This window comes from Actinomadura sp. NPDC000600 (genome assembly GCF_040492135.1).
Lineage (GTDB): Bacteria > Actinomycetota > Actinomycetes > Streptosporangiales > Streptosporangiaceae > Spirillospora.
The window spans coordinates 1-43,882 of sequence record NZ_JBEUPD010000053.1; the positions used below are offsets into that span (position 1 = coordinate 1).

General features: G+C 73.6%; 41 protein-coding genes and 1 pseudogene. 20 read left to right on the forward strand and 22 right to left on the reverse strand.

Annotated elements, in window-relative coordinates:
• From ABWI07_RS40625 to ABWI07_RS40645, 5 genes and pseudogenes are all read left to right on the forward strand, one after another.
• Positions 1 to 481: pseudogene (locus ABWI07_RS40625) on the forward strand (TRAFAC clade GTPase domain-containing protein); the annotation flags it as partial.
• 2 nt (positions 482 to 483) lie between these two features.
• Positions 484 to 2,706, forward strand: coding sequence for a GAP1-N2 domain-containing protein (locus tag ABWI07_RS40630; RefSeq protein ID WP_353821786.1), 2,223 nt, complete (start codon positions 484 to 486; stop codon positions 2,704 to 2,706).
• Complete coding sequence (locus tag ABWI07_RS40635; RefSeq protein WP_353821787.1) at positions 2,703 to 4,424, forward strand: TRAFAC clade GTPase domain-containing protein; 1,722 nt, start codon at positions 2,703 to 2,705, stop codon at positions 4,422 to 4,424. Before ABWI07_RS40630 ends, ABWI07_RS40635 begins: the two co-directional genes overlap by 4 nt.
• Positions 4,425 to 4,538: 114 nt before the next feature.
• Positions 4,539 to 5,150, forward strand: coding sequence for a malonic semialdehyde reductase (locus ABWI07_RS40640; RefSeq protein ID WP_353821788.1), 612 nt, complete (start codon positions 4,539 to 4,541; stop codon positions 5,148 to 5,150).
• A 22-nt stretch (positions 5,151 to 5,172) separates the two neighbouring features.
• On the forward strand, positions 5,173 to 6,417 hold the full coding sequence (locus tag ABWI07_RS40645) for a multidrug effflux MFS transporter (RefSeq protein WP_353821789.1): 1,245 nt from the start codon (positions 5,173 to 5,175) through the stop codon (positions 6,415 to 6,417).
• Between the two features lie 28 nt (positions 6,418 to 6,445).
• On the opposite strand, the gene ABWI07_RS40650 is transcribed toward ABWI07_RS40645, so the two are convergent.
• Positions 6,446 to 7,081: a TetR/AcrR family transcriptional regulator gene (locus tag ABWI07_RS40650; RefSeq protein WP_235037304.1), complete on the reverse strand. Its 636-nt coding sequence runs from the start codon at positions 7,079 to 7,081 to the stop codon at positions 6,446 to 6,448.
• A gap of 183 nt (positions 7,082 to 7,264) precedes the next feature.
• Here ABWI07_RS40650 and ABWI07_RS40655 point away from each other — a divergent pair, with 183 nt between their 5' ends.
• The 4 genes from ABWI07_RS40655 to ABWI07_RS40670 all read left to right on the forward strand — a co-directional run bounded on the left by ABWI07_RS40655 (position 7,265) and on the right by ABWI07_RS40670 (position 12,452).
• Entirely contained in the window at positions 7,265 to 8,245 is a 981-nt protein-coding gene (locus ABWI07_RS40655; RefSeq protein ID WP_353821790.1) for a phosphotriesterase family protein, read from the forward strand.
• Positions 8,246 to 8,333: 88 nt separating this feature from the next.
• On the forward strand, positions 8,334 to 9,419 hold the full coding sequence (locus tag ABWI07_RS40660) for a S1C family serine protease (protein ID WP_149263639.1): 1,086 nt from the start codon (positions 8,334 to 8,336) through the stop codon (positions 9,417 to 9,419).
• Positions 9,420 to 9,477: 58 nt separating this feature from the next.
• A complete protein-coding gene (locus tag ABWI07_RS40665; RefSeq protein WP_353821791.1) occupies positions 9,478 to 11,760 on the forward strand; it encodes an FdhF/YdeP family oxidoreductase in 2,283 nt (760 codons plus the stop codon).
• Between the two features lie 56 nt (positions 11,761 to 11,816).
• On the forward strand, positions 11,817 to 12,452 hold the full coding sequence (locus tag ABWI07_RS40670; RefSeq protein ID WP_353821792.1) for a DUF1707 SHOCT-like domain-containing protein: 636 nt from the start codon (positions 11,817 to 11,819) through the stop codon (positions 12,450 to 12,452).
• Here the strand turns inward: ABWI07_RS40670 and ABWI07_RS40675 are convergent.
• The gene (locus ABWI07_RS40675) at positions 12,449 to 13,156 is read right to left on the reverse strand and encodes a TetR/AcrR family transcriptional regulator (protein ID WP_149263641.1); all 708 of its coding nucleotides are present in this window, start codon (positions 13,154 to 13,156) and stop codon (positions 12,449 to 12,451) included. The two genes, ABWI07_RS40670 and ABWI07_RS40675, sit on opposite strands and share 4 nt — an antisense overlap.
• 124 nt (positions 13,157 to 13,280) lie before the next feature.
• Between ABWI07_RS40675 and ABWI07_RS40680 the strand changes: the two genes are divergently transcribed.
• The gene (locus ABWI07_RS40680; protein WP_353821793.1) at positions 13,281 to 14,294 is read left to right on the forward strand and encodes an alcohol dehydrogenase catalytic domain-containing protein; all 1,014 of its coding nucleotides are present in this window, start codon (positions 13,281 to 13,283) and stop codon (positions 14,292 to 14,294) included.
• A gap of 156 nt (positions 14,295 to 14,450) precedes the next feature.
• Here the strand turns inward: ABWI07_RS40680 and ABWI07_RS40685 are convergent, their stop codons facing one another.
• The 9 genes from ABWI07_RS40685 to ABWI07_RS40725 form a co-directional block, all read right to left on the reverse strand.
• Complete coding sequence (locus ABWI07_RS40685; RefSeq protein WP_353821794.1) at positions 14,451 to 14,642, reverse strand: DUF397 domain-containing protein; 192 nt, start codon at positions 14,640 to 14,642, stop codon at positions 14,451 to 14,453.
• 80 nt (positions 14,643 to 14,722) lie between these two features.
• Positions 14,723 to 14,974, reverse strand: coding sequence for a DUF397 domain-containing protein (locus tag ABWI07_RS40690; protein WP_353821795.1), 252 nt, complete (start codon positions 14,972 to 14,974; stop codon positions 14,723 to 14,725).
• A gap of 286 nt (positions 14,975 to 15,260) precedes the next feature.
• On the reverse strand, positions 15,261 to 15,452 hold the full coding sequence (locus ABWI07_RS40695) for a DUF397 domain-containing protein (protein WP_353821796.1): 192 nt from the start codon (positions 15,450 to 15,452) through the stop codon (positions 15,261 to 15,263).
• The gene (locus tag ABWI07_RS40700) at positions 15,449 to 16,330 is read right to left on the reverse strand and encodes a helix-turn-helix domain-containing protein (protein ID WP_353821797.1); all 882 of its coding nucleotides are present in this window, start codon (positions 16,328 to 16,330) and stop codon (positions 15,449 to 15,451) included. Before ABWI07_RS40700 ends, ABWI07_RS40695 begins: the two co-directional genes overlap by 4 nt.
• Before the next feature lie 304 nt (positions 16,331 to 16,634).
• Positions 16,635 to 17,132 (reverse strand): hypothetical protein, encoded by a 498-nt coding sequence (locus tag ABWI07_RS40705; protein WP_353821798.1) that lies wholly within the window; start codon positions 17,130 to 17,132, stop codon positions 16,635 to 16,637.
• A complete protein-coding gene (locus tag ABWI07_RS40710) occupies positions 17,132 to 17,578 on the reverse strand; it encodes a hypothetical protein (protein ID WP_353821799.1) in 447 nt (148 codons plus the stop codon). The genes ABWI07_RS40705 and ABWI07_RS40710 overlap by 1 nt, the downstream gene beginning before the upstream one ends.
• Positions 17,562 to 19,520, reverse strand: a complete 1,959-nt coding sequence (locus ABWI07_RS40715; protein ID WP_353821800.1) for a hypothetical protein — start codon at positions 19,518 to 19,520, stop codon at positions 17,562 to 17,564. Before ABWI07_RS40715 ends, ABWI07_RS40710 begins: the two co-directional genes overlap by 17 nt.
• A 409-nt stretch (positions 19,521 to 19,929) precedes the next feature.
• Positions 19,930 to 21,339 carry an amidase gene (locus ABWI07_RS40720; RefSeq protein WP_353821801.1) on the reverse strand — a complete coding sequence of 470 codons (1,410 nt, stop codon included), beginning with the start codon at positions 21,337 to 21,339 and terminating at the stop codon, positions 19,930 to 19,932.
• Between the two features lie 29 nt (positions 21,340 to 21,368).
• Positions 21,369 to 22,373, reverse strand: coding sequence for a D-2-hydroxyacid dehydrogenase (locus tag ABWI07_RS40725; protein ID WP_353821802.1), 1,005 nt, complete (start codon positions 22,371 to 22,373; stop codon positions 21,369 to 21,371).
• A 306-nt stretch (positions 22,374 to 22,679) separates the two neighbouring features.
• On the opposite strand from ABWI07_RS40725, the gene ABWI07_RS40730 reads away from it, so the two are divergent.
• The 5 genes from ABWI07_RS40730 to ABWI07_RS40750 all read left to right on the forward strand — a co-directional run bounded on the left by ABWI07_RS40730 (position 22,680) and on the right by ABWI07_RS40750 (position 26,779).
• The gene (locus tag ABWI07_RS40730) at positions 22,680 to 23,162 is read left to right on the forward strand and encodes a DUF3830 family protein (RefSeq protein ID WP_141587347.1); all 483 of its coding nucleotides are present in this window, start codon (positions 22,680 to 22,682) and stop codon (positions 23,160 to 23,162) included.
• Between the two features lie 16 nt (positions 23,163 to 23,178).
• Positions 23,179 to 23,940: a maleate cis-trans isomerase family protein gene (locus tag ABWI07_RS40735; protein WP_353821803.1), complete on the forward strand. Its 762-nt coding sequence runs from the start codon at positions 23,179 to 23,181 to the stop codon at positions 23,938 to 23,940.
• 35 nt (positions 23,941 to 23,975) lie between these two features.
• Positions 23,976 to 24,749: a maleate cis-trans isomerase family protein gene (locus ABWI07_RS40740; RefSeq protein WP_353821804.1), complete on the forward strand. Its 774-nt coding sequence runs from the start codon at positions 23,976 to 23,978 to the stop codon at positions 24,747 to 24,749.
• Positions 24,750 to 24,772: 23 nt separating this feature from the next.
• Positions 24,773 to 25,432, forward strand: a complete 660-nt coding sequence (locus ABWI07_RS40745) for a GntR family transcriptional regulator (RefSeq protein ID WP_149263654.1) — start codon at positions 24,773 to 24,775, stop codon at positions 25,430 to 25,432.
• Between the two features lie 93 nt (positions 25,433 to 25,525).
• Positions 25,526 to 26,779 carry an aspartate aminotransferase family protein gene (locus ABWI07_RS40750; RefSeq protein ID WP_353821805.1) on the forward strand — a complete coding sequence of 418 codons (1,254 nt, stop codon included), beginning with the start codon at positions 25,526 to 25,528 and terminating at the stop codon, positions 26,777 to 26,779.
• Between the two features lie 25 nt (positions 26,780 to 26,804).
• Here ABWI07_RS40750 and ABWI07_RS40755 read toward each other — a convergent pair whose 3' ends face one another.
• Together ABWI07_RS40755 and ABWI07_RS40760 are read right to left on the reverse strand one after the other, a co-directional pair.
• A complete protein-coding gene (locus ABWI07_RS40755; protein ID WP_160161155.1) occupies positions 26,805 to 26,954 on the reverse strand; it encodes a hypothetical protein in 150 nt (49 codons plus the stop codon).
• Positions 26,951 to 27,274, reverse strand: a complete 324-nt coding sequence (locus ABWI07_RS40760) for a hypothetical protein (protein ID WP_353821806.1) — start codon at positions 27,272 to 27,274, stop codon at positions 26,951 to 26,953. The genes ABWI07_RS40755 and ABWI07_RS40760 overlap by 4 nt, the downstream gene beginning before the upstream one ends.
• 80 nt (positions 27,275 to 27,354) lie before the next feature.
• On the opposite strand from ABWI07_RS40760, the gene ABWI07_RS40765 reads away from it, so the two are divergent.
• Both ABWI07_RS40765 and ABWI07_RS40770 read left to right on the forward strand, forming a co-directional pair.
• A complete protein-coding gene (locus ABWI07_RS40765) occupies positions 27,355 to 28,032 on the forward strand; it encodes a TetR/AcrR family transcriptional regulator (RefSeq protein WP_353821807.1) in 678 nt (225 codons plus the stop codon).
• A gap of 47 nt (positions 28,033 to 28,079) precedes the next feature.
• Positions 28,080 to 29,219, forward strand: a complete 1,140-nt coding sequence (locus ABWI07_RS40770; RefSeq protein ID WP_353821808.1) for an acyl-CoA dehydrogenase family protein — start codon at positions 28,080 to 28,082, stop codon at positions 29,217 to 29,219.
• 108 nt (positions 29,220 to 29,327) lie between these two features.
• Here ABWI07_RS40770 and ABWI07_RS40775 read toward each other — a convergent pair whose 3' ends face one another.
• The 3 genes from ABWI07_RS40775 to ABWI07_RS40785 form a co-directional block, all read right to left on the reverse strand.
• Positions 29,328 to 30,185, reverse strand: coding sequence for a lipase family alpha/beta hydrolase (locus tag ABWI07_RS40775; RefSeq protein ID WP_149263659.1), 858 nt, complete (start codon positions 30,183 to 30,185; stop codon positions 29,328 to 29,330).
• A gap of 249 nt (positions 30,186 to 30,434) precedes the next feature.
• Positions 30,435 to 31,583, reverse strand: a complete 1,149-nt coding sequence (locus ABWI07_RS40780; protein ID WP_353821809.1) for a CaiB/BaiF CoA transferase family protein — start codon at positions 31,581 to 31,583, stop codon at positions 30,435 to 30,437.
• 74 nt (positions 31,584 to 31,657) lie between these two features.
• Positions 31,658 to 33,145: a hypothetical protein gene (locus ABWI07_RS40785; protein ID WP_353821810.1), complete on the reverse strand. Its 1,488-nt coding sequence runs from the start codon at positions 33,143 to 33,145 to the stop codon at positions 31,658 to 31,660.
• Between the two features lie 380 nt (positions 33,146 to 33,525).
• Here ABWI07_RS40785 and ABWI07_RS40790 point away from each other — a divergent pair, with 380 nt between their 5' ends.
• Positions 33,526 to 35,253, forward strand: coding sequence for a serine/threonine-protein kinase (locus ABWI07_RS40790; protein ID WP_353821811.1), 1,728 nt, complete (start codon positions 33,526 to 33,528; stop codon positions 35,251 to 35,253).
• Between the two features lie 27 nt (positions 35,254 to 35,280).
• Here ABWI07_RS40790 and ABWI07_RS40795 read toward each other — a convergent pair whose 3' ends face one another.
• The 3 genes from ABWI07_RS40795 to ABWI07_RS40805 all read right to left on the reverse strand — a co-directional run bounded on the left by ABWI07_RS40795 (position 35,281) and on the right by ABWI07_RS40805 (position 38,606).
• Positions 35,281 to 37,356 carry a fibronectin type III domain-containing protein gene (locus ABWI07_RS40795; RefSeq protein ID WP_353821812.1) on the reverse strand — a complete coding sequence of 692 codons (2,076 nt, stop codon included), beginning with the start codon at positions 37,354 to 37,356 and terminating at the stop codon, positions 35,281 to 35,283.
• Positions 37,357 to 37,440: 84 nt separating this feature from the next.
• The gene (locus ABWI07_RS40800) at positions 37,441 to 38,376 is read right to left on the reverse strand and encodes a threonine ammonia-lyase (protein ID WP_353821813.1); all 936 of its coding nucleotides are present in this window, start codon (positions 38,374 to 38,376) and stop codon (positions 37,441 to 37,443) included.
• Positions 38,373 to 38,606, reverse strand: a complete 234-nt coding sequence (locus ABWI07_RS40805; RefSeq protein WP_200842328.1) for a hypothetical protein — start codon at positions 38,604 to 38,606, stop codon at positions 38,373 to 38,375. The genes ABWI07_RS40800 and ABWI07_RS40805 overlap by 4 nt, the downstream gene beginning before the upstream one ends.
• An 18-nt stretch (positions 38,607 to 38,624) precedes the next feature.
• Here ABWI07_RS40805 and ABWI07_RS40810 point away from each other — a divergent pair, with 18 nt between their 5' ends.
• The gene (locus ABWI07_RS40810) at positions 38,625 to 39,263 is read left to right on the forward strand and encodes a hypothetical protein (protein WP_353821814.1); all 639 of its coding nucleotides are present in this window, start codon (positions 38,625 to 38,627) and stop codon (positions 39,261 to 39,263) included.
• Here ABWI07_RS40810 and ABWI07_RS40815 read toward each other — a convergent pair.
• Genes ABWI07_RS40815 through ABWI07_RS40825 form a run of 3 tightly spaced genes read right to left on the reverse strand, consistent with a single transcriptional unit; the run spans position 39,244 to position 43,602 of the window.
• Entirely contained in the window at positions 39,244 to 41,490 is a 2,247-nt protein-coding gene (locus tag ABWI07_RS40815; RefSeq protein WP_353821815.1) for a transglutaminase TgpA family protein, read from the reverse strand. The two genes, ABWI07_RS40810 and ABWI07_RS40815, sit on opposite strands and share 20 nt — an antisense overlap.
• Positions 41,487 to 42,617: a DUF58 domain-containing protein gene (locus tag ABWI07_RS40820; protein ID WP_353821816.1), complete on the reverse strand. Its 1,131-nt coding sequence runs from the start codon at positions 42,615 to 42,617 to the stop codon at positions 41,487 to 41,489. Before ABWI07_RS40820 ends, ABWI07_RS40815 begins: the two co-directional genes overlap by 4 nt.
• Before the next feature lies 1 nt (position 42,618).
• Positions 42,619 to 43,602, reverse strand: coding sequence for an AAA family ATPase (locus ABWI07_RS40825; protein WP_353821817.1), 984 nt, complete (start codon positions 43,600 to 43,602; stop codon positions 42,619 to 42,621).
• A 167-nt stretch (positions 43,603 to 43,769) separates the two neighbouring features.
• On the opposite strand from ABWI07_RS40825, the gene ABWI07_RS40830 reads away from it, so the two are divergent.
• On the forward strand, positions 43,770 to 43,882 hold a 113-nt coding region (locus ABWI07_RS40830; RefSeq protein ID WP_353821818.1), incomplete at its 3' end, for a helix-turn-helix domain-containing protein.

The following is a 43,882-nucleotide window of genomic DNA, read 5'->3' on the forward strand; positions in this document are numbered from 1 at the left end:
CGTGCCCGGCCCGCGCGCGCCCGGCGGCGGCCCGCCCGGCGACGGCGGGGAGCCGCTGGACGTCATCGCGCGCGTCACCGAGGCGCTGCGGCCGCGGCACGGCACCCGTCCGGGCGAGCCGCTGCCCGTCCCGGTCGCGGTCGCGCTCACCAAGATCGACGTGCTGCGGCCGGGGCTGCTGCGCCAGTCGGCGCTGCACCGGTCGCGGTCCGGCCAGGGCGTCCTCGACCTGGACGACAGGGACGCGGTGCACGAGCAGGTCCGCGCGCTGCTGCACGACTGGCAGGCGGGGCAGCTCGACACCTACCTCGGGCAGCAGTACGCCGACCACGCGCTGTTCGGCCTGTCGGCGCTCGGCGGCGTCCCGGAGGAGGGGCGGGTCGGGCCGGGCGGCGTCCGGCCGTACCGGGCGGAGGACCCGCTGCTGTGGCTGCTGTACCGGTTCGGGATGCTCGACGGCGTCCGTCCGGGAGGGGCGTAGCGGTGGCCTGGCAGCTGCACTACACGTCGGCCCGGCGGGGGCCCACCGGCCGGGCCGGGTTCCAGTTCGTCGCCGAGACCCCCGGCCTGCCCGACGGGACGCGGGCCGCGGTGGCGCCGTACCTGTCGTACCGCCCGCCGCCGGACGCGCCGCCGTCCCCGGGCGACGCCGAACTGGACCTGTTCCCCGTCTCGCTGCTGTACGACGAGGTCGACGGCCGCCCGCTGCTGCTGCGCTGCCGCTACCTCGGCCGCGACTACTCGGGCCGCTACGGCAACTTCTTCGCGCACGCGGTGGTCGCCGAGCCCGAGGAGCTGGAGGGGCTGCGCCCCGCCGAGCTGTGGCACGCCGCGCACTGGGCGCCGCTGCCCGCGCCGGGGGGCGTCCTCGACCCGCTGGAGGAGCTGACTCCGGGGTCCGCGCTCGATCCGGAGGCCCTCGCGGGGTGGCTCGCCGCCGCCGGGCCGGGCGACCCGTACGCGCTGCTCGCCCATCTGGTGGACGCCGTCGCGGGCGTGCTTGGACGGGGCCACGGGCGCGTCGTCCTCGTCGCCGACGACGTGGAGGCGATCGCCCGCTGGATCGCGGTGGTGTCGTACTCGCTGCCGGTCGCGGCGGCGGCCCGGCTGTCGTTCACCACTTACACCGCCGACCCGGACGGCGCCGCGCAGCGCCTGGTCGGCACGACGCCCGCCGTCTGGGCCACCGCCCAGAACCACGCCTCGCACGCGTCCGCGTTCGAGCTGCGCCGCGGCGCTCCGGACTTCCGGGCCAGCCGCTTCGCCAGGACCGTCGCCGGATGCTGGCGCGACCGCGACTTCGGCGGCCTGGACGCCCTCGCCGAGCTGGCCCCGCCGGACGACCCCGCGCGGGAGGGGGCCGCCGCGCTGCTGGCGCTGTGCCGGGGCGACGCGACCGTCACGGCGGACGAGGAGGGCGCGGCGGCCGAGCTGCTGGCGCGGCGCGGAACCGCCGTACCCGGCTGGGTGTGGCGCGATCTCGTCCCGGGCGTCCCGTCCATGGGCCTGGGCCTCACGCTCGCCGTGCACGCGCGGGCACAGGAATCGGGGGCCGCCGACCTCGCCGCCCGGTGCGAGCTCCGCGTCGGCGAACTGGTCTCCGAGAGGCTCGCCGGGGCGTCCCGGCTGGCGGACGTCGTGGAGGCGGCCGGGGTGGCGGAACGGGCCGGGGTCCGGGTCGGCCCCGGCGAGGTGGCGGCGTCGGCGGCACGCTGCGTCCGGCAAGGCCCGGCCGGGCTGAAGGACGCGCTCACGAGCTGCCCGGCGGGGCTGCGGGACGCGCTGCTGGACGGGATCGTCACCGGGCTCGCCGATGCCGGGGACCGCTCCGCCGTCCTCACGCCCGAGAACTGCGACCTGCTCTACGAGCACGCCGGGCGGCTGCGCGCGGCGCCCGGTGTCGCGGTCCCCGTGCTGGCGTCGGTCGGGCGGCGGCGTCCCGGCCGCCGGATCGCGGTGACGGCCGAGCTGCTGCGGCTGGACGGCGGTGAAGCGGGCGCCGTCGACGCGGCGGTCCGGGAGGTCTGGGCGGCGCCCCCGTCCGCGGCCGAATGCCTCGACCTGCTGGACGCCTGCGGGCCGGAGCCGCCGCCCGCAGCACTGGCCGAGCTGCCGTCCCGGACCTTCGCGCGGCTCGCGGGCACCGGCGGCGACGGCCTCACGGACCCGGCGACGCTGCGGCTCGCCGAACGGGTCCGCGCGCTCCTGCCGGACGGGCGCGCCGCGCGCGACGCGGCCCTCGTCCAGGCGTACGGGATGGCCATCACGGCGGGCGCGGCGCGGGCCGCACGGGCGCTGGAGAGCCTCGCCGACGCCGGCGGCGCCACCGAACGCCTCGCCCGGGAGGCGTTCGCCGACGCGGCGCGGCGCCTGTCGCTGCGCCCGCCCGCGTTCCGGGCCGAGCTGCTGGCGGCGGTGCCCGCGCCCGTCCGGGCGCGGCTCGCCGCGCGGTGGACGGGCGAGCTGCCCGACCGCGTCCGCGCCGGCCGGGCCCCGCTGCGGGGCCGGGAGGTCGAGCGGCGCAACGAGCTGGTCGAGACGGTGCTGCGGCTGCGCAAGCGCGGCGGGGCCGAACCGTCGCTGGAGGCGTGGGCCCGGGCCGCGGCCCGGCGGTGGCTCGCGGCCAAGCAGCTCGACTCCCATCTGGCGCGCCGCCCGGAGCTGCGGGCCGAGCTGCGGGACCTCCTCGCGGAGGACGCGCGGTGAACCCCGTCATCGTGCTGCTGATGATCGCCGTGTGGCTCGGCGCCATGTGGCTCGGGTTCATGTACGTGTTCCCCGTGCTGTTCGCCGCGACCCTGGTCGTCGCCGGGGCCGCCGCGCTCGGCGTGTACTACGTGCACGCGTGCCGCACGCTCGCGCCGTCCACGCTGGAGGGGCCTTCGCCGGTCGCCCCGCCGGAGACCGCCTACCGGCACTACCTGCTCGGCCAGGTGTGGCGCGACTGGTGGACGATCAGCCGCACGGTCGTCCCGCAGGTGTACCGGACGGCCCGGAGCGTCGTGCTGGCCCTGACGCGGACGCTGCTCGGCGGCCCGTGGGGGTTCTTCGCCTTCCCGGTCTGGCTGGCGCTGTGCGCGGGCATCGTCGCCGCAGCCGTCCCCGCGTCGGTGTTCGTCCTCGCGCTGACCGTCCTGTACGGGCTGGTCGCGGCGGTCGGGCTGGCGGCGTGGCTGGCGTGCGTGCTGGTCCTGGCGGCGGTCGAGCGCGTCTTCATGGGGTACGCCCGCATCCTGCAGACCTGCCCGCACCCCTTCTGCTACGAGCGGATCGGGCTGCCGGAGTACGCGTGCCCGAACTGCGGCGCGCGGCACCGGCGGCTCTCGCCGGGGGCGGGCGGCGCGTTCCGGCACGTGTGCCGCTGCGGGGCGCGGCTTCCGACGACCGTCCCGCTCGGGCGCTTCCGCCTGGCCGCGTACTGCCCGCACTGCGGCGGGCGGCTGCCCGAGCGCATCGGCCGCGTCCGCGTGGAGCCCCTGCCGTTCGTGGGCGGACCGGCCGCCGGCAAGACCACGTTCATGGTCCTCGGCATCCGGGCCCTGCACGCGCGGGCCCGCGCCGTCCACGGGCGGCTGTCGTTCGTCGAGCAGCGGCACGCGCAGGCGTACGCGGGCGCGATCCGCGAGTTCCAGCGCGGCGGGCGCCTCGCCAAGACCGGCCCCGAGCTGCCACTGGCCACCATGGTGGACGTGGAGCTGCCAGGCCGCGCGAGGCGCATCCTCTACCTGTTCGACCCCGCGGGCGAGCACTACACGGGCGCGACGGAGGTCGAGTCGCTGCGCTACCTGGACCACAGCGAGGCGCTGCTGTTCGTCGTGGACCCGTTCGCGCTCCCCCGGCTCCGCCGGTCCCTGACCGGGGACGAGCGGGAGTTCGTCGACGAGGCGGCCGCGTCGTCGGAGGAGGACCCGGCCGACACCCTGCAGCGGGTGCTGAACGAGCTGCGCTCCCGTCCCGACCAGGGCCGGCAGAAGCGGGTCGCCGTCGTCGTCACCAAGACCGACCTGCTGGCGCGCACGGAGATCGGCCGCGGCCTGGACCCCGACGCCGACCTGCGCGCCTGGCTCGACCGCGTCGGGCTCGGCAACACCGTCCGCACCCTCGACCAGGTCGCCGCCCAGGTGCGGTACTTCGCCTCCGGGCTCGGCACCGAGCCGGCCGACGTCGCGGACCTGCTCGGCTGGGTGACCGGGCTGCCCGCCGCCGGGGGCGCCAACGGCGACCGCGCGCTCACCGACGTCCCGGCGGAGCTCCCGGGGACCGCGCCGCTGCGCGCCCCGTGGCCGGTGCGCGGCCGCGGCTCCGGCCGCGTCCCCGCCGGGTACCAGGTCGGCCGCTGGGCCGTGCTGGCCGGGCTGTCGGTCCTGACCGTCGCCACCATCGCGGGCGCCGCCCTCGCCGCCGCCGAGCGCCTCCCGTTCTGACCTCCGGACCGGCGCTCCCGAGCGGTGTGACGGATCGCACTTCCTGACACGGAAGATAACGGACCGTCTTCGGCTTGTCCCATCGGAAAGAATCCCCGTCCGAGAGGCCCCGCCATGACGACGACCCTGACCGAGACACCGCTCGTCCTGGACCCCGCCGCCCAGGAACTGCTGTTCCGCGAGGCGCGCACCGCCAACTCCTTCACCGGCGAACCGGTCGCAGAGGAGCAGGTCCGCGCCATCTACGACCTGGTCAAGTGGGCCCCGACCGCCATGAACATCCAGCCGCTGCGGATCGTCGACGTGCGCAGCCGGCAGGCGCGCGAGCGGCTCGTCCCGCTGATGAGCGAGGGCAACCGCGCCAAGACCGCGACGGCCCCGCTGACGCTCATCGCCGCCGCCGACGAGGACTTCCACGAGCACCTGCCGGTCACGTTCCCGCATCGTGCGGGCGCCCGCGAGGCCCAGCGCGACAACCCCGGCCGGCCCGCGACGGCCCGGTTCAACGCGGCCCTCCAGATCGGCTACCTCATCCTCGGGATCCGCGCCGCCGGGCTGGCCGCGGGCCCGATGGCCGGCTTCGACGCGGACGCCGTCGAGAGGGAGTTCTTCCCGCAGGGCGGCGTGCGCCCCCTCCTCGTGATCAACGCGGGACACCCCGCCCCCGACGCCTTCCGCCCCCGCAACCCGCGCCTCGACGCCGCCCAGGTCATCACCACGGTCTGACCCCGCCCCGCTGGAGACCCCCATGACCGAGGCCGCCGCCTCCTCCGGCTCCGATCTCTCCCCGCCCCGCGCGGGCGGCCGGAGGCCGGTGCTGGTCCTCGTGCTGGGCGCGCTGACCGCGCTGGCGCCGCTGTCGATCGACATGTACCTGCCGGCGCTGCCCCGCATGTCGGCGGACCTGTCGACGGGCGCGGCCCAGACGCAGCTCACGCTCACCGCGTGCGTCGTCGGCCTCGCCCTCGGGCAGGCGGTCGCCGGGCCGCTCAGCGACGCGCTCGGCCGCCGCCGCCCGCTGCTGGCCGGGCTCGTCCTCTACGCCGCCGCGTCACTGCTGTGCGCGGCGGCGCCGACCGTGGAGACCCTCATCGCGCTGCGGCTGGTGCAGGGCGCCGCCGGGGCGGCCGGGATCGTGATCGCGCGGGCGATCGTCCGGGACCTGTACGACGGGGTCGCCGCGGCCCGGTTCTTCTCGGTGCTGATGCTGGTGAACGGGCTGGCGCCGATCCTCGCGCCCGTCCTCGGCGGGCAGCTGCTGCGGATCGTGCCGTGGCCGGGGGTGTTCGCGGTCCTCGCCGCGATCGGCGTCGCGCTGTTCCTCGGCTCGCTGCTCGGGCTGGCGGAGACGCTGCCGGCCGGCCGGCGCGAGACGGGCGGGCTGCGCGCGGCGGCCGCCGCCGGCAAAGCGCTCGCCCGGGACCGGGCGTTCGCGGGGTACGCGCTGACGATCGGCCTGTCGTTCGGGGCGTTGTTCACCTACATCTCGGGATCGCCGTTCGTGCTCCAGGACGTCTACGGCATGTCACCCCAGGGGTTCAGCATCGCCTTCGGCGCCAACTCCCTCGGGATCGTGGCCGCGGGGCAGGCGGGCGCGCTGCTCGCCGGACGGGTCGCGCTGGCGCGGCTGCTGGCCGCCGGGCTCGCCGTCGTCGCCGCCGGCGGAGCGGTCCTGGTGGCGGCGGTCCTCGCCGGATGGGGCCTGGCCGGGATGCTGCCGGGGCTGTTCCTGGTCGCGGCCGGGCAGGGGCTGATCCTGCCGAACGCCACCGCGCTGGCGCTGGCGGGCCGCCCGCCGCGGGTCGCCGGGACCGCGTCGGCGCTGCTCGGGGTGACCCAGTTCGCGCTGGGCGGCGCCGCCGCTCCGCTGGCCGGGGTCGCCGGACCGGGCACCGCCGTCCCGATGGCGGTGACCATCGCCGCGCTCGCGGCCTTCGCCCCGGCCGCCGCCGCTGTCGCCTCCCGCGCGCCGAGGGCCGCTGCGCAGCCCTGAACCGGGCCTGACCCGCCGACCGGCGCCGTCAGCCCGCGGGCCGGTCCAGGGCGCCGAGGATGAACCCGGCGACCTCGTCGGCGAGCCGGGACGCGGGCTTGGGGCCGTTCGAGCGGTACCAGGACGGCATCTGGTTGACCATGCCGAGCGCCACGATCGTGATCGTCTCGGCGGGCGTGCCGGTGCCGAACACGCCGTCGCGCTGGCCCTGCTCGATGAGGCCCCGGAACGTCACGTGGTAGCGGCGGCGGTCGGCGCGCACCGAGCGCATCCGGGCGTGGTCCAGCCGGTGCATCTCGCGGGCGAACACCTTCGCCTCGTCGATGTGCTCCGCGGTGCTGCGGATCAGCCCGGTCAGCACCGCGCGGACGGCCTCGCGCGGCGGCAGGCCCCGCGCCAGGACCGCGCCGAGGTCGGCGAGCTGGCGGGCGATCAGCGAGTGGTAGATCTCGTAGAGCAGATCGTCCTTGGAGTCGAAGTAGTGGTAGAGCGCGCCCTTGGTGACCTGGGCGGCCTCCACGATGTTCTGCACGGACGTCCCGTCGAAGCCGCGCTCGGCGAACAGCCGCAGCGCCGCGTCCAGGATCCGCCGCTCGACCGCGCTCTGCCGGACGGGCGCGGTGGACTCCGGCACCGGGCCGGAGGCCGATCCGGGCTCGGTCACCTGGGGCACCTCCTTCGCGCGCGGGCATTGACTCCGTTGTGTCCCGCGCCATAGCTTGCCAGAAACCGACCGGTCGGTATGCGCAGGGCCAGTATGCACCCGCAGCCGCGTCCCGCACCGCACCTCATACGCACGGCCTCACACGCACCGCAGCCTCTTCACGCACCGCAAGGGGGAGAACCGATGCCCGCAGTTGAAACCGTCCGCGGCCCCGTCGACGCCACCGGTCTCGGGCGCACGCTGATGCACGAGCACGTCTTCGTGCTCGGCGCCGAGCACGTCCAGAACTACGGCGCGGGCGACTGGTGGGACGAGGAGGAGAAGGTCGCGGACGCGGTCGGCAAGCTGCGCGAGCTGGCCGGGCTCGGCGTCACCACCATCGCCGACCCGACGGTGTGGGGGCTCGGCCGCTACATCCCGCGGATCCAGCGGATCAACGAGGCGGTGCCGGAGCTCAACATCATCGTGGCGACGGGCATCTACACCTACAACGACCTGCCGTTCCAGTTCCACCACCGGGGCCCCGGCACGCTGGTGGACGACGGCCCGGACCCCATGATCGCCGACTTCACCCGCGACCTGACCGAGGGCATCGCCGGGACGGGGGTCAAGGCCGCGTTCCTCAAGTGCGCCGTGGACGCCCCCGGCCTCACCCCCGGCGTCGAGCGGGTGCTGCGGGCCGTCGCCGCGACGCACCGCGAGACGGGCGCGCCGGTCACCGTGCACACCGAGAGCTCGATCCACGCGGGCCGGCCGGTCCTCGGCATCCTCGGCGAGGAGGGCGTGGACCTCGCCAAGGTCGTCGTGGGGCACGCGGGCGACAGCAACGACCTCGACTACCTGATGGAACTGGCCGACACCGGCGCGATCCTCGGCATGGACCGCTTCGGCCTCGACATCATCAACCCGACCGCGGACCGGGTCGCCACCATCGCGGCCCTGTGCGAGCGGGGCTACGCCGACCGGATGGTCCTCAGCCACGACGCGTCCTGCTTCATCGACTGGTTCGGCCCCGACCCGGCGACGGTCCCGGCGATGCAGCCGAACTGGAACTACCGGCACATCAGCGAGGACGTCCTGCCCGCGCTGCGCGCCGGCGGCGTCTCCGACGCCCAGATCGACCAGATGCTCGTGGAGAACCCCCGCCGGTACTTCACCCGCTGAGCCCGCCCGGGCCAGATGCCTCCTTCCGCACGGACTATTCCCCCGGAATCGGGAATCATGGGAGGAACCTGCGGGAGGAGGCTTCGAGGTGAGCGAGGATTCCAGGCGCGGCCGCGCCCGCGCCGCGGTCCCGTTGCTGCTGGCCCTGCTCCCCGCCCTGCTCGCCCCGGGCTGCCGGGTCGTGGAGAGCGGGAGCCCGCAGGACGTCCCGCCGGCCCCCACGGCGACCAGGAGCAAGCACGCCAAGCCCAGCGGGCGCCGGCCCGGCGTCGTCAACATCGAGACCGAGCAGACGCTGAACGGCACCCGGGCCGCCGGGACGGGCATCGTGCTCACCCCGTCCGGCTTCGTGCTGACCAACAACCACGTCATCCAGGGCGCCACCGCGATCAGGGGCACCGACGTCGACGACCGCCGCACCTACACCGCGCAGGTCGTCGGCTACGACCGGACGGGCGACATCGCGGTGATCCGGCTGTCCGGCGCGGCCCGGCTGAAGCCCGCCGCGTTCGCCTCCGCGCGCGGCGTCGAGATCGGCGACACGGTCACCGCCGTCGGCAACGCGGGCGGCAAGGGCGGCACGCCCGCGGTCGTCACCGGCCGGGTCACCGCGCTGGAGCAGTCGGTCACCGCGCGCGACGACAGCAACGGCACCTCCGAGCGGCTCACCGGCCTGATCGAGACGAGCACCCCGATCAGGCCGGGCGACTCCGGCGGGCCGCTGCTCGACACCGCGGGCAAGGTCATCGGCATCAACACCGCGGCGTCCGCCGGGATCGCGACGAGGGGCGCCGAGCAGCGCCAGGACCACCGCGGCTACGCCATCCCGTCCGACCGGGCGCTGGAGATCGCCCGGCAGATCCAGCGCGGCGAGGCGTCCTCGACCGTGCACATCGGCCGGACCGCGATGCTCGGCGTCAAGGTCCGCCCCAACGGCCGCTCCCCGGGCGCGCTGGTCGCCGACCTCGTGCCCGGCTCCCCCGCCGCGGCCGCCGGCGTCCCGGTCGGCGCCGTGATCGTCGCCTTCGGCGACGCCGCCGTCGACACGCCGTCCACCCTCACGACCCTGATGCTGGCCCACCACCCGGGCGACGCCGTCCGGATCGAGTGGACGACGCAGCAGGGCGAGCGCATGACGGGGACCGTCCACCTGACGGAAGGCCCGCCCCAGTAGCGTGCTCGGGGCGCGCCGCCGTGCGAAAGTGGGGATGTCGGCCGACCAGGAGGACCCCATGACGCGCAAAGCCCCCGCCGATGACTTCGACGACGCCGGTATCGAGGTCTCGGAGCCGAAGACCTGGGCGGCGGGCGTTCCCGGGGTGACGGCCGCGCTGCGCCACTCGCACGCGCAGATGGGCGTGCGGCGCACCGCGCTGACGCTGCTGCGCGTCAACCAGAAGCAGGGGTTCGACTGCCCCGGGTGCGCCTGGCCGGAGGGCGACCACCGGCACGCCGCCGAGTTCTGCGAGAACGGCGCGAAGGCCGTCGCGGAGGAGGCGACGGTCCGGCGCGTCACCCGGGAGTTCTTCGCCGAGCACGGCGTCGCCGACCTGGCCGGACGCTCCGACCACTGGCTCGGGCAGCAGGGGCGGCTGACCGAGCCGATGGTGAAGCGCGCCGGGTCCGAGCACTACGAGCCGCTCTCGTGGGACGAGGCGTTCGGCCTGCTCGCGTCCGAGCTGAACGCCCTGGAGTCGCCGGACGAGGCCGTCTTCTACACCTCCGGCCGGACGAGCAACGAGGCCGCGTTCGCCTACCAGCTGTTCGCGCGGGAGTTCGGCACGAACAACCTGCCCGACTGCAGCAACATGTGCCACGAGTCGTCCGGGTCCGCGCTGAACGAGACGATCGGCATCGGCAAGGGGTCGGTGCTGCTGGAGGACCTCTACCGGGCCGACCTGATCTTCGTCGTCGGCCAGAACCCGGGGACGAACCACCCGCGGATGCTGTCGGCACTGGAGCGGGCGAAGAAGGAGGGCGCCCGCGTCATCGCCGTCAACCCGCTGCCCGAGGCGGGGCTGATGCGGTTCAGGAACCCGCAGCGCCCCGCCGGGCTGACCGGGCGGGGCACGGTGCTGGCCGACCGGTTCCTGCAGATCCGGCTGAACGGCGACCTCGCGCTGTTCCAGGCGCTCAACCGGCTGCTGCTGGAGTCGGACGCCCCGGGCGCCCTCGACCGGGAGTTCCTCGACGCCCACGCGCACGGCTTCGCGGCGTTCCGCGAGCACGTCCTCGGCCTGGACTGGGACGACGTGCTGGAGGCGACCGGCCTCACCCGCGCGGAGATCGACGCGACGCTGCGCGACGTCCTCGGCGCCGAGCGGATCATCGTCTGCTGGGCGATGGGCCTCACCCAGCACCGCAACTCCGTGCCGACGATCCGCGAGATCGTCAACTTCCTGCTGCTGCGCGGCAACATCGGCCGGCCCGGCGCGGGCGTCTGCCCGGTGCGCGGCCACTCCAACGTGCAGGGCGACCGGACGATGGGCATCTGGGAGCGGCCTAAGCCCGCCTTCCTGGACGCCCTCGCCGCCGAGTTCGGCTTCGAGCCGCCCCGCGAGCACGGCCTGGACACCGTGGAGGCGATCCGCGCCATGCGGGACGGCCGGGCGAAGGTGTTCCTCGGCATGGGCGGCAACTTCGTCCGCGCCACCCCCGACTCCGCCGTGACGGAGGCGGCCCTGCGCGGCTGCCGGCTGACCGCGCAGGTGTCCACCAAGCTCAACCGGTCCCACGCGGTCACCGGCGAGGTGGCGCTGATCCTCCCGACGCTCGGCCGCACCGAGCGCGACGTGCAGGAGACGGGGCCGCAGCTCGTCTCCGTCGAGGACTCGATGGGCATGGTGCACGCCTCCCGCGGCCGTCTGGCCCCGGCGTCCGGGCACCTGCTGTCGGAGGTCTCGATCGTCTGCCGGCTCGCCAGGGCCGCGCTCCTCGGCTCGGGCACCGGCTGGGAGGCAATGGAGCGCGACTACGACGTGATCCGCGACCACGTCTCCCGGGTCGTTCCCGGGTTCGAGGACTTCAACGCCCGCCTCCGCGAGCCCGGCGGCTTCACGCTCCCCCACGCGCCCCGCGACGAGCGCAGGTTCCCGACCGCGACCGGCAAGGCCAACCTCACGGTGAACGAGCTGGAGGTCCTGCGGGTCCCGGAGGGGCGGCTGCTGCTCCAGACCCTCCGCAGCCACGACCAGTACAACACCACGATCTACGGCCTCGACGACCGCTACCGCGGCATCAAGGCGGGCCGCCGCGTCCTGCTCGTCAACCCCGCCGACCTGTCCCGCCTCGGCGTCGCGGACGGCGCGACCGTCGACCTCGTCTCGGAGTGGCCTGACGGCGCCGAGCGCCGCGCCCCCGCCTTCCGCGCCGTCTCCTACCCGACCGCACCGGGCTGCGCGGCGGCCTACTTCCCGGAGACGAACGTCCTCGTCCCGCTCGACAGCACGGCCGAGATCAGCAACACCCCCACGTCCAAGTCCGTCGTCATCCGCCTGGAGCCCGCCAGGCCCTGACCCCGCGGCGAATCGGACCTCCGGCGCGGCGGCCGGTCCTGGTCTAGAGTGCGGGCATGACGAACCTCCCGGAGCATCCCGGAACGCCCGGTACGCCGGAGATGCGGGCCGGTGACGCCGACCGCGAGCGGGTCGCCCAGGTGCTGCGGGACGCGGCCGGCGACGGGCGGCTGACGCTGGCCGAGCTGGACGAGCGGCTGGACGCGGTGTACGCGGCCAAGACCTACGCGGAACTGGAGCCGATCACCCGGGACCTGCCGTCGCCGGACCGCGCGGCTCCCCCGGCGACCGGGTCGGACTGGCGGCCGGTGCCGGGCGCGCCGTCCTGGCGGAGCGGCATCGGGATCATGAGCGGGTTCCGCCGCGCGGGCGTGTGGAACGTCCCGAGCAGGTTCAGCGCGTTCGCGTTCTGGGGCGGCGGGAAGATCGACCTGCGGGAGGCCCGGTTCGAGGAGGGCCAGGTGGTGATCCGGGCCCTGGCGATCATGGGCGGGTTCGAGATCATCGTGCCGGACGACATCACCGTGCACGTCAACGGGCTCGGGATCATGGGCGGGTTCGACCAGCGGGCGAGCGGCCCCGGCGCGCCGGGCTCCCCCACGGTCGTGGTCAAGGGCCTGGCCTTCTGGGGCGGAGTCGCCGTAAAGCGCCGCGCCCGCCGCAAGGCCGGGCAGCAAGGGGATTCGGACTAGTCGGAGAGGCGGTCGAGCCACTCGCCCAGCAGGGCCGCCTCTGAGGCGGTCAGTCCCGTTTGCGGGGCCGTCTGGAGGGCCGCCTTCAGCGCCACCGCGCGGGACGTGAGCGGCGAGTCGGCCGGGCTTGCCGCGTCCTCGGCGCCGCCGTCCTCGGTCACGGCGGCGAGGACGGCCTCGCGGGTGCGGACCGAGGCGTCCCGGTCGGCGGAATCGCCGGCCGGGCTCGCGATCAGCGTGAGGGCGACCCCGACCCCGGCGGCGTGGATCATGCGGGCGGCGGTGGCGACCGGGACGCGGAGCCGCCCCGCCTGGGCGACGGCCTCGACCAGGCCCAGCAGGATGCCGTACGCCTCGCCTGCGGCGGCCGGGGTGCGGGGCGTCCCGTACATCAGCGTGTAGAACGCCGGGTGGGTGACGGCGTACTCGATGTGCAGGTCCCAGCCGCGGCGCAGGTCCTCGACCGGGTCGCCGGTGCTGCCCTGCGCCCGCTTGCTCGCCAGGTACTCCTCGAACCCGCGGGCGGCGACGGCGTCGAACAGCCCGCGTTTGTCGCCGAAGTGGTGGTACAGCGTGGGGGCCCCGACCCCGGCGGCGGTGCACACGGCCCGGGTCGACACCGGCTCGCCGTCCGACTCCATGAGCAGCCGCGCGGCCGCGCGCAGGATGCGGTCGCGTGTGTCGGGGTCCTTCTGAGCGGTCACAACAACGATGTTACAGAACTTCCGGAGCAGCGTTATGCTGGCTCGTATAGCGTGACTATAGTTTGCGTTATACCGACGCTATGGCGGGCCGCCGGCCCGCCGCGACAGGAGAGGAGGCGCCGCCATGCGCAGCGCCGTTCTGACCGCCCAGGGCAAGCCGCTGGAGATCGTCGAGCGCGAGGCGCCCGAACCCGGCCCCGGCGAGATCCTGGTGAAGGTCACCGCCTGCGGGATGTGCTTCTCCGAGGTCAACCACCTGCGGGGGCACTACCCGTTCGGAACGTTCCCCGTCGTCCCCGGCCACGAGGTCAGCGGCGTCGTCGCGGCGCTCGGCGAGGGCGTCGACTGGCCCGCGGTCGGCACCCCGGTCGGGGCCGCCTGGGTGTACGGGTCGTGCGGCCACTGCGACCAGTGCGCGCGCGGCGACCAGATCCTCTGCACGGGTGCGCCGAAGCAGATCACGGGCGTCAACCGCGACGGCGGGTACGCCGAGTACTTCGTCGGCCGCGCCGGGTTCGTCACCCCGCTGCCGGACGGCCTCGACCCGGTCGCGGGCGCGCCGCTGATGTGCGCCGGCATTACCGCGTTCAACGGGCTCCGGCGGGCCGGGGCCGTCGCCGGGTCGAAGGTGGCCGTGCTCGGCACCGGCGGAGTCGGGACGATGGCCCAGCGGTTCGCCGCCGCGATGGGCGCCCGCGTCGCCGTCGTGTCGCGGTCGCGCCGCGCCGAGAAGGAGGCGCTGGACCTCGGCGCCGAGATGTTCGTCGCGACCGCCGAGCAGGACCCCGCCGAGGCCCTGCGGGCGTGGGGCGGCGCCGACCTGGTGGTGAACACCGCACCTGACACCGCGACGGGGCTCGCCGCGTTCGGCGGCCTGCGCCCGGACGGGACCCTGCTCTACCTCGGCATGGGCGCCGAGAACGTGAGCGTGCCGCCGATGGCCCTCGTCTCCGGCCGGCTGCGGGTGATGGGCGTGCCGTCCGGCTCCCCGCACGACCTACGCGACACCCTCGCGTTCGCGGTGGCGCACGGCATCGTCCCCGAGGTCACCCCGGTCACCCTGGACGAGGCCCCGGCCGTCCTAGCCGCGATGGACGAGGGCACCAACCACGGCCGCGCGGTAATCACCTTCGAGTAACCCACGTCCACGCCCGGGCCCGCTCGTAGGCGGCTCACGCTGCCATCACCAAGGCGTCGGCGTGCCGGGCGCCGACGCCCTGGAGGCCGACAGGCAGGCCGCCGGAGGTGAAGCCGCACGGCAGCCTCGCCTCAAGGCCGATGATGTCCGCAAAGGTCAGGCCCCTGCGCGGATCGCGTGGAGGAAAGCACGCCATTCGTCCGAGGTGAACTCCAGGGTCGGCCCGGTACCGTCGTGCTTGGTGTCCCGGACCCCGACCGTGCCATCTGCGGCACGACCGGCTTCGATGCATCCGCCGTTCGGTTCGCTGTGTCGCGACTTGCGCCAACCGTGGAAGTCCTTGGTCATGTCCTCAACCCTGACTGGTCGACTACCCGTTCGAGGAAGGCGGTGCCGTCCTGACGTCTCAAGGCGGTGATGAAGATGGGTCAGTGGCCGTCCATCTGGATCCTGTAGAGGAAGGTACGCCATTCCTCCCTCGTGAACCTCAGGGTGGGCCCGTTGCCGCGAAGCTTGGTGTCCCGGACGCCGACCATGCCGTCAGGTGCTCGACCCACTTCGACGCAGTGTCCGTCAGGGTCGCTGTAGTGGGACTTGCGCCAGCCTTGGAAGTCCTTGGTCATGGCCTCGATCCTGTCTCTGTCGGCGAGCCTGTTGGCTACGCGATCAAGGAAGACCATGCTGTCTTCACGGGACAGGACACCCTCCCGCAGACGGTCGTAGATCCCGGCGTATTCAGCACGTTCGTGTTCTGGGGCGGCGGGGAGAAGAACCCCGAGCAGCCCGGTTCAAGGAGAACCGGGTGACGATCGAGCCTGATGATCAGGAGTGGGTTCGACCAGCGGGCGAGCGAGCCCGGCGCCGGGCTCCCCCACGGTCATCATGAAGGGCCTAGCGGTCTGGGGCGGCGTCAGCGCGAAGCGCCGCAAGGCGGGGGCGCCCCAAGATCGCTGATGTCCGTAGGTGTCAGGACCCTGCACGGATCGTGCGGAGGAAATCGCGCCATTCGTCCGAGGTGAACTCCAGGATCGGCCCAGTGCCATCCTCCTTGGTGTCCCGGACGCCGATCGTGCCATCGAAGGCGAGGCCAACTTCGACGCATTCACCGTTCGGTTCGCTGTAGCGCGACTTACGCCACCGGCAGAAGTTCTTGGTCATGCCTGCGATCCTGACTGATCGGTGAGGCGCTTGGCTACCCGATCGAGGAAGTTCACGCTGTCTTCACGGGACAGGGCGACCTTCCGCAGACGGTCATAGATCGCGGCGTAACGTGCCACCTCTCCTCGCTGCGTCAGGACGAGGTCAGTGGTGACAGTGTCGATCACTGCTATTGGCGGGTCGCCTGCTTCCGCGAATGTGTAGAGGTAGAAGGCTGACTTGGGGAGAAAACCTCCGGGGATCTCGGTGTCGTGCCTGAGCACGCGAACGGTGATCCGCTCGTCCTGTGAGACAACTCCGATCATGTGCCGTAGTTGAGCGATCTTCGCCCGTGGCGGTACGGCCAGTCGGTGAATCACGCACTCGTCCAGCACGGTCTCGTAGGTAGGGCCATCCGATCGAAGCAGTTCACTTTGCCGCCGCATACGCGCCTCGGTCATGCGTTCCGGCAGGTAGTCGAGCTTTCCCTGGCACCTATCCAGATCGACGAGTGAGGCGATGAACTCGGGCGCCTGCAATACCGCAGGCATTGCGGTCTGGTTGTAGGCGCGTATGGCGGCGGCGCTGTACTCCAGGTCCGCGTAGAGCTTCTGCCGAGGACCCATCGACATGCCGTAACGATCCCACCAGCCCTTCTGACTGGCTTCTCTAGCGAGCTTGCAGATCCGGTCGTACTCATCGCCGGTGATCTCCAGGGCGTCGAGCAGGTTCATGATCTCGGTGAGGTCCGGGCGGATCTGGGCGTTCTCCAGGCGGGTGATCTTCGTCCGGGAGTGGAAGACGAGGCGGGCGAGATCGTCGGTCGTGAGGCCGCGGTTCTCGCGGAGCTTGCGGATCTCCCCCGCCAAACGGCGGCGGCGGACGTAGGGGCTCGGCATGGCCGTCCTCCCGATATCGCGTCGGACACGGTCCGTACTGATCGCTAACTCACTGCAATCGAACGATGCCCGGCAATAGTAAAGTCACGCCCCGACAAAACTCCGCCACCTCGACGTGGGAGCCAAAATCCGCACGTGCGCAACACGGACGCTGCAACCTCTGCCAGTCCGTTTCAACCGTTTAGGCCTCATTCACAAACACTCATACCTGCATGTACCAGAAAGCGCGAGTAGCCCCAAGGAGCTAAACTGTCGCTGATTCGTGCCGCTTCTGAGCGTCTTCTAGGTCGAACTCTTCTCAAACCTACGAGGAGGGCGCAGTGGAGGCCTCGCGCCGCGCGGCGAGCCACTGTTCGGTGTAGGCGGTGACCTCCTCGATGAACTGCTCCAACCCAGCTCGATCGAGATCCATCTCAGCGACAAGGTAGAGCAGGATGAAGACCTCGGCGTTCAGGGCGGCCGTCAGGTCGTCTGGGACGGTCGCCTTCAGCGCGGGTGCGTCGACTGCGCGACGAACCATGTCCTCGGCGATGAGCGGGTCGATCAAGTCTGCGTCCTCGCCGGCCGCGATCCGCAGGTCGGCGACGAACCGAACGATCTGCCCCACGGTGTAGGTCGGCGCGAGCTTTCGACGCACGGCAACCTCGAACGCGCAGAAGAGCAGCGACATGTACCCGGCCGCCGTCTCGTCGTCCATCTGCAACTCATCTTGCAGAGGCACCCAAGCCTCCGGTCCCTCCAAGAGAAAGGACCGGAGCGCCAGAATGTTTTTCTCCCGAATCTCGACGGTCGAGTAGTCCATTACTCCAGAATTTCGTCCGCGTCTGCACGAATCTGCGCCATGAAGTCGTTGAGTTCGGCTTCACTGTAGTTCGCCCGCCCTACCAGAGCCGAAAGCAGAACGATCTGGTGACCGAGAACCGTTTGATCGTCAATGCCCGAGAGGGAGGCTTTCCCCAGAGCGTGCAAGATAATCTGCTCTGCCACTCCCGGGTTGATGGCCTCCAGAGATTCATTCCCTTTCGCGCGCGCTTGCGCGACAAATTCGATGATTTCTGAACGGTCGGCTATCTCACCGTCCTTCACAAAGCGTCGCTGGATGGCCTCGAAGAGTCCTGCCGCCAGCAGCGCCGCGTAACCGACGTTGTCGTTCTGATCAAGCTCGTTGAACAACCGAAGATGTTCCTCTGGCGGACGCCCTGCCAGTTGAGCATAGAGGGCTGCAACCTGCTCATCCGTTACTGGCATGTTCTCTTCCCATCTGTCGTTTCAGGTACTGGACGCTTCGTCGAGTCATCTCGACCGCCACCACGACGCCGCTAACCACGCCAACCATCGCATCGCCAGCTTTGACAGGCTGATCCACCGAACGGATATGGTCTGAATTCTTTCGCGCTGTGCACGGTTCTGTCCGTGGCGGTCGAGAATCGAACTGCTCGAAGGCCGGTTTGACGTTTTCGTCCACAGCTTTCTTTAGATTTGCGGCGGCTTTGAGCATTTCCCGGCGCCGATCCTTCAGGCTGAGAGGCCGGTCGGGGTCGCGCTCCTGAACATCCCTGTACTCAGGGTCGTCATCGGGGTCTCGAAGTTCGCCACGGCCTGGGGTTTCGGTGTCGACGTCCGGGCGGTCTGGAGGAAGCGGTCTTCCGTCGCGGTCGAGGGTGATCTTGACGTTTCCGGCGAAACGTCTTGGCTCTAGGTCCGTCGATCCTTCTTCGTGTGGCGCTAGATCTGTGCCGGATTCCTCTCCTTCGCCAGACTGCTCGGCCTCGCGACCGGGTGGGTTGGTTTCGTCAGCGGACTCGATGGACTGCGGGTCTTCGGCATTTCTACCATGGCCGTCGCTCTGTTCACCGAGGGCTTCTGGGAGTGTGGTGTTCTCGTCGGCTTCTTCGGCCGGGGGAATGGTCTCGCCGACGGGTTTCGGGGCGTCTGCTTCGTTGCCGGCGCCTCCGGCATCAGCCTTGGGTTCTCGGGGCTCGGTTCCTTGGTCTGTGGTTTCGGGGCCGGTGGAGGATGCCTCGCGGCCGGGGTCGGGAACGGCGGGGCCGGTCTCGGCGGCGGGATCGACGGGTTGGCCGACATCTGAGCCCGGCGGCGGATCGCCTTGTCCGTCTGGTGTCTGGTCGTCTGCGGGCGGCATGCCGTCCGCTGGTGGTTCGGTCGGTGGGTCGCCACCGGCGTCGCCGGGGTCGGCGGAGTCCTGCGGTGGGAGGGGCTCGTGGCCCTGGTCCTGTGGGCGTGCGGACTCTGGCGCGGGGGGCTCGGTTCCTTCCCCAGAGGTCGGCGGTTCGGAACTGTCGGAACCGCCGACCGGGTCGTCGCCGCCGGTATCGCCCGTGCCGCCGGTCGGTATCTCGGTGCCGGGGGGCTGCGCTTCCTGTCCGGGCTCGACCTTCCCCGCGTTCTCACCGTCCGGCCTCACACCTCCGTCACCGTTGTCGCCGGCGGTCGCTTTGCCGACGCCCTCGGTGGCCTGGGGGTCCTGGAACACGGCGCGCCTTTGCTCCGCGTTCGCATGTTGTTCTTCGCGGGTGCGGGCGAGGCTTTCCATGCGGGATCCGGGCGGGTATTGAGAGGCCTCTGCCGGAAGGGGGCTTTGTTCCCCGCTGGGTGCCGGGGCGTCGGCGGTGCTGCCGCTGTCCTGGGAGGGCGACTCCTTGCCGGGGGCGTCCTTTCCTCCCGTCTGATCGGTCTCGGCTCGGCCGGGCTTGGGTTCGAGGTCCGCGTCGCCGCGCTCGCCCTCGTCGTGGCGCGGGTCCTCTGGCTTGGCCTGGCCGGGCTTCTCCGTCTCCGTGCCGCTGTTGCCGGTCTGGGCCGGGTCGGTCTTGTCGTGGCCGTGTTCCTCGGGCGGCTGGGAGCTGCCTCCGGCGTCGCCGGTTTCGGGCTTCTCCTTGGCCTTGGGATCGGTCTCGGCCGGCGGGTCGGCGGGGGTCTTCGGCTTGTCGCCGGCCGGGTCGGAGGAAGAGGACTCGCTGGATTGGCCTTGGCGGTCGTCCCGCTGTCCGTTGCCGGTGTCCGGCTGCTCGGGGATCTTCCAGCCTGCTGCTCTGAGGCTGTCTATGCGGGGCGTCTTGCCGTCGGCGCCGGGATTGTCGCCCGATGCCTTGCCCCCGGTGTCGGGCGGGGTGGGCTTGTCGGTGGTCTCAGGGCCCTTGCCCGGCCCACCGGGGGGATTGTCCAAGCCCACGCTTGCAGCCCTTCCATTGGGGGAAGGTGAACCGGCCCGCCGGACGGTTCACCGGGCGTGTCCGTGACGTGCGGGGCCAACGCCCGGACCACACCGCCCCCTATGTAATCGCGCACGTGCGAACTTTGCACGTGCGCGAAACGAAGACCGCAGAACTCACATACGTTTCACGATGCCTCACCGTTCCAAAACTGCAAGCTCGTTCCCACTCGCGTCCGAGGCAGGACGAACAACGGTTCAGACGGGCCTTTTCAAGTAATACGACGCGCACACCAGAGGAAATCGGCGCGCAGGAATGGTGGCTTGCGAACCTGGGCACGGGTCATTCGCGCCGGTCGTGGATTCTCGTGACGGCGCCGTCGGGTGGCCGGTCGACTCGCGGAGGCCCGCCTTCAGCGGGGCCGCGCGGTCATCGCCTCCCGGTGAACCTCGTCCATGGGCGGGCGCGCTCGTAGGCGGCGCAGGCGGCCATCACCAGGGCGTCGGCGTGCCGGGCGCCGACGACCTGGAGACCGACGGGCAGGCCGCCGGAGGTGAAGCCGCACGGCAGGCTCGCCGCGGGCTGCTGAGTCATGTTGAACGGGTAGGTGAACGGGGTCCAGCCCGTCCAGCGCGGAGACGCCGAGCCAGGCGGGACCTCCAGGCCGGCCTCGAACGCGGCGATCGGCGTCGTCGGGGTGAGCAGCAGGTCGTAGCGCTCGTGGAACAGGCCCATCAGGCGGCCAAGCTCCATGCGGCGCGCGGTGGCCGTCAGGTAGTCCTGCGCCGAGTAGCGCGCGCCCTGCTCGCAGATCTCCCGCAGGCCCGGGTCGAGCAGTTCGCGCTCCTCGGGCGACAGGTGCTCGACCACCTTGGCGGCGCCCGCGAACCACAGGACCTCGAACTCCTCGACCGGGTCGCCGAAGCCCGGGCCGGTCTGCTCGACCTTGGCGCCGAGCTCGGCGAAGACCTCGGCGGCGGCCGCGACGGACGCCGCGACCTCCGGGTCGACCTCCGCGAAACCGAGGTCGGGGCTGAACGCGACGCGCAGGCCGGTCAGGTCGTCCCGGCCGATGCGGGCGCCGGCCTCGGCGAACACCACGTCCGGCGGCGGCAGCGCCGACCAGTCGCGGGCGTCGGCGCCGCTGACGGCGTCGAGCAGCAGCGCCGCGTCGGCCACGGTGTTCGTCATCGGGCCGGTGTGCGCGAGCGTCCCGAACGGGCTCGCCGGGTAGTGCGGGATGCGGCCGTACGTCGGCTTGATCGTGAAGGTGCCGGTGAACGCGGCGGGGATGCGCACCGAGCCGCCGCCGTCGGTGCCGAGGGCGAGCGGCGCCATGCCCGCCGCGACCGCCGCCGCCGCGCCGCCGCTCGACCCGCCCGGCGTGCGGGAGGGGTCCCACGGGTTGCGGGTGACGCCGGTCAGCGGGTTGTCGGTGACGCCCTTCCACGCGAACTCCGGCGTCGTCGTCTTGCCGACGAACACCGCGCCCTGCTCGCGCAGGCGGGCGACGGACGGCGAGTCCTCGTCCCACGGGCGGGCGGGGTCGATCGTCCGGGAGCCGCGCAGCGTCGGCCAGCCCCGGGTGAGCAGGACGTCCTTGATGGAGACGGGCACGCCGTCCAGCGGCCCGAGCGTCGCGCCGCGCCGCCACCGCTCGGTCGCCGCGCGCGCCATGTCGAGGGTGGTCTCCTCGTCGACGAGGCAGAACGCGTTGAGCTCCGGGTCGTCCCGCTCGATCCGGGCGAGGACGGCCCCGGCGGCCTCGACCGGGGACAGCGCCCCGGCCCGGTACTCCGCGAGCAGTTCGGTCGCGGTCAGGTCGGCCGCATCGGCCATGGTTGCCCCCTCTGGTGTGATGCGGCCCGCTACCGCGGGCCGGCCGGCTCCGAGCCCACGTAGCCGAGCCCCTTGTCCACGACGTTGCGCAGGGGGCGGCCGGCCACGCGGCGGCCGAGGTTGTCGACGAACAGCCGGACCAGCTCGTCCCGCCAGCCGACCACGTCGCCGGACATGTGCGGCGAGACGATGACGCACGGCATCTCCCACAGCGGCGAGGACGGCGGGAGCGGCTCGTCCTCGAAGACGTCGAGCGCGGCGCCCGCGATCCGGCCCGCCCGCAGCGCCTTGACCAGGTCCGACTCGGCCACGAGGGCGCCGCGCCCGACGTTGATCAGCCGCGCGGACGGCCGCATCCGCTCCAGCGCGGCGGCGTCGATCATGCCGCGGGTCTGCGGGGTGAGGGGCGCGGCCAGCACGACGTAGTCGGCGGCGGCGAGCTCCTCGCCGAGCCGGTCCATCGGGCGGACGGCGCCGAGGTCGGGGTCCTCGTCGCGGGCGGTGCGCCCGACGCCGGTGACGGCGAGGCCGGCCGCCGACAGCCGGCGGCCGATCGCGCGGCCGATCGGCCCGGTGCCGACGACCAGCGCGCGGGCGCCGGTGATCCGCTCGGTCTCGCGGTGCCGCCAGCGCCGCTCGCCCTGCAACCGGAAGGTGGTGTGCAGGTCCTTGGCGAACGCGAGCACCAGTCCGAGCACGTATTCTGCGATGGGCTCGTCGAAGACGCCGCGCGAGTTGGTGACAACAGTGTCACTGCGGACGAGCCCGGGGAACATCAGGCGGTCGACGCCGGCACTGGCGATGTGGACCCATCCGGGCCCGCCGGTCCGGGGCCACGCACCGGCCAGGGCGTCCGAGAGAAAATCCCACATGAACAGAACATCGGCCTCGGGAAGCGCCTCGGCCAGCTCTGTTTCGCGCACGTAACGGACGCGCGCGAGGCGCTCCGCCTCCTCCATGCCGCGCGGATGGACGTCGCCCACGAGTACCACCACGTCAGGCGGGTTGCCGGATGCGGGCTGGGCAGGGTCCATCGGCGTCACTTCCGGGGTGTGCGGAGTTTACGAGAAGGCAACGGCGGGAGGCATTGACACGCTAGGAAGCGTTCGTAGGATTGTCAACAATCAACGCGGTGCACTGCGGCCTCGGTCACCGCAATGGGACATGTGCTGCAAGACCGTCGCAACCGCTGCCCAGCAGGGCCAGGACGGATCCCAGAGCGCTCTAACAGCCCCCGTTCGGGGGTGTGGGGGGACGACCCCCCACGAACATGGAGAGTCCTTCGGGTGGCGACGCTCTCGCCCACCCCTGTTCACGGGGAGGTCAGCATGCCCAAGCTCATGACCATCACTCTGGAGCGCCGCGGCGTGTCGTGCGTCGCGGAGCTTCTCGAGAAGGACGCGCCGCGCACCTGCGAGGCGGTCTGGAACGCTCTACCCCTCGGCGGCGAGGCGTACCACGCCAAGTACGCCCGCAACGAGGTGTACACGATGGTCGAACGGTTCTCCGAGGAAGAGATCGGACTGGAGAACCCCACCGTCACCCCGATCCCGGGCGACGTCGTCTACTTCTCCTTCCCCGGCGGGATGCTCGACCGGAAGTTCAAGGAGGAGAAGAACATCCACGCGCTGCCCGGCGTCATCGACCTCGCGATCTTCTACGGCCGCAACAACCTGCTGCTGAACGGGGACGTCGGCTGGGTTCCCGGCAACGTCTACGCGACGATCGTCGACGGCCTCGACCGCATGGCCGAGGCGTGCAACGACGTGTGGCGGTCGGGCGGCGTCGGCGAACGCCTCCTCTACGCACGCGCAGAGTCCTAGAGTGGCGGCCGCGCAGATGACATTCGACCCCTCGCTGGTCGTCGGCCCAGAGCTGCTCGCCCAGCACGGCATCGGGGTGGTCGCGCCGTTCGACTTCGCCCTCGACAGGGAGCTGTGGCGCTGGACGCCCGACGACGTGTCCCTGTTCATGACCCGCCTGCCGTACGTGCCGGTCCCGGTCACGGTGGAGATGGCCTCCGCCCTGTCGGACCAGTCGATCGTCCGGCAGGCGACCCGCGACGTCCTCGCCCCGGAGCCGCTCGCCGTCGCCTACGCGTGCGCGTCGGGCAGCTTCATCCGCGGCAAGGCGGGCGAGATCCAGTTGCACCAGTCGATGCTCCAGGCCGGCGCGCCGGTCTCGACGACGACCTCCGGCGCGCTGGTGGAGTCGCTCCGGCTCCTCGGCGCCCGGCGCATCGCGGTCGTCACGCCCTACATCGACGCCGTCACCGACCGGCTCGTGTCGTTCCTCGGCGAGCACGGCATCGAGGTGGTGTCCTCGGTCGGGCTGGGCCTGCTCAGCCACATCTGGAAGGTCGGCTACGGCGAGATCGTGTCGGCGGTGTCGGCGGTCGACCACCCCGAGGCCGAGGCCGTCTTCATCAGCTGCACGAACGTCCCGACGTACGACATCATCGCACCGCTGGAGCAGATGATCGGCAAGCCGGTGCTCACCGCCAACCAGGTGACGATGTGCTCGGCGCTGCGCGCCATGGGGCGTTCGGCGTCCGGTCCCGGACAGTCCCTGGTCGGGCTCGCTCCCTTCACGGCGGCCTAGCCGCCATGATCCCCAAAGGTAGGATTGTCGACAACATGCGCCAGAACGGGTTGCGCGCGGGGTTCCTCTACCCCGGCTACAGCGCCGAGGACGACTACCCCACCATCGAGCGCGCCCTGGGAGAGGTCAGCCTCCCGGTCGTGCACACGCTCATGCGCGAGGACGCGCACCGCGTCGACGCGCTGCTGGACATCGGCGGCGCCGACGTGCTCGGAGACGGCGCCCGCACCCTGCGCGAACACGGCGTGAGGGCCGCCGTGTGGGCGTGCACCAGCGGAAGCTTCGTGTTCGGCTGGGACGGCGCCGCGCAGCAGGTCGCGGGCGTCCGCGAGGCGGCGGGCGTGCCCGCCTCCAGCACGTCGTTCGCGTTCGTGCACGCGGCGCAGGCGCTGGGCGTGACCCGCGTCGCGGTCGCGGCGACCTATCCGGCCGACGTCGCCGAGCGGTTCGTCGCGTTCCTCGCCTGCGCCGGCATCGAGGTGGTGGCGCTGTCCTGCCGGGGCATCGTCACCGCCGCCGAGGTCGGCACCCTCGGCCGCGACGAGGTGCTGGCGTTCGTCGCGGCCAACGACCATCCGGACGCCGAGGCGGTGCTGGTGCCCGACACCGCGCTGCACACCGTGGCCTGGCTCGACAAGCTGGAGGCGCGGGTCGGCAAGCCGGTGCTGACCGCCAACCAGGTGAGCGTCTGGGAGGGGCTGCGACTCGCGTCGGGGCCCGACGGGCTCCCGCCGCGCACCGGGCTGGGCCGGCTCTTCGCCGTCCCCGCCGCGGTCCCCCTGCGGGGACGACATGCATGGCAAATCTGAATAGAGACGAAAGGGAACCGCGCATGGGCCGACTGGGTGAGCTGGAGCCTGTTCCCCGCAAGTCGACGGTGGAGATCGTCTCGGACGAGCTCCGCTCGGCGATCATGTACGGGTCGCTGGAGCCCGGCGCGCAGCTCGGCGAGGCCGACCTCGCCGCGCGCCTCGGCATCAGCCGCGGACCGCTGCGCGAGGCCATGCAGCGGCTCGTCCAGGAGGGGCTGCTCGTCAGCGAGCCGCACCGCGGACTGTTCGTGATCACGCTGGACGAGGGGGACGTCGAGGACGTCTACCTCGCCCGGCTCGCGATCGAGCGCGAGGCCTGCCGGCTGATCATGGAGCGCAACCGGGGCGAGGCGGTGGCCCGGCTCACCGAGGCCCTGGAGGCGCTCGTGGCCGCCGCCCGCCAGCGCGACCGGGTCGCGATGAGCGACGCCGACCAGGCGTTCCACGAGGTGCTGGTCAGCTCGTCGGGCAGCCCGCGGCTGGAGCGGATGGCGCACACGCTGCTGGTGGAGACGCGCATGTGCCTGAACGCCCTCCAGGACACCTACCCCGAGCCCGCCGACCTCGTCGAGGAGCACCGGCGGCTCGTCGACGCGATCGGCGACGGCGAGGAGGAGCGCCTGCTCACCCTCATCGAGGAGCACATGACCGACTCCATCACCCGGCTCCGCGAGTCCTAGCTTCCGGCGCCGCCACAGAGGAACGGCCCCGCTGGACAACCGGCCCGGGGCCACCTAGATTGCAGATTGTCGACAATCTACCGGAGGGACGCCATGGCGACGCTGTCTCCCCTGCTCAAGCAGGCCACCCCCGTCCTTGCCGAGCGCGGCGAGGGCGTGTACCTCTACGACGCCGAGGGCCGCAGGCACCTGGACTTCACCGCGGGCATCGGCGTCGTGAACACCGGCCACTGCCACCCGCGCGTGGTCGAGGCCGCACAGCAGCAGGTGGGCACGCTCATCCACGGCCAGTACACGACCGTCATGCACCGGCCGCTGCTGCGGCTGACCGAGGCGCTCGGCGAGGTGCTGCCGGAGGGCCTGGACTCGCTGTTCTTCCTCAACAGCGGCAGCGAGGCCGTCGAGGCGGCCATCCGGCTCGCCCGGCACGCCACCGGCCGGCAGAACATCGTCGTCTTCCACGGCTCCTTCCACGGCCGGACGATGGGCGCCGCCGCCCTCACCACGGCGGGCACGAAGTTCCGCGCCGGGATCGGCCCGCTGATGCCGGGCGCCGCCATCGCGCCGTTCCCGCAGGCGTACCGGTACGGGTGGTCGGAGGAGGAGGCGACGCGGTTCGCGCTGCGCGAGCTCGACTACCTGCTCGTCACCGCGAGCCCGGCGTCCGACACGGCCGCGTTCGTGGTCGAGCCGGTGCTCGGCGAGGGCGGCTACATCCCCGCGCCCCCCGCGTTCCTGGAGGGGCTGCGCGAGCGCGCCGACCGGCACGGCATCCTGCTGGTCGTCGACGAGGTGCAGACCGGGTACGGGCGGACGGGCCGGTTCTGGGGCCACGAGCACTCGGCGGCGCGCCCCGACGTCCTGATCACGGCCAAGGGCCTGGCGAGCGGGTTCCCGCTGTCGGCGATCGCCGCGCCCGAGGCGCTGATGGCCAAGGCCCGCCCCGGGTCGCAGGGCGGCACGTACGGAGGCAACGCCGTCTCGTGCGCCGCCGCGCTCGCCACCCTGCAGGTCATCGCCGACGAGGACCTCGTCGGCAACTCCGCCCTGCAGGGCGCGCGGCTGAACGACGGGCTCCGCAAGGTCGCCGCCGACCACCCGGCGATCGGCGACGTGCGCGGGCTCGGGCTCATGCAGGCCAGCGAGTTCACCACGCCGGACGGCGAGCCCGACCCCGCCGCCGCGGCGCGGGCGCACGCGGCCGCCGCAGAGCGCGGGCTCCTGCTGCTGACCTGCGGCGCGTACGGCAACGTCGTCCGGATGATCCCGCCGCTGGTCATCACCGGCGACCAGATCGACGACGGCCTGGCCCTGTGGGCCGAGGCCGTCGCCGACGCCGTCGGCTAGTCCGCGCCGACGCGGAGTCCCACCGTCAGGGCCGGTCCTTCGGGCCGGTCCTGCGGTAGACGACGGTGAGGGCGACCACGACCACGACGAGGGCGGCCACGACGATCCCGCCCTTGATCAGCCGGTCCACGAGAAGGCCGATCACCACGTCCGCGTCGTCGGCGGCCGGGGTCACCGGCCCCCTCCCGTCCGTCGGGTCTCGCTCCGGTCGAGGTAGTGCAGGGCGCCGCGGACGGCGAGCCGGCCGAGTTCGGACCGGCCGCCGCCGCGCCGCGCGTCGAGGCCGCCGCGGCCCGCGTTCCGGCGCGGGTCCGGGCCGGCCGCCGGGCGGTCGGCCCAGGCGCGCAGGACCGGTTCGACCAGGCCCCGGGCCCGGCCGAGCCGGCCGCGGCGCTTCAGCGTGATCGCCACGCTGAACACCGCCACGACCAGCAGCGCGATCCCGGCGACGATGATCGCGAAGCGGATCAGCAGGATGTTCATCACTTCGTCCATGTCGGCCTCCCCTTCGGTCGGACTTATTTGGCAGGCTCGTGCTAAATACGACTGTAGCATGGGCGTGCTATAAAAGAGCGGTGCCGAAGATCGTCGATGCCGAGACCCGCCGCCGCGAGGTGGCCGAGGCCGTGTTCCGCGTCGTGCGCCGGGACGGGCTGGACCAGGCGTCGCTGCGCACCGTCGCCGCCGAGGCGGGCCTGGCCATCGGATCGGTCCGGCACTACTTCGACGGCCAGGCCGAAATCATGATCTTCGCGATGCGCACGTTCGCCGAGCGGGCCGGCGAGCGGCTGCGGCTGCGCGCGGCCCGGCTCGCGGACCCCGGCCCCGCCGCACCGCCCGCCGAGCACGCGGCGGCCATGGAGGCGCTGTTCGCCGAACTGCTGCCGCTGGACGCCGAGCGGCGCGAGGAGGCCGAGGTGTGGCTGGCGTTCACCACCGGCGCCCGCACCCGGCCCGAGCTGGGCCCGCTGGCCCGGGAGATGCACAACGACCTGCGCTCGATCGCGAGCCGGGCCCTGCGGGCGGCCCGCCGCGCCGGCGCCCTGCGCCCCGGACTGGACGTCGAGGTCGAGGCCGCGCGGGTGCACGCGCTGGTGGACGGGCTGACCTCCCACGCCGTCCTGCGGCCCGACGCCACCGGCCCGGCGGAGCTGCGGGCCGTACTGCGCCGGCACGTCAGCGAGCTGACCGGCGTCCCCGCGGGGGACCTGCCCGCGCCGTCCGACCCGGAGGACCTGCGCGCCGGGGACTGACGCGCCGCCTGCTAGATTCCGAACCTCGTTCTGTACGAGGAGGCGCGGTGGATTCCTGGCAGACCCCGGAACGGGCGGCGCTGCGCGCCCTCGTCCGCGACTTCACCGCGCGGGAGATCGCGCCCTTCGTAGCCGACTGGGAGGACGCGGGCGAGCTGCCCCGGTCCCTGCACGTCCGGGCCGCCGAGGCGGGACTGCTAGGGGCCGGGTTCCCGGAGGAGGCCGGCGGGTCCGGCGGGGGGCTGCTCGACGCGCTGATCGTCGCCGAGGAGATCATCCAGGCGGGCGGGTCGGGCGGCGTGGTCGCCTCCCTGTTCACGCACGGGATCGCGCTCCCCCACATCATCGCCTCCGGGGACGCGGCGCTGATCGACAGGTTCGCGCGGCCGACGCTCGCCGGGGAGAAGATCGGCGCGCTCGGCGTGACCGAGCCCGGCACCGGATCGGACGTCGCGGGCATCCGCACCACCGCCGTCCGCGACGGCGGGCACTACGTCGTCGACGGCGCCAAGCTGTTCATCACCTCGGGCGTGCGGGCGGACTTCGTCACCACGGCGGTGCGGACGGGCGGGCCCGGCTTCGACGGCATCTCCCTGCTGGTCGTGGAGAAGGGCACCCCGGGCTTCACCGTCTCCGCGCCGCTGCGCAAGATGGGCTGGCTCTGCTCCGACACCGCGGAGCTGTCGTTCGACGGCGTCCGCGTTCCCGCGGCTAACCTCGTCGGCGCGGAGAACAGCGGGTTCCTGCAGATCGTCCAGAACTTCGTGACCGAGCGGCTGTCGCTGGCCGTCCAGGCGTACGCGACGGCGCAGCGCTGCCTGGACCTCACCCTGGCCTGGGTCCGGGACCGGGAGACGTTCGGCCGCCCGCTCGCCTCCCGGCAGCTCGTCCGGCACAAGATCGCCGAGATGGCGCGGCGGACCGACGTCGCCCGCACCTACACCCGCGCGGTCGCCGAGCGGCACGCGGCCGGGGAGGACGTCCTCACCGAGACGGCCTACGCCAAGAACACCGCCGTCCTCGCCTGCGAGCACGTGGTGCACGAGGCCGTCCAACTGCACGGCGGGATGGGCTACATGCGCGAGTCCGAGGTGGAGCGCCACTACCGCGACGCCCGCATCCTCGGCATCGGCGGCGGCACCAACGAGATCATGAACGAGATCGCCGCCAAGCGCCTCGGCCTGTGACGCCGCCGCGGCGCGGCCTGTGACATCGCCGCGGCGCGGCCGGTGGCACGGTCCGCGGCGCGGCGGCGCCCGGCGGTGAGAGGGGAGACCCGCCGGGCGCCGCACGGGTCAGCCGAGGGGCTTCGCGCAGTCGATGGGCCAGTACGGGCCCCAGATGTCGAGCGAGTTCAGCACGAACTTGATCATCACCGGGTCGAAGGCGATGCCGACGTGCGCGTTGGTGTCGTTCGGGCACTTGTCCTGCAGCAGGACGTTCTGCGCGTTGGAGCCGTTGAGGAACTCCGAGGTGTAGGGCGTGACGACCTCGTCGTACTTGGTGGACAGCACGATGTAGGTCGGGCCGGGCACGGTGTCGCCGCCCCCGTTCAGCTTCTTCAGGAAGTCCGAGTCGACGATCTGCTGGCCCGCCGCCGGCGCGGCCTTCACGACCTCCTGCGTGATGCCGAGCAGGGTGCCCAGCTCCACCAGCCCGGACATGTTGGTGCCGTGGTTGGACGGCACGATGCCGACCAGCTTGTTCACCTTCGCGGCGCCGCCGAGGAACTTCATGTAGTACCGCGGCATCATGCCGCCCTGCGAGTGCCCGACGATGTCGACCTTGGACGCCCCGGTGGAGGCCATGACCTTGTCGACGAACGCCGACAGCTCACCGGCCGACGTGGGAATGTCGTTGATCCCCTGGATGGGGCCGTCCTTCGGGCCGCCGTAATTGAGGGCGTAGACGCAGTACCCGGCCTTCTTCAGCGCCGGCGAGAGCTTCTGCCAGTTGAACGCCATGTTCTCGAAAGTGCCGTGCACGAGCACTACGGGGCGGGGATGCGGGAACGAGGGTCTGCAGTTCCAGTCGTTCGCCCCTTCCGGGCTCGTCTCGGCGTGCGCCGCGGGGGCGACCGCCCCGGTCAGGCCGAGTGCGGCGGGAATGGCCGCGGTGATGACCGCCCACGAGCGGAGCCGTTTGAAACGCATGGGCATCTCCCTTTTGCGGGCACGGCGAACAGGGCCGGCGTCCGGCCTTTACCGTCGTCGTGCTGTCGGGGTGGAGTGCCCACAACGTACGGCCGCGTTCCGGCGCGGTCTTGTGGAATGACCGCCGGTTACCGCGAGGGAATTGTCAGCCGATTAACTATCCGCCCGCGCACGGGCGGCGCGGCCTGCGTTCATCGGCTCCGGTGGCCGTGCCCGGGCGGGACGGCGCGGGGACGGCCACCGGGGCGGTCACGCCTGGGCGACGGCGCCTTCCTTGAGGAGGGCCTCGGCGTCGTCGAAGCCGAGGTCGTCCAGCACGGCCCTGGTCTGGCCGCCGGGGAGGACGGGGACGCCGTCGGTCCCGGTGGGGGTCCGGGAGAAGCGGGGGGCGGGGGCGGGCTGGCGGTGGCCGGCGAGTTCGGGGAAGACCTCGCGGGAGGTGTTGTACGGGTGCTCGGCGGCCTCGGCCAGCGACAGGACGGGGGCCACGCAGGCGTCGCTGGGGACGAACACCTCCGTCCACTCGTCGCGGGTCTTCGTGCGGAAGGCGGCGGCGAAGCGCTCGCGCATGGCGGGCCAGCGCTCGCGGTCGTACTGGGCGGGGAGGTCGTCGTCCCCGTCGAGGCCGAGGCGGCGGAGGAACTCGGCGTAGAACTGCGGCTCGATGGCGCCGACCGCCATGTGGCGGCCGTCGGAGGTCTCGTAGACGTCGTACCAGGGGGCGCCGGTGTCGAGCATGTTGACGCCGCGGCGGTCCTCCCAGATGCCGCCCGCGAGGAAGCCGTGGATGAAGGTGGACAGGTGGGCGGTGCCGTCCACGATGGCGGCGTCGACGACCTGGCCGCGCCCGCTCGCCCGCGTCTCGAGCAGGGCCGCGAGGACGCCGGTGACGAGGTACATGCTGCCGCCCGCGAAGTCGCCGAGCAGGTTCATCGGGACCTGCGGCGGGCCGCCGGCGCGGCCGATGGCGTGCAGGGCGCCGGTGATCGCGATGTAGCCCACGTCGTGGCCCGCCGTGTGCGACAGCGGCCCCTCCTGCCCCCAGCCGGTCATCCGCCCGTAGACGAGGCGGGGGTTGCGGGCCAGGCAGTCGTCCGGGCCGATGCCGAGGCGCTCGGTGACGCCGGGGCGGAACCCCTCGATCAGGACGTCGGACTTCTCCACCAGGCGCAGGACGACCTCCCTGCCGCCCTCGCTCTTGAGGTCGACGGCGATCGACCGCTTGCCGCGGTTGGTGAAGTCGGTGCCGCCGGCGGTCTCGCCGTCCCGGACGGCGGACGCCCGGTCGACGCGGATCACGTCGGCGCCGAGGTCGGCCAGCAGCATCGCGGCGAACGGCCCCGGCCCGATCCCGGCCAGTTCGATCACGCGTACTCCGGAGAGCGGCCCCTTGCCCATCTGCGACTCCCTGAATCTGGTTCGGTTCCCCTCAGTGTGCCCGATCAGGGTAAGCGGATGCTGACCGGCCCGCCCTAACGGGCGGTCGGGGTGACGGGGGTACCGGGGGCACCGCCGGCGACGAGGAGGCGGTCGCGCGTCACCGGCCGGCGGACCCCCTCGGCGTGCGGGACGAGACCGCGCCCCGCCGCCGCCAGGTAGTACCAGCGGCCCGACGGCGCGCGCCACCACGTCCCGCTCACCGGCCGCTGGACGTCGCAGGCGCCCGTCGCCCGGCTCTCCGCCGCGAGCAGGGTCGCGAAGGCGGCGGCGCCGCCGTCGGCGTAGGCGAACCGGGTGCAGGCCCAGTCGGCGTGCCGCCCGCCGTGCGGCAGCGTCCCCGACCAGAAGTCGAACGCCATCGCCGCCGAGACGGGCCGGGACGCCGCGGGCACGGCGCAGGCCAGCTTCTTCCAGAACGACCGGGCGGTGCGGCCGAGGACGGCGGGGCGGTCCCGGCCTCCCGGGCGCCGGTCCGGCGCGCGGTGTCCGAGGACGGCGGCGCGCGCGCCGCCGAGGTCGCCGACCGTCCGCGAGCCGAGGTGGAATAGCGGACCCCGGCCGCAGCCGGTGCCGGGGCGGACCGGGTCCGTCACGCCGCCGGACGTGGCGAGCCGCCGTCCGGCGAAGGTCTCCGGCCGGGCGTCCCAGGGCGCGAGGAGGTAGCGGCCGCCGCCGAGGGCGATCGGCGCGGACGGGTCGGTGCCGATCGCGGCCACGTCGACGCGGCCGGAGGCGTAGCGGGCCAGGCGGCCGCCGCTGCGCATCACCGCGAGAGGCGCGCCGTCGAGCCGGCCGGCGTACAGGAGCTGCGCGGCGCCGCTGTCGGGGCGGCGGCCCCGGGGCGCGGCCGCCCACGCGTCGGCGGCGCGCCGGGTGAAGGCCCGGTCGCCGGCGAGGTCGCCGCGGGCGGGCCAGACGTCGAGGGAGCGGGCGCCGCGCGTCCAGGCGTCCGGCGCCGCGGCGGCGAGGCTCAGGCCGCGGGCGGACGCCTCGCGCGCGCCCTCCCGCTCGGTGGTGAGCAGCGCGCCGACCAGCGCGGCGGTGAGGACGACCGCGGCCGCGAGCGGGAGCACCGAGCGGGTGCGGACGGGGCGCAGCAGCGCCGGCTCGAACCGGTCGGCGCGGCGGGGCACCGGCACCTCGACGGCCTCGGCGGCGCGGATCACCGGCAAGGGGTCGCGCACCCGCAGCTCGATCAGCTGGTCCCGGACGGCGTAGCGGGGCATCCCCTCCACGTTCCGCAGGACGTAGGCGACGCGCACGTGCGGGTCGAGCCGGGACAGCGCCGCGGTCAGCGCGGGGTCGGGCAGCCGGGCGGGCAGCGCGCGCAGCCACGGGCCGAGCCCGATCTGGAGCCGGCGGGGCGGGCGCAGCGCCCGGCGCAGCACCCGGGTGCGGCGGCGTGCGTGCCCGGCGGCCGAGCGGTCGCGGGCGCCGCGCGCGGTGGAGTCCACGATCCGGCGGGCGATCGCCAGCCGGTAGACGCGCTTTCCCCGCCCCGGCAGAACGAAATACGCCATCCGCACAAGTTCCCCATAAGCCGTTTCGGATGGCGGTGCTTCCTCGTGCGGATTTGTCATGACTTCGTCCGTCACGGCGGGCCACTCCCTCTGGGGCAGTTCCTTCGTCGCGAATCCCGAGGTTAGGACGAAGAGGGCCGGTACTGGAGCGCAATTGGCACAACGATTAACCGGGGCAATGGAAATGTCATCTCATTTCCGTCAAGGGTGCTGGGCGACGGCCGGGTCGGGCCTTCCCGGCGAGAGCACCCGCGCCCGTTTCCTCCCCGTACTACGCTGTTGCCCCCGGGGGGAACCGCCCCGGGCCGCACGGCATCGAACGATCGCGCCCCCGCCGCGCCCCCGGACGAGACGAGCAAGCGAGAGGGATCCCCCCACCCATGACCGAGGACGTTCCGGGCTACCGGGTGCTGGAGCAGGTCGGCGAGGGCGGCTTCAGCGTCGTCTACCGCGCCCACCAGGAGCGCCTGGACCGGATGGTCGCGCTGAAGGTCCTGTCGGTCAGCGCGGTCGACGACGCGGCGATGCGGCGGTTCCAGCGCGAGTGCAAGATCACCGGGCGGCTCTCCGGGCATCCGAACATCGTGACCGTGCTGGACACCGGCACCACCCGGTCCGGGCGCCCCTACATCGCGATGGAGTACTTCGAGCACGGCGCGCTCACCGACCGGCTCGCGCGGGAGGGGCCGCTGCCGGTCGCCGAGGTGCTGCGGATCGGCGTGAAGATGGCGGGCGCGCTGGCCGCCACCCACGAGACCGACGTCCTGCACCGGGACGTCAAGCCGCAGAACGTGCTGCTGTCGCGGTACGGGGAGCCCGCCCTGGCCGACTTCGGCATCGCCCGCCTGGTCGACAGCTTCGACGCCACCCACACCCAGGCGTTCACGCCGCACCACGCCGCCCCCGAGATCCTGGAGGGCCGGCAGCCGGGCGTCGGGTCCGACCTCTACTCGCTCGGCTCGACGCTCTACCAACTGCTCGCCGGGCACCCCGCGTTCAAGGGGCCGCCCGGCGAGGGCATCGCCCTGCTGATGCTGCGGATCCTCAACGACCCGCCGCCGCCCGTCCCCCGCCCCGACGTCCCCCGGCAGGTCGCGGACGTCATCGCGCGCTCGATGGCCAAGACTCCCGAGCAGCGGTTCGCGAGCGCCGTGGAGTTCGCGCAGGCGCTCCAGCGCGTGCAGGCCGAGCTGGGGCTGCCGGTGACGGACGTGGCGCACAGCAGCCGCGGCGCCGCGTCCGCGCCGGACGCCGGCCCGCGCCCGTCCTTCCCGGACGTCTCCGGCCCGCCGCTCGTGCCGGAGTGGGCGCCGACCGCGCAGTCGCCGTCCACGCAGTCGCCGTCCCTGCCGGCCTCGGCGCGGCAGGCCCCGGCGCCCGTCGCCGCACCCGAACCGCCGCCGTCGCCGTGGGCGCCTAACGCCGTCCCGCCGCAGACCCCGGACGCCCTCCTCCCCAAGGACGGCCCGCGTCCGGCGCCCGAGCCCGCCTGGCCCCAGGCGCCCCAGGCGGGCGACCAGAGCGCGAGCGGTTCGCACACCTCCCCGCATACGTCACCGCACACCACCCCGCACGCGGGCCCGCACCAGATCACCCAGGACCGTCCGCACGACGGGCCCCGCCGAGGCCTCATCGTCGCGGCCGGGATCGCGCTCGTCGGCGGGGTGTCCCTCGGCGTCGGGGCGCTCGTGCTGTCCGGCGGCGGCGACGGCGGGGGCGGGACCGCCGCGGGGTCGACGCCGCCTTCCCAGACCGGCCCGCAGGGACAGGCCACCCAGGACCCGCAGGAGCCGATCACGGCCGCTCAGCTCGCGGCGGCGCGGCCGCGCAAGGTGGTCGTACGGCAGGCCGGCCAGAGGGCGGCGGTGCTGTGGGCGCTGCCCCCGGCCGCGCGCGAGCTGCCGCTGCTCGTCCAGCAGCAGCCCGCCGGGACCAAGCCGATCGTGGCGGTCAAGGCGGGCTCGCATTCGGCGACCATGCCGGGCCTGCGGCCGAAAACGGCCTACTGCTTCAAGGTCGGGGCGGTGCTGCGCCTCAACCCGGGTCGGGCGCCGGACGTGGCCTGGTCCGCTCCCGCCTGCGTCGGCAGGAAGAAGAAGCGGGCCTAGCCGTACCGGCGCCGGCCGGGCGGCGGGTCAGGGCTCGCACGTCCAGACCGCGGGGCCGGCGAAGCTCTTCCAGTCGCCCGGCGTGTTGACCAGGTACCCGATGATGTAGCCGGTCTTGCCGCTCCATGTGATGTTGGCGTACATGTCGCCGGCGAGGCTGGCGGCATTCGGGTGCTGGTAGTAGGCGCCCTTGGTCTGGCAGTTCACGACGACGAGTTCGCCGTTGTTGTTGTTCATGGTGGCGACGACCGCGCCGTTGTTGGCGTCGGGGATGCTCCGGATGTAGGCGTTGGAGTTCCCGTTGCGCTCGACCGGATACTTGGCCGCGGGGCCGGTGAGCCTGGCGGCGAGGGAGGCCGCCGCGCCGGTGCCCGCGCCGTTCACGGCGGCGACCTTGAAGGTGTAGGACCCGTTCGTCCAGACGTTGCCGAGCGTCGTGGACATCGCCGAGCCCGCCGCGGCGGTCACCGTCGTGGCGCCCTTGACGGGGCCGTCCCAGGCGACCCGGTAGGCGGACGCGCCGGGCGGGGCCGTCCAGGAGACCTTCGTCCCGGACGCGGTGGCCTGCGCGGCGAGGCCGGTGGGCGCGCCCGGCGTCACGCACGGGCGCGCGGGGTCGCTGGGCGCCGACACCTGCTCGCGGGTCCGGCCGCGGGCGTCGCGGTAGCGCACGGCCACGCGGAAGCGGTACTCGCGGCCGCAGTCCCCGCCCCGGACGGTGAACGTGAACGGCCCGGCGCCAGGCGGGATCGCGGACGGGCTCACTGCGAGGCCGGGCGGGACGTCCTTCAGCGCGTACCCGAGGACGCCGTCGCCCTGGGACGGCTGGAAGTCGATCCGCATCGTGCCCGCCCCCGGGGTGACCGACACGTTCAGCGGCGCGGTCGGCGGCTCGCCGGGGCGCGGGCGGCGGGGGTCCTGCGGGGCGGTGCTCGGCGGGGCGCCGCTGGGCTGCGGGAGGGTGCGGCGCCCGGGGCCGCCCGCGACCCTGTCCCGGTATTTGTCGATGCCCTTGCGGCCGCCCTGCCCGTCGATCACGACGGCGCGCGGCCCCGCCGGGTCGTTAGCCCACAGCAGCCCGTCGCGGACGAAGACGTCCAGCCTGGCGGGCCGCCCGGTGACCGGGACCGGCGTCTCGAACCGGTTGCCCGCCGAGTCGTACACGAGCAGGGCCCCGGCCGTCTCGTCGGGGATGTAGACCTTCGGCCCGAGCATCTGCGGCGGCCGGTACCGGTGCTTCGGCATGGCGAGCCGCGTGCTGGAGTACCGCCCGGTGTCGGTGTCGACGGTCACCAGCGACCCGGTGCCGGGCACCAGCAGCGGGACGGTCTTGCCCTCGGTGGCGGGCGGGGCGAGCACGCCGCCGCGTCCCGCCTGCCTGACGGTCGCCGGCAGGGCCACGGTCAGCGGCGTCCCGGACGGCTTGACGACCGTGGCGGTGGCGGCCGTGGAGTTCACGACGACCGGGTCGCCCGCGGCGATGGTGAGCGCGAGGTCGTCGCCCGCCCCGCCGACCTTCACCGGCGGCTGCGTCCGGCCGTCCTTGAACGCGGCGACCTGCCCGTTGCCCGCCACCGGCACCCACAGGGCGCCGCGCGCGTCGATGCCCGCCTGCCCGAGGACGGGCGGCAGCGTCGCGGGCGCGCCGACCGGGGTCAGGCCGACCGGGTCGATCTGCTGGAGGACGCCCTTGACGGAGTCGACCGTGTACGCCTTCCCGGCGTCCGCGAGGACCTGGATGCCCTGGCCGAGCGGGCGGCTGGCGCCGACGTCCAGCTGGGAGGGGTCGAGCCGGCTGACCACGCCGGTGTCCTGGTCGACGAGCAGCACGGTGGCGCCGTCCTGGACGACCTTGATGTTGTGGCCGCGCATCTGCGGAGGCAGGGCGGCCTTGCCGTCCACCTTGGCCGCCGGCCCGTTGGCGTGCACGACGATGCCCTTGCCCCGCGCGGTGAGCCAGGCGCCGACGTCGGAGAGCCGGTACTTGGCGCTCGCGACGCCCACCCCGTACACGACGGCGGCGATGACGAGCACGCCGGTGAGCCCGACGGCGACCTGTCCCGTCAGCCGGTCACGCCTGAACAGAACTCCCAGGCCAGACATGTCCTGAAATCACCCACCTCTTCGCACCGGACACCGTAGCCGCTCGTGTCCCACCGGCGCCGGGGTTCGCGGGAACGCCGCCGCTCAGTGCCCGCCGAGGGCGGCGATGTACGCGGGAACGGTGATGTTGCGGCCGGAGACGACCACCACGGGGCGTCCGGTGAACTCGACCTTCCCGGCGAGGACGGCGGCGACCGCCGCCGCGCCCGCGCCCTCGGCGACGAGCCCGTGCTCGTGGAACAGCCAGCGCAGCGCCGTCCGGATCTGCTCGTCGGTGACGGACGTCAGCTCGGCCGTGCCGCCGATCACCTCCGGGGTGACGCAGCCGGGTTCGAGGTTGCCGGGCAGGCCGTCGGCGAACGTCTCGCCGACCTCGACCTCGACCACGCGGCCGGCCGCCACCGACGCCGACACGCCCCGCGACACCGCCGACTCCACGCCCACGATCCGCACGTCGCCGCGCTCGCGCGCCCACAGGCACAGGCCGGCGACCAGCCCGCCGCCGCCGACCGGCGCGACGACCGTGAGCGGGCCCTCCGCCTGCCGGTCGAGTTCGCGCCCGATGGTGCCCTGCCCCGCGATGACCGCCGGGTCGTTGTAGGGCGAGACGTAGTGGCCGGGCAGCGTCATGGCGTACGCCTCGGCCTCGTCGTAGGTCGTCCCGTGCAGGACGAGCCGCACCGGGAACGCGCCGATCCGGTCGACCTTGACCTGCGACGCCCGGGTGGAGACCACGACGGTGACGTCCGCGCCCGCCTTCGCGGCGGCGTACCCCATGCCGAGCCCGTGGTTGCCCGCGCTCGCCGTGACGGCCGGCTCCCCCGGCGGGAGCGCGGCGACGGCCGCGAGCGCGCCCCGCACCTTGAACGCGCCGATCGGCTGGAACGTCTCCAGCTTCAGCAGCGCGCCGGGCGCCAGGCCCGACGGGACCAGCGGCGTGGGCGCGAGCTCGGCGGACACGGCCCGCCAGGCGCGGTCGAGGTCGTCCGGGCCGGGCGGGCGGACGGCGCGCACCGTCATGACCGCTCCCCCTGCGGCTCCTCCAGCCGCTCGTGGAGGCGCTCCCGGATCTCCTCGGGCGTGTAGGCCCGGCGGCGGCGCTCGGACCGCACGATCACGGCCCCGGTCGCGGCGACGCCGATGAACCCGGCGACGCCCAGCGCCTTCCAGAGGTTCGGCGCCTTCCAGAGGTCGGACGCCTTCACCAGACGGGCTGCTTTCCCCAGGGCGGACCCTCTCGACGTGCGCATACGGCTACCGTAGCGATCATGTCGGGTACGAGCATCTCCCTCGCCGAGGCCGTCGAGCTGACCCGCACCGGGGACGTGTGGCTGTTCCGCGGCCGGACGGTCGCCGACCGCGCCATCCAGATGACGACCAACAGCCCCGTCAACCACGTCGGCATGGCGGTGGTGATCGACGACCTGCCGCCGCTGATGTGGCACGCGGAGCTCGGCCGCTCGCTGCGGGACATGTGGACGGGCGGGCACCACCGCGGCGCGCAGCTGCACGACCTGCGCGACGCGGTGCTGGCCTGGGGGAACCGCTACGGGCAGCGGGCCTGGCTGCGGCAGCTCGAACCGCCGCCGACGCGGGCGGTGGAGGACGCGGCGCTGCGCGCGGTGGCGCGGCTGGACGGCACGCCGTTCCCCTCGACGTCGAAGCTGGCGACGCGGTGGCTGCGCGGGCGGGTGCCGATCCGGCGGCCGGCCGAGCGGGACGCGAACCTGGAGACGGCGTTCTGCGCCGAGATCGTCGCGGTGACCTACCAGTCGATGGGGCTGCTGCCGAAGGGGCGCCGCCCGAACTGGTTCGACCCGGGCCGGTTCTGGAGCGGCGACGACCTGGAGCTGGAGACGGGCGCGGTGCTCGGCGGCGAGATCGCGGTCAGCGTGCCCGCGTCCTGACGGTCCGCTCGGGCCGCGGAGAGTCCTCCCGCGGCGACCCGTCCCGCAGCGCACTGTCCCGCTGCGCCCCGTCCCGCAGGGACCGGGGGTGCAGGCGGCGCCGGAGCCGACGCAGCCGCCCCGCCCTGGCGGTGACGAGGCGGCCGAGCTCGTCGGTGTGCCGCCAGGCCCGGTCGGCGGCGGCCTCGTCCGGCCGGGACGCGGCGAAGCGGCTGCGGTTGACGAGGTCGGCGAGCGGCCCGAGATGGCCGTGGGCGTCGTCGCCGACGGCGGACGCGCCGAAGCGGGCGACCTCGTGCGCGGTCAGCGTCCTGGCCGTGGCCAGGCCGACGTCGGCGAGGTGGTCGAGCGCCTGGTGCCAGGCGCCGGTGATGCGGGCGGCGGGCGGTCCGGCCCGGCGGCGCCGCCTCCGCAGCGCGGGGGCGAGGAGGACGGCGCACAGGTAGCCGAGGACGAGCGCGCCCACCGCCGTCGACGCGAACACCCACCACGGGGTGGGCGGGTCAGCGGCGGCGGGCGCCTTCCGCGGGCCCTTCTGCGGCGTGTCGCCCGGTCCTTGGCCGCGCTGCTGCGAGGCCGCGTTCTTCTGCGCCTGCTCCAGCTTCTGCTCGGTCTCCCCCGCCGCGACGGAGTCGTTGTTCTTGGACCGGCGCGCGCTGTCGGGGAGCGGGTTGAACCGGATCCAGCCGAGCCGCTCGAACTTGATCTCGGGCCACACCATCACGTCCCCGGAGCGGACCTGGACGGTGTCGCCCGCGCGGGCGCCGCCGTCGAAGCCCACGATGACGCGGGACGGCAGGCCGAGCGTCCGGGCCAGCAGGGCGTAGGCGGTCGCGAAGTGCTCGGGCGTGCCGCGCCTGCCCTCGCCCAGGAAGTAGTCGAGCTGCCGGTAGCTGTGGCCGGGCGGTGCGGTGACGTCGTACCGGGCGTAGCGCTTGAGGTACTCGGCGAGCATCGCGGCCTTCTGGATGGGCGACACCGCGCCCCGCGTCGCGGCCTGGGCGAACCTGCGGAACTCGGCGAGTTGGACGGGCGGCTCCTTCGCACCCGGCCCCCACGGCAGGTCGCGCGCCGCCCTCGCCTCGGCGTCGACCGCCACCTCCGCTCCGGCGAGGTCGTCGGCGGTCCACTCGGGGACGACGGACTCGACGCGGTAGGTCTGCCCGGGGCGCAGCGGCTGCGCGGCGGCGAGCGCGCCGCTGGCGGGGTCGACGACGACGGGGAGCCCCGCGACCTCCCGCGGCCGGTCGGCGGCGGGCACCCACACGCCCGGCAGGTCGCGGATCGTGATGTGCTGCGCGACCTCGTGCTCGCGGTCCGGGTCCGGCCCCTGCGGCACGCGGCTCCCGGTCGGGACGAACCGCGCCGTGGACGACCACGTCACCCCGTCGAACCGGTCCAGCACGGCGAGCCGCTCGATCTCGCCGCGCCGCGCCCGGACCGTGAACATCACCTGGTCGGGGCTGAGCAGCCAGCCGCCGACGCGGTCCAGCGGGCTGACGCTGTCGCGCTGCTGCGGCGGCGGCGCCTGCACCTGCTCGCGCGGGTTGTACGGCTCCGCGCTGACGGGGACGACGGGACCGGCGGCGAAGGCCAGCGCCCCGAGGACGGCCGCGGCGGGCACGCCGATCGCGAGGGGCCGCCACGCGGCGCCCGCGCCCGGACCGTCCGCGCGGACGAGGACGAGCACGGCGATGAGCACGACGGTCGCGGCGGCGAGCGGCAGGTTGGACCCGGGCCCGTCCACCCCGAGCAGCAGCGCGACCGCCCACACGCCGAGGGCGGGCACGCAGGGCAGGGCGCGCAGCGGCGTGCGCAGCGCCAGCTCCGCCGCCGCGAAAGCCGCCAGCCACACCACCACGTGGACCAGGACGAGGTACTCCGGTTTCGCGGGGGCGGGCAGCAGCGTGGTCAGGATCGACTTCCACGAGCCGAGCACGCCCTCGCGCACCGCCTGCGGCAGCGTCCCGTCGCCGAGGGCGGTGCGCAGGACGGTGACCGAGACCGCCCCCGCCCAGGCCACTACCGTCAGCACCAGCGAGATCCACAGCGGCCACGGGCCCTTGTCCTTGCGCGGCCCCGACAGCAGCCCGCACAGCAGGGTCGGCACGACCGCCGCGACGGCGGCGACGGGAACGACCGGCCCGAGCCCGAAGACCCGCTGGAACGCCAGCCCGGCGACCGCGACCAGGCACGCCGTCACCGCGATCGAGGCGTACCGCGTCACCGCGCGCTCCCCAGCCGCCGCCACGCCTCCGCGAGCGCGTCCAGGTCGGCGAAGTCGGCGACCTGGACGCCGGGCGGCGCCGCGGCGGGCGCGGACGGCCTGACCCGCAGCACGACGATCCGGTCGAAGCGGCCGCGGACGGCCGCGACGCGCCCGAGCTCGGCGTCGTCCGGGGTGATGACGACGAGGGAGCCGCCCGCGCGCACGCGGCGGACCGCGTCCACGGCCGAGCGCGCCCCCTCCTGCGTCTGGACGGAGGTGAGCCGGTCGAGGAGGACCTCCACGTCGTCCGGCCCGCCCCGCGTGTCGGCCACCTGGCCGTCGCCGGTCAGGATCCGGACGGGGAAGCTCGCCGACGCCGCGCCGACCGCGACCGACGCCGCCGCGTCCACGGCCAGCTCGAAGTCGTCGGGCTCCGGCCACGAACCGGGGCGCGCCTCCAGCACGACCGTCGTCGTCGGCAGGCTGGCGTCCACGAGCTGGCGGACCATCAGCGTCCCGGTGCGGGCCGACGACTTCCAGTGGATGTGGCGCAGTTCATCGCCGATGACGTACTCGCGCAGCGCGTGGAACGTCGCCGTCCCCGCCGGGGACCGGTCGCTGGTCGGGCCCTCCAGGTGGTGGGCGCGGCCGGACGGCAGCAGCCCCAGCCGCACCGTCCTCGGCCGGACGAGCAGGATCTGCGGCGTGCCGTACTCCCGGACCCGCCGGGCCAGCCGGAGCGGGTCGGCGCGCACCAGCCGCAGCGGCCCCACCGGGATCTCGCCGCGCCGGGCCGTCGGCAGCCGGTAGGTCACGGTGCGCGTGCCGCCGGACCGCAGCCGCGGGACGTCGACCGCCACCGGGGTCGCCCCCGCCGCGTCCTCGGCGCTGAGCCCGCGGACGCCGCGCCCCTTGTTCGTCACGTGCAGGACGCCGACCGCGGGCCGGCCGCGCTCCACCCGCGTCGGCGCGATCTCCCGGCGGACCTCCAGCTTCGGGCGCGGCAGCGTCCACAGCGCCGCCGCCCCCACGGCGGCGAGCCCGGCGACGGCCAGCACGGCGGGCTCGGGGTAGCCGAGCCACCAGCCCGCCGCGTACAGCGGGACCGAGGCGGCCGCCGTCCCCCACCCGAGCGGCGTCAGCACGTCACACCCCGGCGGCCTGCGGCGTCGGCACGCCGCCCAGCGCCTCGGCGACCACGTCGGCGCCCGAGCGCCCGCGCAGCTCGGCCTCCGGCGTGACGATCAGCCGGTGCGCGATGACCGGGACCGCCAGCGCCTTCACGTCCTCCGGGACGATGTAGGAGCGCCCGGCCGCCGCCGCCCGCACCCGCGCGGCGCGCAGCAGCGCGATGCTGGCCCGCGGGCTCGCGCCGAGCCGCAGGTCGGGGTGCCCGCGGGTGGCCGAGACGACCCGCACGAGGTAGTCGTGCAGCGGCGGCGCGACGTGCAGCCGCTGCGCGAAGTCGATCATGCGGGCGAGGTCCTCGCGGCCCATCAACGGCGGCATCTGGTCGAGCATCGCCCCGGTCGGGGCCCCGGCGAGCAGCGCGACCTCGGCCTGGTGGTCGGGGTAGCCCATGGAGATCCGCATCAGGAACCGGTCGAGCTGCGCCTCAGGCAGCGGGTAGGTGCCGTCCATGTCGACCGGGTTCTGCGTGGCGATCACCATGAACGGGCGCGGCACCGGATGCGGCACCCCGTCGACCGTGACCCGGCGCTCCTCCATGACCTCCAGCAGCGCCGACTGCGTCTTGGGCGAGCCGCGGTTGATCTCGTCGGCGACGACCAGGTTCGCGAAGATCGGGCCGGGGTGGAACTCGAACGCGCTCGTCCCCTGGTTGAAGATCGACACACCGGTGATGTCGCTCGGCAGCAGGTCGGGCGTGAACTGGATGCGCGCCCACTTGGCCTCCACGGACGCCGAAATCGCCCGCGCCAGGGTCGTCTTGCCGACGCCCGGGACGTCCTCGACGAGGAGGTGCCCCTCGGCCAGCAGGCAGATCAGCGCCAGCTCGACCTTCTCCCGCTTGCCGCGCACGACCCGCTCGATGTTGCCCGCCAGCGCCGCGAACATCTGCGCGAACCGCCCGGCCAGCGCGTCCGCGTCCATTCCGGGGTTCTCAGTCATCAGGTCTCCTTAGTGGACATCCCGTCCTTTGGGGCGGGGAGGAGACGAAGCTCCTGCGGGGAAGGGCGGGGAAAGCCGGTTCGCCGCCAGGGTGGACCGGCGTCCATCTCCGACTGCCTGCGCTCCGCTGCGAACTGGGGGAACATGTGAGCCGTGAGGCCACCCCCGTGAAGCGGGCGTTCAAGTACCGCTTCTATCCGACCGATGCGCAGGCGGCAGAGCTGTCGCGCACGTTCGGGTGCGTGCGGAAGGTCTACAACCTGGCCCTGGCGGCACGTAC

Bases quoted from the DNA above. Each gene is read 5' to 3' on its own strand.
- ABWI07_RS40640 (WP_353821788.1), top strand. From the start codon at position 4,539: ATGACGACGACCCTGACCGAGACACCGCTCGTCCTGGACCCCGCCGCC.
- ABWI07_RS40645 (WP_353821789.1), top strand. From the start codon at position 5,173: ATGACCGAGGCCGCCGCCTCCTCCGGCTCCGATCTCTCCCCGCCCCGC.
- ABWI07_RS40655 (WP_353821790.1), top strand. From the start codon at position 7,265: ATGCCCGCAGTTGAAACCGTCCGCGGCCCCGTCGACGCCACCGGTCTC.
- ABWI07_RS40665 (WP_353821791.1), top strand. From the start codon at position 9,478: ATGACGCGCAAAGCCCCCGCCGATGACTTCGACGACGCCGGTATCGAG.
- ABWI07_RS40670 (WP_353821792.1), top strand. From the start codon at position 11,817: ATGACGAACCTCCCGGAGCATCCCGGAACGCCCGGTACGCCGGAGATG.
- ABWI07_RS40680 (WP_353821793.1), top strand. From the start codon at position 13,281: ATGCGCAGCGCCGTTCTGACCGCCCAGGGCAAGCCGCTGGAGATCGTC.
- ABWI07_RS40685 (WP_353821794.1), bottom strand. From the start codon at position 14,642: ATGACCAAGGACTTCCACGGTTGGCGCAAGTCGCGACACAGCGAACCG.
- ABWI07_RS40690 (WP_353821795.1), bottom strand. From the start codon at position 14,974: ATGGTCTTCCTTGATCGCGTAGCCAACAGGCTCGCCGACAGAGACAGG.
- ABWI07_RS40695 (WP_353821796.1), bottom strand. From the start codon at position 15,452: ATGACCAAGAACTTCTGCCGGTGGCGTAAGTCGCGCTACAGCGAACCG.
- ABWI07_RS40700 (WP_353821797.1), bottom strand. From the start codon at position 16,330: ATGCCGAGCCCCTACGTCCGCCGCCGCCGTTTGGCGGGGGAGATCCGC.
- ABWI07_RS40705 (WP_353821798.1), bottom strand. From the start codon at position 17,132: ATGGACTACTCGACCGTCGAGATTCGGGAGAAAAACATTCTGGCGCTC.
- ABWI07_RS40710 (WP_353821799.1), bottom strand. From the start codon at position 17,578: ATGCCAGTAACGGATGAGCAGGTTGCAGCCCTCTATGCTCAACTGGCA.
- ABWI07_RS40720 (WP_353821801.1), bottom strand. From the start codon at position 21,339: ATGGCCGATGCGGCCGACCTGACCGCGACCGAACTGCTCGCGGAGTAC.
- ABWI07_RS40725 (WP_353821802.1), bottom strand. From the start codon at position 22,373: ATGGACCCTGCCCAGCCCGCATCCGGCAACCCGCCTGACGTGGTGGTA.
- ABWI07_RS40730 (WP_141587347.1), top strand. From the start codon at position 22,680: ATGACCATCACTCTGGAGCGCCGCGGCGTGTCGTGCGTCGCGGAGCTT.
- ABWI07_RS40735 (WP_353821803.1), top strand. From the start codon at position 23,179: ATGACATTCGACCCCTCGCTGGTCGTCGGCCCAGAGCTGCTCGCCCAG.
- ABWI07_RS40740 (WP_353821804.1), top strand. From the start codon at position 23,976: ATGCGCCAGAACGGGTTGCGCGCGGGGTTCCTCTACCCCGGCTACAGC.
- ABWI07_RS40745 (WP_149263654.1), top strand. From the start codon at position 24,773: ATGGGCCGACTGGGTGAGCTGGAGCCTGTTCCCCGCAAGTCGACGGTG.
- ABWI07_RS40750 (WP_353821805.1), top strand. From the start codon at position 25,526: ATGGCGACGCTGTCTCCCCTGCTCAAGCAGGCCACCCCCGTCCTTGCC.
- ABWI07_RS40760 (WP_353821806.1), bottom strand. From the start codon at position 27,274: ATGGACGAAGTGATGAACATCCTGCTGATCCGCTTCGCGATCATCGTC.
- ABWI07_RS40775 (WP_149263659.1), bottom strand. From the start codon at position 30,185: ATGCGTTTCAAACGGCTCCGCTCGTGGGCGGTCATCACCGCGGCCATT.
- ABWI07_RS40780 (WP_353821809.1), bottom strand. From the start codon at position 31,583: ATGGGCAAGGGGCCGCTCTCCGGAGTACGCGTGATCGAACTGGCCGGG.
- ABWI07_RS40785 (WP_353821810.1), bottom strand. From the start codon at position 33,145: ATGGCGTATTTCGTTCTGCCGGGGCGGGGAAAGCGCGTCTACCGGCTG.
- ABWI07_RS40790 (WP_353821811.1), top strand. From the start codon at position 33,526: ATGACCGAGGACGTTCCGGGCTACCGGGTGCTGGAGCAGGTCGGCGAG.
- ABWI07_RS40795 (WP_353821812.1), bottom strand. From the start codon at position 37,356: ATGTCTGGCCTGGGAGTTCTGTTCAGGCGTGACCGGCTGACGGGACAG.
- ABWI07_RS40800 (WP_353821813.1), bottom strand. From the start codon at position 38,376: ATGACGGTGCGCGCCGTCCGCCCGCCCGGCCCGGACGACCTCGACCGC.
- ABWI07_RS40805 (WP_200842328.1), bottom strand. From the start codon at position 38,606: ATGCGCACGTCGAGAGGGTCCGCCCTGGGGAAAGCAGCCCGTCTGGTG.
- ABWI07_RS40810 (WP_353821814.1), top strand. From the start codon at position 38,625: ATGTCGGGTACGAGCATCTCCCTCGCCGAGGCCGTCGAGCTGACCCGC.
- ABWI07_RS40825 (WP_353821817.1), bottom strand. From the start codon at position 43,602: ATGACTGAGAACCCCGGAATGGACGCGGACGCGCTGGCCGGGCGGTTC.